Here is a 57,671-nt window from a genome sequence, read left to right as displayed (position 1 = left end):
AGTATTCGGCAGAACAGTAGAATGAGCGGGAACGAGGAGGACGTCGTCAAACGTCAGGGCTTCTTTTGCGATACGTAGCATGGGCAATATCTCACCTGGGAGGTTATTAAATATTGCCGCGGCATTATACAGAGCGTAACCGATTGCATCCACACTTTTTTGCAAAAAAACCTTGCGCTCCTCTGTGAGCATGTTACTTTCGACTGAATAACTTGCTGATTTAGAATTTGATCCCGCTCACATGTTATCCTCTCAGACCACCTCAATTTTTACCGTAAGCCGCCTGAATCAGACGGTTCGTTTGCTGCTTGAGCAGGAAATGGGACAAGTGTGGATCAGCGGTGAAATTTCGAATTTCACGCAGCCGTCCTCCGGTCACTGGTATTTCACGCTCAAAGATGACACCGCTCAGGTACGCTGCGCGATGTTTCGCAACAGCAATCGCCGGGTAACGTTCCGACCACAGCACGGTCAGCAGGTACTGGTACGCGCCAACATTACATTGTACGAGCCGCGCGGCGACTATCAGATAATTGTTGAGAGCATGCAGCCAGCGGGCGAAGGTTTGCTGCAGCAAAAATATGAGCAACTCAAGGCCAAACTGCAGGGTGAAGGGCTATTCGATCAGCAGTTCAAAAAAACGCTGCCCTCACCGGCCCACTGCGTCGGGGTAATCACCTCTAAAACCGGCGCCGCGCTGCACGATATTCTCCACGTCCTGAAGCGTCGCGACCCTTCCCTGCCCGTTATTATCTACCCGACCGCAGTCCAGGGCGATGATGCGCCAGGGCAGATCGTTCGGGCCATTGAACTGGCGAACGCGCGGGGCGAGTGCGATGTGCTGATCGTCGGGCGCGGCGGCGGCTCGCTGGAAGATTTGTGGAGTTTTAACGACGAACGTGTTGCACGGGCGATCTTTGCCAGCCGCATTCCAGTCGTCAGCGCCGTCGGCCATGAAACCGATGTCACTATTGCCGATTTTATTGCAGATTTACGGGCACCTACGCCGTCGGCGGCGGCAGAAATTGTCAGCCGTAATCAGCTTGAACTGCTGCGTCAAATACAGCATGGTCAGCAACGTCTGGAGATGGCGATGGACTACTACCTCGCCAATCGTACTCGTCGATTTACCCAGCTTCATCACCGCTTGCAACAGCAGCATCCGCAACTGCGTCTGGCCCGTCAGCAGACCGTGCTGGAACGACTGCGTCAGAGAATGAACTTCGCACTTGAGAATAAGATTAAACAGGCAAATCAGCGTCAGCAGCGCATGCTGCAGCGTCTGAATCAGCAAAACCCGCAGCCGCGTATTTACCGTGCGCAAACACGCATTCAGCAACTGGAATACCGCCTGGCGGAAAATATCCGTGCGCGTTTAAGCGAACAGCGCGAGCGTTTTGGCAACGCGGTTACCCATCTTGAGGCAGTCAGCCCACTGGCCACGCTGGCCCGCGGTTATAGCGTGACGACCGCAAAAGAGGGTGAAGTGCTGAAACAGACTAAACAGGTTACAGCAGGTGATGTGCTCACCACCCGCCTGTCTGACGGATGGGTGGAAAGCGAAGTGAGAGCTGTCACGAAGACAAAGAAAACACGCAGGAAAAAACAGGATTAAAGCGGCACAAACGCCACGCGTTTCTTCGAGATAAGGCCATGACCGTTCTGGCAGAAATAATCCACCGCGCCACAGGCTTTAAGCACCTGCAGCGGCTGATTGCACTCCGGGCAGTGCGCTTCTAACTGAATATCTTTATTACAGTTATCACAGTGCGCCATACCGTTTTGCGGCTCCAGCTCTGCATGACAATCCGGGCAAATAATAGACATAGCGACTCCAGTACAGGGATCCATTACTGCGCTGAGTTTAACACGATGCGTTTAATGCCGCCCGCGTAACTGCTGCTGTAACGTTAACAGGCGCTCCACTTCCTCCAGCCTGCGCTGCGTCGTGCGGCTCACTTCCTGTGGGCTGCGTTTAAACAGACTTTGCGCGCCCAGAATATGCTCCGCCAGACAATGGGCATATACGCTACCAGGCAGACTCCAGCGTTGTACAACATCACCGTCAATCAATTCGAGCACATCCTCGACACCACGGCGATCATGGCTAATGACACGACCATCGCCCAGACAAAGGCGCAGGCCTTTTTGTCCGCCAGCCGGCCCCGCGTATTTATTCAGCCAGATGTCCAGCGGAATGCCGCTAATCTGTCCCTGCAGATGCGCCTCTCCTTCTGCTGTGGTCAGGTCGCCCTCTACAATATTTCGTCCCAGACGGTCTTTAGCGCTTTTCACCTGCAAGGTCATACTGTCATTACCGCCCAGGTAACGCACTGTTTCACGCAGCATTGCCAGTACATGTGTGCCAATGTCCAGAATCACACCGTCCGGATGACGAAGCTCACGGGTATCCGGCTCACCGGTGGCAAAGTTTAGCGCAATAGGTTCTCCAACAGCGTTAAACCCGCTCGGTTCCTGCAAAAAACCGTCGATTTTAACAATGTGTGAAAAGTGAGAGACAAGTGCCTGTTGTGGATTATCGCCCTGCCACTGCGCTCCGAGTTTGCCCAACGCCAGCTGCATTGCGCCATTGCGTGCCATCCAATGGTCGAGTGCCAGCACGCGGTTGGCAGCATCCGGTTGAGCCAGCAGCGTTTTCAGTTTTTCAATTTGGGAAAGCGTGGCGACAATAGGCTTTTCGACCACGATACGAGCGATGGGAGCCGTCAGCGCCTGTTCAAGCACATCAAGGTGATGCAGGGATGCGGTGGTAATAAACAGGGTATCAAGCGGCATTGCAAGAAGTTCAGCGAGCGACGCACAGCGTGTCACATCTGCGGGCTGCTTTGCGGGTTGAACATCAAATCCCACACAGCGTAGTGCATCACCGAACATATTACGTAATGCGGGCAAGTATGCCGTTTCAACGACTGCACCAAGCCCAACAAATCCTAACAGCATGCTCTTACCTCGTTAATTGAATAGCCGGGACATAACGTCTGCCCCGGCACAATCGAGGTGTTATCAGGCGCTAGTTGCCGGTTTAGTTTGCGTATTCTCCAGCATGCGACGAATCGGAACAATGAGGATGATCAGTACCGCAGCGCAGATCAGCAGCGCAATCGAGCAGCGTGCGAAGAGATCCGGCAGCATATCCAGTTGGTCAGCCTTCACATGACCGCCAATCAAACCTGCGGCCAGGTTGCCCAGCGCACTGGCGCAGAACCACAGGCCCATCATCTGCCCGCGCATTCTTTCCGGCGCCAGCAGCGTCATTGTCGCCAGACCGATCGGACTCAGGCACAGCTCGCCAAGCGTCAGCATCAGGATACTGCCCACCAGCCAGAATGGAGAAACGCCTGCCCCGCCGTTACTGAGAACGTTTTGCGCCGCCAGCATCATCAGACCGAAGCCTGCCGCCGCAAAGAGGATACCGATAACAAACTTGGTGATGCTACTCGGGCGAATATTCATGCTTGCCAGCTTCGGCCATGCCCAACTGAATACCGGTGCCAGCAGGATAATAAACAGCGCGTTTATCGACTGGAACCAGACCGCCGGGATTTCAAAATCACCGATCATACGGTTAGTGTAGTCGTTAGCGAACAGGTTGAACGAGGTTGGCTTCTGCTCAAACGCGGACCAGAAGAACGCGGCGGAAACCAGCAGGATAAAGCAGACCAGCAGTCTGGCACGCTCTTTACGGTTCAGACCGGCAAAGATGAACAGGTAGATAAAGTAGAGCGCAACGGAGGCTGCAATCACGTACACCAGCATGCTGGCAACCGCGACCGGATTAATTACAATCACGCCCTGCGCTATCAGCGTAACGATAACCGCCGCACCGACGGCCAGCGCCAGCAGCCACGCGCCCACGCCGTTACGTTTCACTACCGGGCTATTCCAGGTGGAGTCGAGCCCCACTTCGCTGTCGTAGCGTTTCATCGATGGAACAGCAAATACACGGAAAATGATCAACGCCACCAACATCCCGATACCACCGATGCCAAAGCCCCAGTGCCAGCCGTGGGTTTTAATCAGCCAGCCGGAAATCAGCGGCGCGATAAACGACCCCATGTTGATGCCCATGTAGAACAGCGAGAAGCCGCCGTCGCGACGCGCATCGCCTTTTTTGTACAGCGTGCCAACCATGACCGAAATACAGGTCTTAAACAGACCGGAGCCGAGCACGATAAACATCAGACCAATAAAGAACAGGTTGTTCCCCATAATGGCGGAGAGCGCAATTGACAGATGGCCGAGGGCAATAAGGATGGAACCGTACCACACCGCTTTCTGTTGGCCGAGCCAGTTATCCGCCAGCCAGCCACCCGGCAGCGCAGCGAGGTACATCGTACCGGCAAAGATACCCACAATCGCCGAGGCATTTTCACGTGCCAGCCCCATGCCGCCGTCATAAACGGTAGCAGCCATAAACAGGATCAGTAACGGGCGAATGCCATAAAACGAGAAGCGCTCCCACATCTCTGTGAAGAACAGCGAGCCGAGCGGATAAGGATGGCCGAAGAAAGTTCGGCTTTCTTTTTGATTAACAGAGGATTGCATAATTCTCCCGAAAGTTATGTCGTCGTGTGTGTAAACACCGCGATGTACGCCAGCCAGTTACGTATCTGACCGATTTTTTACATGCGGCGAAAATTTATTTAACCATTTGATAACCTAAGGCTAGTTTTGTCTAGTACCAGCCCCCGGACTTTAAGACGAAAACTCGACAAATGTCTACTTTCTTAGATTTAAACTTGGTAAAAAATGAATAGTGATTGACATCGCACGGGCTGAGGCTGGCGATGGAACGTCGAAAAAAAACCCGCGACAAGCACGGGTTTTTATCAGCATCAGCAACGGTTACTTGCTTTTTTTGATGTGTTTTATCAAACGCTTACGTTTACGCATCTGCGTCGGCGTCAGCGTATTACGCTTGTTCGCAAACGGGTTTTCCCCTTCTTTGAACTGAATGCGGATCGGCGTCCCCATCACATCCAAAGACTTACGGAAATAGTTCATCAGATAGCGCTTGTAGGAATCCGGCAGGTCTTTGACCTGGTTGCCGTGAATCACCACGATTGGTGGGTTATAACCACCGGCGTGGGCATATTTCAGCTTCACACGACGACCACGCACCAGCGGCGGCTGATGATCTTCTGCCGCCATAGTCATAATGCGCGTCAGCATCGCGGTGCTGACGCGACGGGTGGAGCTGTCATACGCTTCGCGGACCGATTCAAACAGATTACCCACGCCGCTGCCGTGCAGCGCAGAGATGAAGTGTACACGCGCAAAATCAATAAAGCCCAGACGGAAGTCCAAAGTCTCTTTGACCTGCTCTTTCACTTCCTGCGTCAGGCCATCCCACTTGTTGACCACAATAACAAGTGAACGCCCACTATTGAGGATAAAGCCCAGCAGCGACAGGTCCTGATCGGAAATACCTTCGCGCGCGTCAATCACCAGCATCACCACGTTGGCATCTTCAATCGCCTGCAGCGTTTTGATAACTGAGAATTTTTCTACTGCTTCGGTAATTTTGCCGCGCTTACGCACGCCCGCGGTATCAATGAGCACATATTCGCGCTCATCGCGTTGCATCGGGATATAAATACTGTCACGCGTGGTCCCCGGCATGTCGTAAACCACTACGCGGTCTTCGCCGAGAATACGGTTAGTAAGCGTGGACTTACCTACGTTCGGGCGACCAACAATCGCCAGTTTGATCGGCAGATCCTGCGGATTGAAGTCATCTTCAGGCTCTTCTTCGCCGTTCTCTTCGGCTTCCAGTTGCGCCCAATATTCTGCATCTTCATCCACCTCTTCCTGAGGAGCAACGTCATCCATCCACGGCAGCAGAACATGCTCCAGCAGGCTGAGAACGCCACGACCATGGGATGCCGCGATCGGATAAATTTCACCCAGACCCAGCGAGTAGAAATCGACGACCGCCTGATCAGGATCGAGTCCGTCAGTTTTGTTGGCTACCAGGAACGTCGGTTTCTGGCGCGAACGCAGATGTTTCGCAATGGCTTCATCCGCAGGCATCAGGCCAGCACGCGCATCTACCATGAACAGCACAACGTCCGCTTCTTCGATCGCCAACAGCGACTGTTCCGCCATGCGGGTTTCTACACCGTCTTCGGTGCCATCAATACCGCCGGTATCAATACAGATAAACTCGCGGCCTTCAATTTCCGCACGACCGTACTTACGGTCACGAGTCAGACCCGGGAAATCCGCAACCAGCGCATCTCGGGTGCGAGTTAGACGGTTAAATAACGTGGATTTGCCAACGTTAGGGCGCCCGACAAGCGCGACCACAGGTACCATGTTTAAAGCCTCATTTAATAAATCATCACACAACGGGCACATTTTTTGCGCCGTTGTTAAAAACAGTAAAACGGCCCCTGCACCAGGAGCCGTTTTTCAAAGCGAGCGGCCGGGACGATTAACGCGTAATAGAGTACAGCGTACCGTCTTTCGCCTGGATCAGCAGTTTACCATCAGCAGAGACCGGCTCGGTCAGGAAACCAGAGCTGTCAACTTTCTGCTGGGCGACAAAGCGGCCATCGTCAACGTTAATCCAGTGCAGGTAGCCTTCGCTATCACCCACGACCAGATTGCCGTTATACAATACCGGGGACGTCAGCAGACGGTGCAGCAGATCGCTTTGCGTCCACAGCGTCACACCGCCGTCGGTGGTCAGCGCCAGTACACGGTCGTTCTGGTCTACCAGGTAGATACGGTTACCGTCGACGATGAAATCATTCACTGAGCCCAGTTCACGTTTCCACATGATCTGACCGCTGCGCAGATCCAGCGCCGTCAGGTTACCATTATAAGCCAGCGCGTAGACAACGCCATTGACGATAACAGGCGTGGTATCAACGTCGCTCAGACGATCGATTTCCGTTGGACCTGTCGCCTGAGAAATACGCTGCTGCCAAATCATCTGGCCCTGCTGCATCAGCACGGCGCTTACGCGGCCGTTATCACCGCCAACGATAGCTGCGCCAAAGGCGGTCGCTGGGGCAGATTCGCCGCGCAGAGACAGAGAAGGCATGTCGAGGTTAACGGTCCATTTGATAGCGCCGTCAGCTTCGTTCAAGGCCTGCAACTGACCGTTACTGGTGTGGATTAATACCACGCCATCGCTCACAACAGGACGAGACAGCGCTTCACCGGCAACTTTCGTCTGCCATGCGGTGGTACCATCGCTGGTGTTCAGCGCATAAACCTGCGCTTTTTCGCTGCCAATGTAAACATGGCCACCGGACACGGTTACACCGCCAGAAAGCTGTGCAGATGCGCGGGAGAACCAGCCGTCTTTCTCACCCAGATTAACAGACCAGACTTCTTTGCCGTCGTCCGCATTCAACGCCTTAACGACGCCAGCGCGATCGGCTGCATAGACAACGTTATCCGCCAGCGCAGGATGAAGATTGGAATAGAAATCACCAATACCGTTACCTACAGAGGTGCTCCAGTCCGTAGACGGAGTAAACTGGTTTTCAACCACCGGTAATGGGGACATCTTAACGACATCTTCTTCGCCACTAAACAGTGAACAGCCGCTCAATAGGGTAACGGAAAGCAGCCCTGGCAGAAGTAATTTACGCAATTGCATCGGGTCCCTCTCAGATGGACAAATTATTGATTTTCATCTGCATCATTTCGCTCAGAGCAGGAGAGGCATCGCTTTTCACGCCCGCTTCCCATGCGCTACGCGCACCTTGTTTATCGCCTTTGCTCAGCAATGCTTCACCGCGCAGGTCGGCAACAATGGCCGTCCACCCTTCACCTTTAATGGTGTCGAGTGTTTTCAGCGCGGTATCAGCCTGTTTAAGCTGAACCTGAACACGAGCCAGACGCAGGTTAATCACCGCTATGAGATTCTCATCGCTGGTCGCTGCTAAGCCTTGTTGCAGCTGGCTTGCGGCTTTCTCAAGTTCATTTTGGTCAACAAACTGCTGCGCCAGTTCCAGTGAAGCTAACGCGCCGTAGGTATTTTTGTTTTCTGCGGCAAATTTCTCTGCAGCAGGAAGACTATCCGGTTTACCCGCGCTAACCGCAGTCACCGTATTTTGATATGCCAGAGAAGCAGAGCGTGCGGACTCCGTCTGATGGCTGGTCCAGTAACGCCAGCCAACCAGCGCGCCAACCCCTAAAATGACCCCAACAGCCAGCGCTTTGCCGTTTTCAGCAAAGAAGCGTTTTACTGCATCAATCTGGTCGTTTTCGTTCTCGTAAATTTCCACGCTGTCCTTCTCCTTAGCCCAGTAGAGTGCGCAAATGCGCGGCAACGCTATCCTGCGCTACTGCCGTTTGCTCACCAGAGCGCAAATCCTTCACTACAACAGTACCGTCAGCCACTTCGGACTCGCCCAGTACCAGTGCAACGCGGGCGCCCCACTTGTCGGCGCGGGCGAACTGTTTCTTAAAGTTGCCGCCACCGTGGTTTGTCATCAGTTTCACACCAGGAACTTCATCGCGCAGACGTTCTGCAAGCCGCATTGCAACCGACTGCGTATCCGCCCCCGAAGCGACCAGGTATATATCGACAACAGGATCTGCGTTAAATTCCGGATTAACTGCCTGAACTAACAAAACAAGTCGTTCCAGACCCATGGCAAAGCCCACGGCCGGCGTTGCGCGACCGCCAAGTTGCTCTACCAGACCGTCGTAACGCCCACCGGCACACACGGTACCCTGAGAGCCCAGGCTGCTGGTAACCCACTCAAATACGGTGCGGTTGTAATAATCAAGACCACGAACCAGACGCTGATTGACGGTGTAGGCAATACCTGCGGACTCCAGCAGTTTGCACAGGCCCGCAAAGTGCTCGCGAGAGTCGTCATCAAGATAGTCGCCCAGCGCAGGGGCGTCGTTGAGCAGCGCCTGTACTTCCGGGTTTTTGGAGTCGAGAACGCGCAGCGGGTTAGTGTACATACGGCGCTTGCAGTCTTCGTCCAGTTTCTCTTTGTGCTGTTCCAGGTAGGCGACCAGCGCATCACGGTAGTTAGCGCGGGCTTCAAGCGAACCAATTGAGTTCAGCTCAAGGCTGACATGCTGAGAAATACCCAGCGCGCGCCACCAGCGAGCGGTCAGCATAATCAGTTCAGCATCGATGTCCGGGCCTTGCAGGCCAAACACTTCGACACCCAGCTGATGGAATTGACGATAGCGCCCTTTTTGCGGACGTTCGTGGCGGAACATCGGCCCGATATACCACAGACGCTGTTCCTGATTGTACAGGAGACCATGTTCGATGCCGGCGCGTACGCAGCCCGCAGTCCCTTCAGGACGCAACGTCAGGCTGTCGCCATTACGGTCCTCAAAGGTATACATCTCTTTTTCAACCACGTCAGTGACTTCACCGATCGCGCGTTTGAATAACGGGGTCTGCTCTACAATCGGCAAGCGGATTTCACTGTAACCGTAGCTGCCGAGCACGTTTTTGAGAGTGCCTTCAATGCGCTGCCAGATGGCGGTTTCGCCAGGCAGATAATCGTTCATGCCGCGAATGGCTTGAATGTTTTTTGCCACGTTTATTCTCTTTATGAATATAAAAATGAACCCTCAGCGCTAACCCGAACAATGCGGGCGCCATGCGGGTTCAATCATACACGGGAAGCACGCCGCTTCCCATCACGTTGTTATTTTTCAAGCTGCTGCACGTCAATACGACGCGCTTCGTCCAGGATACTCGCTTTGGCGCGAATGCGGGCTTCAAGCTGCGTAATCATATCGTCGTTATCGAGTCGATCTTTACGCACGCCGTCTTCATACAGACCGCTTTTCTTGTTACCACCCGTCACGCCCAGCGTAGAAACCAGCGCTTCGCCAGGACCGTTCACCACGCAGCCGATGATCGAAACATCCATTGGCGTAATGATATCTTCCAGACGTTGTTCCAGCGCGTTCACCGTACCGATAACGTCGAACTCCTGACGCGAGCAGGTTGGGCAGGCGATAAAGTTGATCCCGCGGGCACGAATGCGCAGCGATTTCAGGATATCGAAGCCAACCTTGATCTCTTCCACCGGATCCGCCGCCAGAGAGACACGCAGCGTATCGCCGATCCCTTCGGACAACAGCAATCCTAAACCGATCGCTGATTTTACCGCCCCGCTGCGTGCGCCACCGGCTTCGGTGATCCCTAAATGCAGCGGTTGATCGATCTGTTTCGCCAGCAGGCGATAGGATTCTACGGCGAGGAAAACGTCAGACGCTTTAACGCTGACTTTGAATTGATCGAAGTTCAGACGATCGAGGTGATCCACATGGCGCATAGCGGATTCCAGCAGCGCCTGCGGCGTCGGTTCACCGTATTTTTCCTGCAGATCTTTTTCCAGCGATCCGGCGTTGACGCCGATACGGATAGGAATATTTTTATCACGAGCGCAGTCCACTACCATGCGGATACGCTCTTCATTACCGATATTGCCTGGGTTGATACGCAGGCAATCGACGCCGTATTCCGCCACCTTCAGCGCGATACGATAGTCGAAGTGAATATCGGCAACCAGCGGGACATTAACCTGCTGTTTGATAAGCTTGAACGCTTCTGCGGCATCCATTGTCGGTACAGAGACACGAACAATATCTGCGCCGACGCGTTCCAGCGCTTTGATCTGATTAACCGTCGCTTCCACATCTGTGGTACGCGTATTGGTCATAGACTGTACGGCGATGGGCGCGCCATCGCCGATCGGCACGTTCCCAACGTAAATGCGTGTCGATTTTCTACGTTGAATTGGAGCCTGGTTATGCATTAAAAAATCTCCCGCATTGCCGTCTGTTACTGAGCCGGTGATTGTTCGGCATTAACGGTCAGACGCGCAACCTGGTTAGTTCTGATAAAACGACTCAGATCGACAGGTTTACCCTGGAACTGAATCTGCACTGCCGCCGGAGCGCCAATTTTCAGTTTGTACGGCGCCTGACCCGTCAGATTCAGATTGCCGTCCTTACGCTGCATACCACTGAACAGTTTTTTTCCGGTCGCGTCGGTCACTTCCAGCCAGCAATCGGCGGTAAAGTTCATTACCAGTGCGTTAGGATCGGCGGCAGGGGTAGTGACACCCGCCTGGTCAGTCGGCAGCGGCGCCGCGGTCGCTGGCGCAGCAGTTGCGGTATCGACGTTAGCCTGAGAAGGTGCCACAACGGCATTCTGCTGCGCATCAGCGGCAGGTGCCGGGGTTGCAGCAACATCTGGCGTAGGCGCTGCGTCCGCCACCGCGCCATCGTCTGGAGCCGGGGTAGTATCCTGGCCCGCTGCGGCGCTGGTATCTAACGGTACGTTCTGCGCACCATCTTTACCGGCATTCAGCTCAGCGGAGGATTGATCGGCCATGGTGGTAATCTCTTCCTGCTGCGCTTTATGGTTCTGCCACCACCAGGCTCCCGTCAGTCCGACAACGACAAACAGCACCAGCCAGGTAAAGGTCATTAACCAGCCGTCGCGTTTTTTACGACGCTTACCGAGCGAGAAGCTCTGCATCGGTGCGACTTTGGCTGGGCGAATCGGAGCCTGTTTTTCCAGCCCTGGCAACAGTTCTTCTTCAGGAATATGCACCAGACGCGCATAAGAACGGATATACCCGCGCAGGAATGTTGAAGCGAGATCGGCTGGTGCCTTATCTTCTTCAATATCACGTACCGTGGAGACCTTCAGGCAAAGTCGCTCCGCGACTGCCTGCTGGCTGAATCCGAGTTGTTCACGGGCATTGCGCAGACGAACGCCGGTGGATAGTGCTTCATTTTTGTCGTGCGTGGCTTCAGTATTCATTCGCTACAGCTGCGTAAATTTGGGTTCTGATGCCGGCGAGCCACAATGCTCACCCACACCGCGAAACATCTGGTCAGTTAACCTTCGTCAGACAGTATAAAACGGTCAGACTATCAAAGACAAAACAACGTAAACCTGAGGGCTAAAGGCTTGTTGCGCCGTTACATACTGCCTTAAAGTCGACAAAAACGCACCGTTATTATTGACCTCACGAAAACAACAAAGAACCTCATTTGGCTTACGTTGCACTACGGTACATGAATTATACCGTAGTGCACTCAACATCAAACGGTCTTGATATCGATAGCGTCGCCCTGCATACGCTTACGCAGAGTACGCTTGGTACGGTCGATAACGTCACCCGCCAGCTGACCGCAGGCTGCATCGATGTCATCGCCACGTGTTTTACGCACGATGGTAGTGAAACCATAGCTCATCAACACTTTGGAGAAACGATCGATACGGCTGTTAGAGCTACGGCCATACGGCGCGCCAGGGAACGGGTTCCACGGGATCAGGTTAATCTTACACGGCGTATCTTTCAGCAGCTCTGCCAACTGATGCGCATGTTCAGTACCATCATTGATGTGATCTAACATCACATACTCAATGGTCACACGACCCTGGTTAGCGTTGGATTTCTCCAGATAACGACGAACCGCGCCAAGGAATGTTTCGATATTGTACTTTTTGTTGATAGGTACAATTTCGTCACGAATTTCATCGTTCGGCGCATGCAGAGAAATCGCCAGCGCGACATCAATCATATCGCCCAGCTTATCCAGCGCAGGGACAACGCCTGAGGTGGAGAGCGTGACGCGACGCTTTGACAGCCCAAAACCGAAGTCATCCAGCATGATTTCCATCGCTGGCACCACGTTGGTCAGGTTGAGCAGCGGCTCGCCCATCCCCATCATCACCACGTTAGTGATAGGACGCACGCCCGTTGCTTTCACCGCGCCGACGATTTTCGCCGCACGCCAGACCTGACCAATGATTTCCGACACCCGCAGGTTACGGTTAAAGCCCTGTTGCGCCGTAGAGCAGAATTTACACTCTAATGCACAACCGACCTGTGAAGAAACACACAGGGTCGCGCGATCGTCTTCCGGGATATACACGGTTTCTACGCGCTGATCGCCAACCGCGATGGCCCATTTGATCGTACCGTCAGAGGAACGCTGCTCTTCCACCACTTCCGGGGCGCGAATTTCAGCCACTTCTTTCAGCTTGTTACGCAGCACTTTATTGATGTCAGTCATGTCATCAAAGTTGTCGCTGCAATAGTGGTACATCCACTTCATGACCTGATCGGCACGAAACGGTTTTTCACCCATATCTTTGAAGAATTCGCGCATTTGCTGACGGTTCAGATCCAGCAGGTTAATTTTTCCATTTTTATTTGGAACCGCAGGAATGACGACTTCAGAGGTGTTAACTAATTCAGACATAATTTTTTCCGGCCTCGTTGTTACACGTTGTGGCCCGTGGAGGGTTAAAAAGAAACGCCCCGGCAAGCGTTCTGCTCTTCCGGGGCGTTGCATTGTACAAAGTCTGGCGCAGGGATGCCACGTTTGCACGAAGCATTAGCGAAAATAATATGTAAATCGCTAATTCCTCTCCAAAGGATTTCGCATCGCAGGAAAGCGGCACGTTCGAGCCTCCCCGAAAGCATAGAAAACTATGCGATGTGAAAGACGCAGGAGATTAGCGCGTGCGCGGGCAAACCTCGCCTTCACCGAAGAAATAGGCGATTTCACGCGCGGCAGATTCAACGGAGTCGGAACCGTGAGTACCGTTCTCAGTGAAGCTATCAGCGTAGTCTGCACGAAGAGTACCCGCCAGCGCATTCGCCGGGTTGGTTGCACCCAGCAGATCACGGTGACGCTGTACGGCATTTTCGCTTTCCAGAACAGAAACAACGATCGGACCGGAGGTCATGAATTCAACCAGACCGTCAAAGAACGGCTTACCATCATGCTCAGCATAGAAGCCACGCGCCTGCTCAACGGTCAGGTGCAGCATTTTAGTACCGATAATTTTGAACCCTGCTGCTTCAAAGCGCGCAAAGATGCTCCCAATAACGTTTTTTGCCACCGCGTTTGGTTTGATGATGGAAAAAGTACGTTCAATAGCCATGATTACCTCTGAAAAAGATGTTTTGTTGTTGTTTACCTGGCGCGGATTATAAAGAGCATCCCGGCAATTGACTATTGATGAAGATAACATTTCTTTAAAATAAGATGAATTTTAGCAACAAAAGTCACCTGGTGGTCTACTGCAACGAAAATCTCACCGTCGCCACCTGTCCGGCGTCATCCATCACCAGCAGTTGATAATCCCCTTTGGTCGCCAGCCGTAGCGTAAGACGGCGTCCGCGTTCATCCAGCCGTTCACCGTTAAGAAACCACCAGCGATCGCCAGTCCCACCGCTGGTTTGTACTGGCAATGAGGCCAGCGCAGAACCGGGTAAACGCTTCACGATCGCGCCATCACGAACCCCTGTCAACTGCAACGGCAGCGAAGCATCCTGCCCCAGCGGCGGACACGTGACAGAAACCGGCGGTAATCTCGCCCCACGGCGCTCTGACTCCGGCAGCCATGGCTCCAGCGGTAAAGGCCAGACGATTAACGTTTGTTCGCGCGCCTGCGGGCAATCCGCCGCCACACGTTTGCCTTCATCATCCAGCCAGACGGGGAAACGAATGCCACTCACGCCCTCCTGTTCGGGCAATAACAACGTGGGCGGCTGGCTGCCCTCCAGCAGCCAGGTTGCCAGACGGCGTCGACAGTTGCTGTCTCCGGGCGCAAGTGACTGCCCGCCCGGCCAGCACACTACGCCGCGGCTAACGGATTCAGGGCGCGGATCCTCCGGCTGATTTGTCCCGCGAGAGAGCAAAAGATTGTTGACCTGATTGAGCAGCGGCACGGCGCTGGCAAAGCCAAACTGGCCCACCACCGGCGTACCGTCGGGTCTGCCGGTCCAGATCCCCATCACATAACGGGCGTTAACGCCAATCGCCCACGCATCGCGATAGCCATAACTGGTACCCGTTTTCCACGCCAGCGGAACCACTCTGCTCAGCGCGTTATCCGGCAGCGGTTGCGCTTCGTCAGCCATAATGCGGCGAATAATCCACGCCGCGCCTACCGACATCAACGGACGCTCCAGCAGTGGATCGTCTGGCTGCAGGCGCAGTTTTCCCGCTTTTCCCTGACGGGCAAAGGCACTGTACGCCGCCGCCATGTCTTCCAGTCTGGCCCCTGCCCCGCCCAAAATCAGCGACAGATTTGGTGCGGCACCTGCGGGCAGATACAGCGGTAAGCCAACGTTACGTAACGATGCGGCAAAACGCTTCGGGCCATAGACTTCAAGTACCTGTACGGCGGGTAAATTCAGCGAGCGCACCAGCGCTTCGCTCATACTCACCGGGCCATGAAAACCACTGTCAAAATTCCCTGGTCGATAATCTCCGGTTCGACGCGGTACATCCTGCAGCAACGAAGCAGGATGAATTAATCCGTCATCCAACGCCAGACCATAGATAAACGGCTTCAGCACCGAGCCCGGCGAGCGGATCGCATTCACCATATCCACATGGCCAAAGCGGGAGTCGTCATTCATATCTACCGACCCCACCCAGCCACGCACGCTCATATCAGTGTGATCGACCACAATCATCGCCAGCGAACTGCGCGCAGGTAAGCGGCCCTTCCAGTTTTGCGCCAGCTCTTCCAGTTGGCGCTGCAATCCGGCGTCAAGGGTGGTCACGATTTTATCGCTCCGGCTTTTTCCCAGCATCATGCGCGAGAATAACGGCGCTAGCTGCGGCATTTGTCTGGGCGCCAGCCAGACCGGTTCTTCGCGTGACTCCTGCACCACTCTGGCAGGCCAAACGCCCTGCGTCGCCATGCGCTCAAGCACTTTATTGCGCGCCGCTTCAGCGCGATCCGGCCAGCGGTCCGGGCGCAGACGGCTCGGTGCCTGCGGCAACACGGCCAGCAGCGCGGCATCGGAATAACTCAACTGTGCGGGTGATTTACCAAGGTAGGCCCAGCTCGCCGCCCCCACGCCCTGCAGCGTGCCGCCAAACGGCGCGCGGTTAAGATATAGCGTCAGGATGTCGCGCTTAGAAAGATGCCATTCCAGCTGCAATGCGCGCCAGAGCTGGCGGAACTTGCCGCCGAAAGTTCGCGGGTGGGGATCGAGTAATCGTGCGACCTGCATGGTGAGCGTACTGCCGCCTGAAACGACACGACCTGAGGAGAGGTCCTGCCATGCCGCGCGCAGCACTGAAAACGGATTGACGCCGGGATGTTTCCAGAACCAGCGGTCTTCGTAGTTGATTAACGCCTCAAGGTAACGGGGGGACACCTCATCAATAGTCACCGGATAACGCCAGATACCGTCCGCGTCGGCGAAGCGCCATAGCGGCGTACCATCGTAAGCCACCACGACACGTGCCGGATCGACTTCGTGAAGCGGCAGCGGCCAGATTTTATCTGCCGCCCAAACCACCGCTACCAGCAATAGCGCAACGGCTGCCAGCCAGAGCCAGCAGCCGCGTTTCCCCAACCCGCGCATCATTTACGGTCTGACAATCAAAAGCCCCTCTGTCGCACCGGTCGCGCGCCACTGCGGAACATACATTGACTCCACCTGCGGCACAGGAACCTGATAGGTCCCCGGCGTTACCGCCCGCGCCAGATAGACCAGCGTCACCGGCTGTCCTTCGTTGACCGCTACCGCGGCGACAAAGCGATCGTCACGGAACTCAACGTGCTGGATATCCGCCTGCTGCATCTGATTGAGCAAATTCGCTACCTCGCTGCCGCTGTCCTGCAGGCTGGCGCTGCCGTTGGCCAGATTCTGGTTTTCCAGCTCCAGGCCGGCTGGCAGTAAGTCAACCACCAGCGCATCCGGTACGTTCTGGCTGGCTTTCACCTCCAGCCAGACCAGTACCAGTTCGCCGCTGCGCAGAGAATCCAGCGCTTTGCTGTTCCCGTCGAGCCCCAGGATCTGACGCTCAATGTGCAGAACGTTGCTGGCAGGCGTCGGCGAGGTTTGCGGGTAACCACTCACATCCAGACGCAGCCACAGCGGCAGATTACCGGTATTGGTGACGTTCAGCGTAGACAGCGCGTCAGCATCCAGATTACGCGTTTGTGATTTCTCCCCGGCTAACGCCTGTTCAGAGAGTGACGTTTGCGCCTGCCACGAGCCAGGCAAGTCCTGTAACGTACGCGCGGCAAGGAACAGCGCATTGTTTTCCTGAGTAGAGAGCCAGCGCTGCCCAAAGGCCTGTTCTGACAAGGTGTTCAGCAGCGTATTCTGCACTTCAGGTTTAAGCTTGTTCTCTTCCAACAATGCCAGCATCAGCGCGTTGTCACGTAGCTGACTGCCGTAATCCGCCATCCACTGCTGCGCATCGCGACGTGGCGTATTCAGCGCCAGCGTCAACGCTTGTTCACTGCGGTTGGCGTCGCCCATGTTTTTCAGCGCTATCCCCAGTTGCATCAGCGGTAAACCGGAAGCCGCCTGTGCACGACGCTCCCAGATCTCACGCAGCGCGCCGAGCGGGGCTTTCTGCTGACGAGCCAGCACCAGCGCGGCGTAGGCCTGTACAGCAAACCGGCTTGCTGATGCGTCGTCGGTATAGCGAATCGACATCATGCCCGGATCCTGCAAATAGCGCAGCAGCCGCTCGTTACCCCGGTTAATCACCTCTGCCGGAACGCTATAGCCCTGTTCATTCGCACGAACGAGGAAATCCATCACATACGCGGTCAGCCAGTACTCTTCCGACCCGTTCTTATCCCACAGCGCAAAACCGCCGTTATCACGCTGCATTTGCAGTAAACGAGAGATGCCAATCTCTACTGCCGCACGGCGTTTTTCATCGCTGTCGCCCGCGATACCTAACGCCTTCAACTGCGCGGCATTGGTGTATAAGGATGGGAACAACCCGCTCGCCGTTTGCTCGAGACAACCGTAAGGGTAAGCTTTCAGTTCACGGATATAGCGCGCCAGATTCAGCGGTGGCTTACCGCTGAACAGCAGTTGTCCCTGCATCGTCACAGGAGAGAAATTCGTCAGTTCTTCGTCCGGAAGCTGCCAGGTTGCGCCCGGCTGAATTGCGACGCCGTAATTAACAGTTTGCGCCGGGAACGCCGGTCGCACGCCAATTTTCCACTGTTTATACTGAACAGGCAGCGTTTCACCCGGTAGATTCAGACCGCTAATTTGCGCCTGAATTTCGCCATCGCCAAAGCCCTCCCGCGCACGCACCGGAATAAACAGCGTAGTCCGTACGCCTGGCGCCAGATTCACCGGGGCGGGATCTTGCCCCATCAGCTCCAGTAAACCGCTGACCGCGAGATTAATAATCAGCGTTTGCGGTTTGTCAGTCAGGTTGGTCACGTCCAGCGTCAGGCGCGAGGTATCGCCCCCCGCCAGAAAGCGCGGCATGTTCAGTTCAGCAATTACCGGCGCGGCGACAATCACTTTGCTTTCGCTACTGCCAAAGTCATCCGCCGTCCAGGCTTGCGCCATTACCCGCAGCTCGCCGTTGAAATCACCAATTGGTAACGTCACCGTACCTTCGCCCTGCTCGTTAAGCGTCACCGGCAGCGCCTGTTGCGCCACGATATTGACGTGATTAACCGGTGGCTTGCCGCCGCGTTTTAACTCATCGCCATCACCACCAAAGCGCAGCGCCGCCAGACGTCCTTGCCCTTCGATCACCTGGCCGTAAATATCATAAATATCCGCGCCATAGCGTTTTTGCCCGAAAAACGCCTGCCAGGGATCCGGCGTGGCGTAATCGGTAATGTTCAACACCCCGCTGTCAACGGCTGAGACCAGCACGTTAACCTGTTTTGGCACATCGCCATTTTTAACACTGGCTTTAATCTTGACGGTCAACGGCTGATTTGGACGCACTTTCGCCGGACTTTCCAGCGCCAGCGCCAGACGACGGTTTTCATCGCCTAACGGCAAATGCAGTAAGCCGACTGCCCGCTTTGGCGTTGCCGAACGAGACTTGTCGCCAGGACGAACCACCAGCGCGCTGAGATACAAGTCATGGCGATTCCAGGTTTTATCGACCGGGATGGAGATATCAAGACCATCCGTCGGTACGTCTATCTCTTGCCACCACAGCGGGCCTTCGCTGGACTCCACCATCGCGTAACCTTTGCCTGCAGCGGGTGCGGCAATGTGTAGCTTCATGGTATCGCCGGGACGATAGCCGGGTTTATCCAGTTTCAGGGTCACGCGATCGGGACGCACTGCCCCGCTGCCGTCGCTGTTATCCTGCCAGCTATAACCAGCCCAGAAGCGAACGCTGCTCACCGCATCATTCGGAGCTTTCACTTCCAGGCGATAGGCCCCCCACTCGACAGGGAAGCTGACTTTACCGGTCTCATCGGCCTTAAGATCCAGGGTCTGCTCACCCTCAACCAGATCTTTTTGATCGAACTGCGATTGCCAGCCCTCGCCTTCAGACCAGTTCCAGTAATAATCACGGCGTTCACGGATCAAACGCACCTGTAAACCGGACACCGCTTTTTTCTCGCCTTGCGCATCGGCATACACAATATCAAAAGCGGCATTGCTGTTTTCATCAACGCCAGGCTGATTGACGGTAGTATCGGTGCGGTAGTCATAAACGGCTCTCGCCGCAAACTGCGGACGAATACCTGGCAGCGTATCCGCAGGCCAGATGGCTTGTTCAACCCGACGCGTCACCGGACGGCCACCCGACTCCAGCAGGCTGGCTTGCAGAATCACCTGTAACGGAGAATGCGTCTCCTGCCATTGGCTGTTGGTAGTCACTTCGCCGCGACCGTGGTCATCCAGCGTCAACTGAACCTCATCGAGGCTGCGAGAAAGATTTTCTTCGGCAATATTACCAAACTGGAACCCCGGTAATGCCTGCACCGCTTCCCGCAACGGGCGCAGGAAAAGCTGCCCTTGCAGAGCATTGCCGTTGGCGGGCGCGCCGTACAGGTAGTAGCCCACCACCGAGAACTTCACTTCATCAGTTGGAGCCACCGGCATCTTATTGGCAGTGAGATTGAGCGCCATCCGCTCAGGCATGAAATCTTCGACGTGGAAATCCCACATCCGCGACTGGTTGTCGCCAGTATTGGCACGAATATGCCACATGCCGGTTGGCGCGCTGCTGTCCAGCGGCCAGCTAAAGCGATACAGACCGTTTTCCGGTTGGCTCACTACCGAGCGTAACACCTGTCCGTCGGGCTTAACGACCTCCAACTTCACCGGCTGGTCAGGCAGCGTTTTGCCGTCGCTATCTCGCAGTAATCCGTTGAGGATCACCGTTTCGCCAGGGCGATAGAGGTCTCGGGGGCCAAACATAAAGAACTGCTTGCTGTATCCCGGCGCGCCGGCAATATCAAATTCAGCCAGATCCAACGCCGGGAGCTTCAGGTCCAGCAGCGTGGTTTGCCCGTCTTTACGGGCCAGCAATAAGGCCGCGTCTTTATCGGTTTCCAGCTTGACGTGACCCTGCGCGTCGCTGGTAGCCTGCGCCAGTGTCTGCCCTTTTTCGTTGAGTAACGTGACCTCAATACCCTGCTGCGCAGCGCCGTTTTCCAGACTCTGCGTAAAGACATCCAGTTGATTGTGGTAACGGTGCGCAGAGACACCAATATCACTGAGCGTAAACAGCGTAGCAGCATTGCTGTAGTTATAGTGTCCGGCCTGATTCATCACCGCAATGTAAACGCCTGCTTGCTGCAACGGCTTAATATCGCTCAGTGGCAGTAGCAGCTTCTCTCGGGTATTACGCGCAGGATTGAGGTCAAAGCGTCCGGTATAAACCAGTTCCGCCATTTTCAGCAGATTGTCTGACTCCCAGTTTGACAACGAATTACGGTATTCCCACTGGCTGACAAACGCACCAAGCGATTCAGGCTTCACGCGAAAGAAGTTCACATCCACGCTATCAACATTAAGGGCCATCACCGGTAACCCTTCAATCACTTTTCCCGGCAGCAGCGAGCCGCGACTAGCGAACCCTACGCTTGGCTGGACGTCGCGGGTGGTAATGTTTTTTTCATAATCGATAGCGAAAGTCGCTTTATTCAGCGCCAGCAAATCACGCTCAATGGTAACCACCAGTTCCCGGTTAGGTTCGAGATGGCGTAAGCGTAGCTCTTTTAGATTTGGCGCCAGCTCCCAGGCACCATCCACTTTTCCGCTTTTTTTATCAACAACGTGCACTACGCGAGAAAAATCTTGTTCCGGATCGAGGGGAATGGAAAAGGTCAAAACGAGCGTTGCCGCGCCGTCGAGTTGGACCTCTGAGGCATCAAGCAGCGTCAGCGACTTACCCTGGCTTTGCTGAATCAGCTTTTGTAATTGGGCCTTATCTTTTGCTGGCGCAGTCTGCGGTGCAGGCGCATCAGGCTTCGCAGCCGTCGGTGATTTTTCGTTATTATTATCGCACCCAACCAGTGCCAGCATCAGCATACAGGCCGCTACGCGTAAATGTTTCATTTTTCATCCCTGGCCGTAGTGGCCCGTTAGCTACGTAGAACAACTATTATGCGTCAGATTTTCGGCGTTGGAAGCCAGTAACTGTCCTACGTTGTCCTATTTTTTCGTGATTAATGTGGATTCGCCTGACAAATCAGCCTCTTTTACTTGTCGCATTGCCCTAAACATCCGACAATTTGCCAAAACCTGGTAAAAATGGAGATGCCTATGACCACCGCCTTTTTTGTCGCTGCCGACTGGCTTGCCGAACACATTGACGACCCGGAAATACAAATTCTTGATGCCCGGATGGCACCTCCAGGACAGGAAGATCGCGATGTTGGCGAGGAGTATCGCGCGGGCCATATTCCTGGCGCAGTCTTTTTTGATATTGAAGCGCTTTCCGACCAAACGTCACCGCTACCGCATATGATGCCGCGACCGGAAGCCTTTGCCGTAGCGATGCGCGAATTGGGCGTTCATCAGGATAAACACCTGGTTGTCTACGATGACGGCAACCTGTTTTCCGCGCCTCGCGCATGGTGGATGCTGCGGACATTTGGTGTCGAGAATGTCTCCATTCTGGCGGGCGGTCTGGCTGGCTGGCAGCGCGATGAGCTAATGCTCAAAGAAGGAAATGAGGATTTACCGGAAGGTGAATTTAACGTGGCATTTACGCCTGAAGCGGTTGTGCGCGTTACCGACGTACTGCTGGCCAGTCATGAAAAAACGGCGCAGATCGTCGATGCCCGACCGGCTGCGCGTTTTAATGCCGAAGTTGACGAGCCGCGTCCGGGCCTCAAGCGTGGCCATGTGCCTGGTGCGCTTAACGTACCGTGGACAGAACTGGTTCGTGACGGTGAACTGAAAACTACCGACGAACTGGATGCTATTTTCTTCAGCCATGGCGTAAGCTTTGACCGCCCCATTATCGCCAGCTGCGGCTCAGGCGTCACGGCGGCGGTGGTTGTGCTGGCGCTTGCCACGCTGGGCGTTTCTAACGTCGCATTGTATGACGGCGCATGGAGCGAATGGGGCGCGCGTAACGATTTACCGGTAGAACCGGCTGAGACTCAATAAATTCTCATTTACTCATCTTTTTCACCCACAAAAAAACCGCTCAATGAGCGGTTTTTTTGTACCGGTCCGGTTCTCGGCCTTTCCAGCAGGCTGTGCTGCTTTAGCAAAGCAGGCTCATCGTAGCGCACTAATACTCCCTTTTGAGGGAGAAAAAGCCAACTGAGTTAGCGGCAAAATTATTCAGTGCGCGAGGTATTATCCTTCGTGGCGGCTTTCCTTCACTCAGATAATCCGGTTCTGTTTGAAATCGCGCAGGAAACCGCCCCAGCGGCGTTCGTAGAACGGTGCGATGTGCTCAGTGATAAAGTGACTCACGCCCTTCTCACCTTTCTTCACCTGGCAGATATCAATGGGTTCATCACCCGGCAACGTATCGGTCGCGACGCTACCCGCAGCATGGATGATCTCTTCAATATCACCTTCAGCTTCAATACCAATCAGCAGATTCGGCTGGGCTTCCGCACTTTCTTTGATTGAGCAGAGAAATGCGCGTTTTACCGGCTTAATGGTTTTAAACAGCGTGGTCAGTGAGTCAATCATCTGCGCCGGAGGTTCGGCGACTTCAGAAAGGATCAGCGATTCACCACCTTCCAGTACTTCCTGGGTGCTTAGCGGATTACCCTCTTCCCCCATCAGCAGGCTGATTTCACGCGGCATAAACTCTTTGCCGGTCGGCAGTTTAGCGTTGAGAAAGAGCGTTTCGCCAAGCGTCATTTCAAATAGCGTACGCACCGGCATAACGACAAATGCTTGCTCATCTTCAACCGCCTGTTGCAGGGCTTCCAGGGAGGTGAAGAACGGGATCACGGTAGTGCCGTCTTCTTTTTCCCAGTGTTGAAGGTCGAGGGCGCTGTCTTCTACTACCGCCTCGCCTTCTGCGGCAGTACCCGGCACCCAGACGGTGGATTCCAGTAATGTACGGAAAAATGCCGGACGATGCGCAGGCTCTGTCGCTGCTTGCTCCAGCAACGTTTCTAATTCATTTTTTGTTTCGGACATAAGTATCACAAATTGGATGAATACATGTAAGCCGGATAAGCGTAGCGCCATCCGGCAATACAGTCATGAATTATGCGGTCAGCAGATTCGCGATGGTGCGCACACCCAGACCGGTTGCGCCCGCAGACCACTGCTCAACCGGCGCTTTGCGATAGGTTGCAGAGCAATCGATGTGCAGCCAGCCTTGCTGGTAATTTTCCACGAAATGGGACAGGAAGCCCGCCGCGGTGCTTGCACCCGCCGGGTAGGCCGCACTGCCGGTATTGTTCAGCTCGGCAAAATTTGACGGCAGTTGGCTACGGTGGAACTCTGCCAATGGCAAACGCCAGAACGGCTCGTTTTCTTGCGCCGCACTTGCCAACAAACGCGCGGCCAGTTGGTCATCAAAGCTAAACAGCGCGTGGTAATCGTTGCCCAGTGCGGTTTTCGCCGCGCCGGTCAGCGTGGCAGCATCAATGATCAATTCAGGTTTTTGCGCGCTGGCATCGATCAGGCCATCGGCCAGTACCAGACGCCCTTCAGCATCGGTATTCATCACTTCAACTTTTTTACCGTTGCGATAGTGAATGATATCGCCAAGCTTAAAGGCGTTGCCGCTGATCAGGTTATCCGCGCAGCACAGATACAGCTTCACACGCTTGTTCAGGCCACGGGTGATGGCAAACGCCAGCGCGCCGGTGACCGTTGCCGCACCGCCCATATCGGACTTCATTGAGTCCATAAATGCGCTTTGCTTGATGCTGTATCCGCCGGAGTCAAAGGTAATTCCCTTGCCAACCAGGCAGGCATAAACTGGAGCTTCTTTGTCGCCAGTCGGGTTGTAATCCAGCGCCAGCAGCACCGGCGGACGTTCAGAGCCTCGACCCACGGTATGCAGCCCCATGTAGTTCTGCTCGCGCAGATCTTCACCTTTGGTGATACGGTACGAGACGTTGTCGCAGGCCACGCCGCACAGCAGGTCTACCGCGCGTTGCGCCAGCTGTTCCGGGCCCAGCTCTTCTGCAGGTGCGTTAATGGTATCGCGCACCCAGTCAATAATCTTCAGACGGTTATCCAGCTCTTTGCGCTGCGCCTCGTCCAGAGCGGCCCACTCAACTTTGCGGGTGCCTTTTGGTCCTTTGTAACCCTGCCAGAACGCCCAGCTACGTTCGGTATCCCAGCCTTCACCATCCAGTTGGACATGTTTAATACCCAGGCCGTCAATTTTACGCGCGGCGCGCTGGATAAGGCTGAGATCATCTTTTCCGTTCAGGTGCAGGGTAATACCGTCATTATTAATGCTGTATGTCGCCTTTTCACCCCAGCGAGCGTCAGCGGGTTGCGTGGAAAGCGTAATTTTCATGGCTTCTGTCATTTTATTTATCCTTATTTCGCGCATACAGGAAAACGGGCCACCCGTGGGCAGCCCGTTGACTTATTCGGCTTCGTCCAGCCAGACCAGTAAAATGGCCTCAAGGATTTTTTCGTTCGATGCCTGTGGATCATCATCGAACTCTTCCAGGTCACAGATCCATTGGTGCAGATCGGTGAAACGAACGGTCTTGGGATCGAGATCGGGGAACGCGTCGTACAGCGCCTCGCCGATTTCGCGGCTATCGGTCCACTTCAGTCCCATACTACCCTCTGTTAATGCTCACGTGCATGATTGATTGTGTAACGTGGGATTTCGACCACTAAATCGTCCTCGGTTACCCGTGCCTGACAGCTTAAACGGCTCTCCGGCTCCAGTCCCCAGGCTTTATCCAGCATGTCGTCTTCTTCTTCTGTGCTTTCCGGCAAAGAATCAAAACCTTCACGTACGATGCAGTGGCAGGTCGTGCAGGCACAGGATTTTTCACAGGCGTGTTCAATCTCGATACCGTTACGCAGGGCAACGTCGAGAATGGTTTCGCCGGTCTCAGCTTCCAGAACTGCGCCATCGGGACAGAGATCCTGATGAGGCAAAATAACAATCTTTGGCATATTAAACCTCGTCCACGGAATGGCCTTTCAGCGCGCTACGGACGGATTTGTCCATACGGCGAGCGGCGAATTCCTGGGTTTGTTTGTCTACGTTTTTAATGGCTTGTTCTATCGCGTCAACATCGTCACCCTGTGCTACCTCGCTCAAGTGCGCGGCGGCGGTGTCGATAGCCTGACGTTCTGCGGCGCTTAACAGCGCGGCATCAGCGTTCAGCGCACCGGATAAACTCTCCAGTACGCGTGCCGCTTCGACTTTCTGTTCTGCCAGCATACGAGCTTTAACGTCCTGCTCGGCAAAACTCATCGAATCCTGAATCATGGAGGCGATTTCACTGTCGGTCAGACCGTAGGACGGTTTGACCTGAATCGAGGACTCAACGCCGGTGGATTTCTCCATAGCGGTGACGCTCAGCAGCCCATCAGCATCGACCTGGAAGGTCACGCGGATATGCGCGCCGCCTGCCGGCAACGCCGGGATACCGCGCAGCGCAAAACGCGCCAGTGAACGACAGTCTTGCACCAGCTCACGCTCGCCTTGCATCACGTGAATGGACATCGCGGTTTGGCCATCTTTAAACGTGGTGAAGTCTTGCGCACGCGCCACCGGGATAGTGGTGTTACGCGGGATCACTTTCTCCACCAGACCGCCCATGGTTTCCAGTCCCAGAGACAGCGGGATAACGTCCAGCAGCAGCATTTCGCTGTCCGGTTTATTCCCGACCAGAATATCCGCCTGGATTGCCGCACCGATAGCGACCACTTTGTCCGGGTCGATAGAGGTCAGCGGCGTACGGCCAAAGAATTCACCGACGCGTTCACGTACCAGCGGCACGCGCGTTGAACCACCGACCATTACCACTTCCAGCACATCCTGCGGCTCAACGCCCGCATCTTTCAGCGCACGGCGGCAGGCCAGCAGCGTACGTTTAACCAGTGCGGAAATGAGTTCATTAAAGGTTTCACGGTTGATTTCACCCTGCCATCCCGCCACGTTAACCGTCACAGAATCGGCGTCGCTGAGTGCGATTTTCGCTGCAATCGCGGCATCCAGCAGTTCGCGCTGTACGCGGTTATCGCTGCGATCGGCAACGCCCGCCTGCTCGCGAATGTAATCGGCCAGCAGATGGTCAAAATCGTCGCCGCCGAGCGCGGAATCACCACCGGTCGCCAGCACTTCGAACACGCCGCGACTCAGGCGCAGAATAGAAATATCAAAAGTACCGCCGCCAAGGTCATAGACCGCGATCACGCCTTCCTGACCGGAATCCAGGCCATAAGCGATCGCCGCAGCGGTCGGTTCGTTCAGCAGACGCAATACGTGCAGGCCCGCCAGACGCGCGGCGTCTTTCGTCCCCTGACGCTGTGCATCGTCAAAGTAAGCCGGAACGGTGATCACTACGCCATCCAGTTCGCCGGACAACGATTCGGTTGCCCGCGCGGCCAGCGCTTTCAGAATGTCAGCGGATACGCGCACCGGATTAAGCAAACCGGCAGCGGTTTCAATCATCGGCAGGCCGTTTTCGCTCGCCTGGAATGAATAAGGCAGATGTGGGTAACGCGCCTGGATATCCGCCAGAGAGCGGCCCATCATGCGTTTTACCGAGCTGACGGTGTTTGCCGTATCCAGCGCAGCATTGGCGCGGGCATCGTAACCGACCGAGTAGCCCTGCTGCTGATAGTGAACCACTGACGGCAACAGGTGGCGACCTTCATGATCTGCCAGCGTTTCGGCCTGGCCGCTGCGTACGGTCGCAACCAGGGAGTTGGTGGTGCCTAAATCGATACCGACCGCCAGACGACGCTGGTGCGGCGCGGCGCTCAGACCAGGCTCACTAATTTGTAATAAGGCCATTTTCGCTTCCGGAAATTAAAAATCGAGCAGTTTTTCTTCGAGTTGTTCTGCACTGCTTCGCAGTTTATCGAGAAAACGCAGCTTACGCACGGTATCTGCCGCTGCGTCCCACGTCTCGCTATCCAGCTGTTCAACCATCAGTTGATGGCGAACGTTGTACATTTCGCTGACGCGTTGCATAAACGCATCCAGCCGTTGATTGTCTTTTGCCTGTTCAATCTCGTCCAGCTCTTCGCGCAGCTCCAGCTGTTCCATCAGAAACGCGGTATCGCGCACCGTGTGCTGCTCGCTGCGGATATCAAAGCCGTGTAAAGACAACAAGTATTCGGCGCGCATCAAAGGATGACGCAGCGTTTGCCAGGCCTGGTTGATAGTGGCGGACTGCGAAACCGCAGCAAGTTGTTCCGCCTGAGAACCGCTGGCGAATTTATCAGGATGATACTGACGTTGCAGATCCTGAAAACGTAGGCTCAGCGCCTGAGTATCGAGCTGATAACGGGCCGGTAAGCCAAAGAGGGTGAAGTAGTCCATAACATTCTCAGGGCATCGATTCTCTGTTGTTCGATGAGGCAAAACCAGAGAGTCAGGTAAAACAAACCCCACGCGCAGGCGACCACGGTGGGGTTATCAGTAAGCGCGTTACACGTGGAAGCTTTCGCCGCATCCACATTCGTCTTTCACGTTCGGGTTAGTGAACTTAAACCCTTCGTTCAGACCTTCTTTGACGAAGTCTAACTGCGTACCGTCGAGGAATTGCAGGCTCTTACCGTCGATCACGACTTTTACACCTTTGTCTTCAAACACGGTATCTTCAGCCGCCGGCTCGTCAACAAATTCCAGTACATAAGCCATACCTGAGCAGCCGGAGGTTCTCACGCCCAGACGCAGACCAAACCCTTTACCGCGGTTTGCCAGGAAGGTATTTACACGCGCTGCTGCACTGTCGCTTAAGGTAATCGACATAATAAAACCTCAACTCTTAATTATTTTGCTTCACGTTTGCTTTTGTAATCCGCAATCGCGGCTTTAATCGCGTCTTCAGCCAGAATCGAGCAGTGAATTTTCACTGGTGGCAGTTCAAGCTCGTCGGCGATATCGGTATTTTTGATCGCCTGTGCTTCGTCCAGAGATTTCCCTTTTACCCATTCGGTAACCAGAGAGCTGGAGGCAATAGCGGAACCGCAGCCGTAAGTCTTGAAACGCGCGTCTTCAATGATACCCTCATTGTTGACTTTGATCTGCAACTTCATCACGTCGCCACAGGCCGGTGCACCCACCATGCCGCTGCCCACGTTCTCGTCGCTGTTGTCAAAAGAGCCCACGTTACGTGGATTCTCGTAATGATCGATTACTTTTTCGCTGTAAGCCATGTTGAATTCTCCTTATGTGCGCCGAATTAGTGATGAGACCATTCAATACTGTTCAAATCCACGCCCTGTTTGAACATTTCCCACAGCGGGGAAAGGTCGCGCAGGCGGCCAATGGAGTTGCGAACCAGATTGATGGCGTAGTCAATCTCTTCTTCGGTAGTGAAACGACCTAAAGAGAAACGAATTGAGCTATGTGCCAGCTCGTCGGTCATCCCCAGCGCGCGCAGCACGTAGGATGGCTCCAGGCTTGCAGAGGTACATGCAGAACCGGAGGATACAGCCAGGTCTTTCAGCGCCATAATCAGCGACTCGCCTTCAACAAAGTTGAAGCTAACGTTGAGAATGTTCGGCGCGCCCTGCTCGAGGTCACCATTGAGGTACACCTCTTCCATATCTTTCACGCCGTTCCACAGACGGTTACGCAGAGTGCGCAGGCGCGCCATCTCGGTTTCCATCTCTTCTTTGGCGATACGGTAAGCTTCACCCATCCCAACGATTTGGTGCACAGGCAGCGTACCGGAACGCATACCGCGCTCGTGACCGCCGCCGTGCATCTGCGCTTCAATACGAATACGCGGTTTACGACGAACGTACAGCGCGCCGATACCTTTCGGACCATAGATTTTGTGGCCGGAGAAGGACATCAGGTCAACTTTCAGTTGGCTCAGATCGATAGGCAGTTTGCCCACGCTCTGGGTCGCATCAACGTGATAGATGATACCGCGGGCACGGCACATTTCGCCGATGGTTGCGATATCCTGTACCACGCCGATTTCGTTGTTAACGTGCATGATGGAGACCAGAATAGTGTCGTCACGCATTGCCGCTTCAAGTTCTTTCAGGTCGATAATGCCGTTACGCTGTGGGGCGAGGTAGGTCACTTCAAACCCTTCGCGCTCCAGCTGACGGCAGGTGTCCAGCACGGCTTTGTGTTCGGTTTTGCTGGTGATGATGTGCTTGCCTTTTTTCTGGTAAAAGTTGGCTGCACCTTTAATCGCCAGGTTATCGGATTCCGTCGCACCGGAAGTAAAGACGATTTCACGCGGATCGGCACCGACCAGATCAGCGATCTGATTGCGGGCGATATCTACCGCCTCTTCAGCTTGCCAGCCGAAACGGTGTGAACGGGAAGCTGGGTTACCAAAGTTTCCGTCCAGGGTCAGACACTGCATCATTTTCTCGGCAACACGCGGGTCCACCGGCGTGGTTGCGGAGTAGTCGAGATAGATCGGTAATTTCATTGCTCTATAAACTCCGTACATCGCTTCAATGCAAGGAATCAGGCAACCGGCTGGATGTACGACCGAGTTAACGGGGCGTCTGGCACCCCGGCCTGATTCTGAAATACTTTTTACGCTTCATCTTTCTGGCTGCCTTAATGCAACCAGAAGATATTGCGTAATTTTTATTAGGCACGCAGTTTGACGTCGATAGCGTCTTGCGTGCGGGTACTGCGTGGAGCGTCATGTGTGTGCTGGCGACCAGACACATCCAGGACTTCCTGATTATTCACCAGTTCGCCCAACGTAATGTTGTTGAGGAAACCGGTCAGACGATCGCTCAGATCGCGCCACAGCGCGTGGGTCAGGCATTTATCGCCGCCCTGACAACCGCCTTTGCCCTGGCAACGGGTCGCGTCTACAGACTCGTCAACAGCGCTAATCACTTCACCTACTGCGATGCTGCCGGCATCTTTACCCAGCAGATACCCGCCGCCTGGTCCACGTACGCTGGAAACCAGACCGTTTTTACGCAAACGGGAAAACAGCTGCTCCAGATATGACAGGGAAATTCCCTGACGTTCAGAAATATCAGCCAACGGTACCGGGCCCGTTTCGGAGTTGAGCGCAACGTCCAACATTGCGGTCACGGCATAACGCCCTTTTGATGTCAGTCTCATGTCTTACTTAGCCTCAAACTCGCCCCTGCCCGGGGTTTTTTATTGTAAAATGGGGGTATTGCATAGCAGGGGCAAGTCTGACATTCCCGACTAAATCAGTCAACTATTTACTTGACTAATTTAGTCAGGTATTTAACCTTCAGTGCCATTTTTCATTTACCGGATGGCGCTTCGCTAATCCGGCCTGGAAATCGTGCAGCCATCCGGCATCAAGACGCTTACTTGCCTTTATTCTGCTGCTCTATAGAAGCTAAAATTCCGCGCAAAATGTTCAGCTCCTGGCTCTCAGGACGCGCACGAGTGAACAGACGGCGCAGCTTGTTCATCACCTGCCCCGGATGTCCTTCGCGGATAAACCCGGTCGACAGCAGCGTTTGTTCCAGATGACCGTAAAAACGCTCTAAATCATCGACCAGCGGATACTCAGCTTCTTCGTATTCTGCGGTCTTGTCGCTTTCCTGCGTTGCCAGCCAGGCCATGCGAACTTCATAAGAGATGACCTGCACCGCCATCGCCAGGTTGAGCGAGCTGTATTCCGGGTTCGCGGCAATGGCGACGTGATAATGGCACTTCTGCAGCTCTTCGTTGGTCAGGCCAACGCGTTCACGTCCAAACACCAGCGCCACCGGCGAGTTCGTTGCTTCAGAGACGCTTTTTAAACCGCATTCACGCGGATCCAGCATCGGCCACGGCAGCGTACGGGAGCGCGCGCTGGTACCCACTACCAGGCTGCAACCCGCCAGCGCTTCATCGAGAGTATCGACGATCTGCGCGCTGCCGATCACATCGCTGGCACCAGCCGCCAGGGCGATGGCCTGGGAGTCCGGTTTAACCAGTGGATTTACCAGCCACAGATTAGTTAAACCCATGGTTTTCATTGCGCGGGCCACAGAGCCCATGTTGCCAGTGTGAGAGGTTTCCACCAGCACGATTCGAATATTTTGCAGCATTGTATTTCTTCGGCTAAAGATTATTCGGGCATATTATCATAAAACGAAGACATATTCCGAACTCGCTGCTATACTCTGCGCCGTTTTCCCGTTCTTTAACATCCAGTGAGAGAGACCGATGCATCCGATGCTGACCATCGCCGTGCGCGCAGCGCGCAAGGCGGGTAATGTAATTGCCAAACACTACGAAACGCCAGACTCTGTAGAAACCAGCCAGAAAGGCAGCAATGATTTCGTGACTAACGTCGATAAAGCCGCCGAAGCGATTATTATCGAAACAATTCGCAAATCTTACCCACAGCACACCATCATCACCGAAGAAAGCGGTGAGCATGTTGGTGAAGATCAGGATGTTCAATGGGTTATCGATCCACTGGATGGCACCACCAACTTCGTAAAACGTCTGCCGCACTTCGCGGTTTCCATCGCAGTACGCATTAAAGGCCGTACTGAAGTCGCCGTTGTTTACGATCCAATGCGTAACGAACTGTTCACCGCAACCCGCGGCCAGGGCGCACAGCTGAACGGCTACCGTCTGCGTGGCAGCACTTCACGCGATCTGGACGGTACCATCATCGCCACCGGTTTCCCGTTCAAAGCGAAACAGCACGCCACTTCTTACATGAAAATTCTTGGCAAGATGTTTACCGAGTGCGCTGACTTCCGCCGCACAGGTTCTGCTGCGCTGGATCTGGCTTACGTTGCCGCTGCACGCGTTGACGGTTACTTCGAAATCGGTCTGAAACCATGGGATTTCGCCGCAGGTGAGCTGATTGCTCGTGAAGCAGGCGCACTGGTTTGCGACTTCACCGGCGGTCATAACTACATGGCTACTGGCAACATCGTTGCAGGTAATCCGCGCGTAGTGAAAGCCATGCTGGCTAACATGCGTGACGAACTGAGCGACGCGCTGAAGCGTTAATTCAGTACAGCCCAGTGGTGTCATGCTACCGGGCTTACGTGTTGATACAGGCCGGATAAGGCGAAGCCGCCATCCGGCTTTGATTAAAACGGTCTAATCCCTCGCCCCACCGGCACCGCGCTCACCCACATCACTACCGCAGCAGCAATCAGCACCGCACCACCGGCTAATGCCAGCGTCGTCCAGCCAATCTGTCGCCACAGCACCGGCGCTTTATGTCCGCTAAGTCTCACCGCCAGCGAGCGGAAACTGTGTACCAGCAAAGCCAGTGACGTAATCGTCAAAGAGGTTCCTGCCGCCATCGCCAGCGCCGACGCCATACCCCAGCTAAAAACGCCAACCACTTTGCTAAACAGTAAAACCATAATTGCCCCGGAGCATGGCCGCATTCCCATAGACAAAACGATCATCAGCCGGGCGCGCCAGTCATCACCGCTTTGCAGCTGTTCAGGATCAGGCAAATGCTGATGCCCACAGCCACATCCCTCGTGATGCACATGGTGCGGCGTGAAGGCGATAAATTTCGGGCGACGCAGTAACTGGCGCAATTTCTTCAGCGCACGGACGCACAATAAAACGCCCAACACGCCAACCAGCGCATAACTCCCTTTCTCCAGCCAGAAACTACTCATATGTAGCTGTCGTGCAGGCAACTGCAAAATGGTGAGCACCACAACCACCAGCCCGATGGCGACCAGTCCCTGTAATAAAGATGAGGCCAGCGTCAGGCCAATACTCGACCTCAGCTTCGAGGGATGCGTTGCCAGCCAGGTGGTAATGACGACTTTTCCATGTCCTGGTCCCAACGCATGCAGCACACCATAGAGAAAACTAAACAGCAGCAGCGATCCCCCGGCCTGGGCCGGATTGGCGGCAACGGCTTTCAGCAAACCGCTCATCTGCTGGTTAACGTCACGCTGCCAGACGACACTTTTCATCATCACCTGCGGCCAGGCCTGCCATAGCCACAGTATGCCGACTGCAGCCAGCAGTAAAAACACCGCCAGCGGCCATAGCGTGAGCCAGCGGCGTCTGGCGGCGCGTTGTTGATAAACTACGGACATTGCAGCGTCACCGTCTGTGCAAACTGTTTACCCAATTCCATATCCTCCGGCGGTGCGTCTTCTTTATCCAGCGACTGCGCAAAGCTCAGCATTTGTTCATTCGGCGTCGGCGTATGTACTGAAATACGGCATTGCTGACTTATGGCCTGCGCCAGCCTGGCATCGCTGTCTTTGTCATAGCTCATATCAACGTAGTAGGTGGGGTCGAAGGTTGAAATGGTATATTTTTGACCGCTCAGCGGCTGAGCTTCTGCCAGCGGCAACACGAACGTCAGCACTGCCTGATGTTCTTCACGCTCCATGCCATATTCCGTCGGCCTGTTTTTAAACTTTACCTTTTTCCCGTCGTGCCACACTTCGGTGAAATAGTGCTGCCCGAGGACGTTGGCCATCACTTCTGCCGCCAGTTTTTTCCAGATCTCATCACCAGGTTTGGCATTTCCCGCATCGTAAAGCAGATCTGCCGAGGTGATTTCATCCATCGTCCTGCGCATTTTTAGCGCGACGAACTGGTCATTCTCGCTCACTATCTCGGTTTTCAAATGGATAAAGCTGTGGGGATGCGCACCTGCGCCAAAGGACAGGATCGCGAGAAACAACGTCATAATGATACGTTTAACGCCTTGCATGAGTTCTCCACGAGAAAAATCTACACCGCCACAAATAATGATGCCGTGTTTGGCGAAAGTGTGCTGAGGATACCATTGAACGAAAAAATGTTGAGCCCCCTTTTCCGGTATCGATTCAGTTCTCAATTTCAACAATTTCTTCTTCAGCAACATCCTCCCAAATACCTTTTTGTCGCCACAACTTAAGTAAAATGATAACAATTTGTTAATTTATGGTTTCATTTTAATGTTTTGTTAACACTGAATTTAAATCCCTGAGTGTATTTCCGTGCAAATTTAACTAATATTTAACCGTTTATTTTCCATAAAATTACAATAATGGGCATAGATCACATTCACCAAACTTGTAATTCATTACCTCTTCCATTCGTTGTTAACTTCACGCCGTGACATGTCCTGCCCCCTACGAAAGGTACAACTATGAAATTCAAACTCGCATTACTCAGTGCAACCCTGGTTTCTGCATGCATGTTGTCCGGCACGTCCTTTGCGGCGGAAAAATATGAAATTGCTGTGGTTGCCAAAGTCACCGGGATTCCGTGGTTTAACCGGATGGAAACCGGTGTTAATGAAGCAGCAAAAAAACTGGATGTGAATGCTTACCAGACCGGGCCTTCCACGCCGGATCCGGCACAGCAGGTCAAAGTGATTGAAGATCTGATCGCCAAAAACGTCAACGCCATCATCGTGGTACCGAATGACGCCAAGGTCCTTGAGCCAGTACTGAAAAAAGCGCGCGATAAAGGCATTGTCGTTCTGACGCACGAATCCCCGGATGAGCAAATTGGCCAATGGGATATCGAAACCATCGATAGTGAAAAATACGCACAGGCCAACGTCGATGAGTTAGCAAAAAACATGGGCGGCAAAGGGGGTTACGCCATCTATGTCGGTTCACTGACGGTGCCGCTGCATAACGCGTGGGCGGATTATGCAATTAAGTACCAGAAAGAAAAATATCCGGAAATGTTTGAGGTCACTTCACGTCTGCCGGTTGCGGAAAGCATCGATAAATCCTACGCCACGACGCTGGACCTGATGAAAACCTATCCGCAGATGAAAGGCATTATCGGTTTCGGCTCGCTGGGTCCAATCGGTGCGGGTCAGGCTGTGCAGAAAAAACGCGCCAAAGATAAAATCGCCGTTGTCGGGATCGCAATGCCAGCACAGGCTGCACCTTACCTGATGCGCGGTGATATCAAAAAAGCGCTGCTGTGGGATCCAAAAGACGCGGGCTACGCGCTGGTAACGGTTGCCGATCAGCTGTTGCAGGGCAAAGAAGTTAACGCCGACCTGAGTATCGATGGTTTAGGGAAAGCCGATATCGACACGGAGAAGAAAGTGATCCGCTTTAACAAGATCCTCGAAGTCACCAAAGACAACGCACAATCACTTGGTTTCTAAGGCTTTAGCCAACACCAGGGAACCTTAACGCCGGCCGTCTGGCCGGCGCTATCAACCAAACTAACACTCAGCGTCCATCCGGGCGCTCGCAGGGGTATTGTCCATGGCAGACACCACCGCATTTATCACTCTTGAGAATATCAGCAAACAATTCCCGGGCGTGCTGGCGCTGGATAACGTGAATCTGACGCTGAGAAAAGGCGAAGTTCACTGTCTGGCGGGTCAAAACGGCTGTGGTAAAAGTACCATTATTAAAGTGATCTCCGGAGTTTATCATCCGGAAAAAGGCGCGCAGATTTTACTCGATGGCAAATTGTTCCATCACCTGACGCCGCAGCTCTCTTCCCATTATGGCATTCAGGTTATTTATCAGGACCTGTCGTTGTTCCCTAACTTTAGCGTCGCGGAGAATATCGCGGTCAACCGCTATCTGCCCGGTGGCGATATCTGGGTACGTCGTGGCGCCATGAAGCAGCAGGCGCTGGCAGCCATGAAGCGCATCGGTGTGAACATCGATCCCGATAAAAAGGTTGAAAAACTCTCGATTGCCGACCGACAACTGGTCGCCATTTGCCGGGCGATTGCCGCCGATGCGCGTCTGGTGATTATGGACGAGCCCACCGCCTCACTAACCCGTCAGGAGGTTAATGGCCTGCTACGGGTCGTTAACGAACTAAAAGCTGCCGGAATTTGTGTAGTGTTTGTCAGCCACCGTCTGGATGAAGTGATGGAAGTGGCTGACCGCATCAGCGTGATGCGCGACGGCAAACTGGTGGGCACTTATCCTGCCAGCGAACTCGACAGCCACGAGCTGGCTTTCCTGATGACCGGACAACGCTTCCACTATAGCCCGCTGCCGGAAAGACCCGCTATTGAGCAAGAGCCCCTGCTGGAGCTGCGCAACCTCAGCCGCAGAGGCAAATACCAAAACATTAATCTGTCGCTGCACGGCGGCGAGATTGTCTCCATTGTGGGCCTGCTGGGCGCCGGACGCACCGAACTTTGTCTGAGCCTGTTTGGCATGACGCACCCAGAAAGCGGTGAGATTCGCATTAACGGCCAGCCGGTCACTCTTCGCAATAACCATGATGCCATCAAACATGGGATCGGCTACGTCTCAGAAGATCGCCTGACGCAAGGGCTGATTATGGAGCAGTCGATCTACGACAACACCATCGTCACGGTGTTTGATCAACTGCATACCGGCAGCGGCCTGCTCGATCACCGTAAAGCGCAAAAGCTGGTCGCCGACTTGATCCGCGAGCTGAATATCAAAGTGTCCGATCCACACCTGCCGGTTAAAACCCTTTCCGGCGGTAATGCCCAGCGTATCGCCATTGCCAAATGGGTGGCGACTAATCCCCGCATCCTGATCCTCGACTCCCCTACCGTAGGCGTAGATATCGCCAACAAAGAGGGTATTTACCAGATAGCCCGCGATCTGGCGGAACAGGGTATGGCGGTGCTGATGATTTGCGATGAAATCCCGGAAGCGTATTACAACAGCCACCGCGTGCTGGTGATGCGTCGCGGCAGGCTGGTCGCGGAATTTAATCCTCATCAGTGCCGTGAAGAGGAGATTGCTGAAGTGGTCGAGGTAATCAATGAATAAGATGCATCTCTCCCGTTTAATCGGGCAACATGAATTTTGGCTGGGCCTGCTGGTTGTGGCCCTTGCCGTTGGGCTGAGCATCAGCACCGATGAGTTCTTGTCTTTGGGGAACCTGACGGATGTGGCTACCAGCTATGCGATTCTCGGCATCCTTGCCTGCGGGCTGTTTGTGGTACTGATTTCCGGCGGGATCGACATCTCATTTCCGGCGATGACCGCGATAGCCCAGTATGCGATGGCTAGTTGGGTTATTGGCCACGGCGGCAACTTCGCGCTGGCGTTAATCATCGCGATTGCAGTGGGTCTGCTGCTGGGACTTATTAATGGCTTCCTGGTCTACTGGCTGCGCGTTCCGGCCATCATCATTACCATCGCCACGTTGAACGTTTACTACGGTCTGCTGGTGTACGCCACCAAAGGCACCTGGCTGTACGGCTTTCCGGACTGGTTTATGAACGGCATCAATTGGTTCTCGTTCACCGCGGCGGATGGCTACGACTACGGCTTGACACTGCCCCTGCTGTGCCTTGCGGCTGTGATCATCTTTACCGCCGTGCTGATGAACTATACCCGTCTTATCGGTCAGCTTCAACTTCTTCTAAAACAATACGTTGGTGTGTCTCAGGCCTTAATAGGTGAAAATGTGACACAGACTGTGATACAAACGAGACATACCAACGGTTGTTCCATCCCGAATATTATTAAGCGTGGCAATCGCTACTGCCTTCATTTCAGGCTATCTACAGGCCGATTCTTTCGCATGTCTTTGGGTAGCGATTCAGCCAACAGAGCAAGATTTATATCTTCTCGCCTCTCTATGTTTATTTCTCTTGTAAAATCGTCCAAGATGGAACCAACGCTATTAATGGATATAGTGCAGAAAATGAAGAAGTTAGAACAAGACGATATTGATAAGTATTTGCTTGAAATTCAGGCAGGTTTTTATGCCGCAGCGAAAAAAATCCCCTCTACTGTACGTAGTACCTTGCGAAAATCAGGTTCATTGGCCCGTGAAAAACGTATTGCGCTTGATGTTGGATTGCTACTTGATGGAACCTTCAAACAAGATGTTGAGCCGCTATCGACAGATTCAGTTATAGAACAACTTGGTAGCCAGTTTGATCTTACGGGCATGGAGGATGAAATCGATAATGTGGCTTCACAGTATGACCTCCTCTGGAGACACTATTGCGATGCACATATAGCCTTTATGGATCAGCGACATTCTGATTACCAACAGATTGTTAACTCCATGCGCCCAGACAACCACTATGCGCCTACCGTAGCCGATAAACCTGAAGAATCATTGGCCTCTGGGATTACTTTATCTAAGGCATGGCAGGGATTTCTCGCATTTAAGTCTGATTGGGTGCCTAAGATTCGACAGGGTAATGAGAAATATTATGAAGTGATAGAGATGGTTCTTGGTGCTGATACGTTAGTTACTGAAATCACTCGGCGCGATATTAAACACTTGCTTGAAGTCGTTGAAGGTCTTCCTCGCCAAAACAAGAGGCCATACAACAGGATGACTATCCAGCAATGTTTAGATTTGGATGAAGTTCCAGAAGAAGACTTAGTTTCATCAAAAACGGTCAAAGATTATCTGAAACTTTGTCAGGGGTTATTTTCAACCTACCTGACTAAAGAAGAGGATATTCTTGAATTACCGCCTACAAACAACGTCAAGTATGAAGCAAAAAGTCACAGCTACGGCCATTACAATCGTACAGAAATGAGAAAGATGGTAGAACACTTCGCGACATTAGATGGTTGGAATAAATGGGGTTTTTTGTTGCTAGCGTATACAGGGGCCCGTCGTTCTGAAATCGCAAAACTGAGGGTTTCAGATGTGCGCTTGGACGACGATAGCCAACGGTATTACATAATGATCGGAGATAGTAAGACTGAGGCGGGGATTCGACAGGTTCCTATCTCACAACGTTTGATCAATATGGGTTTTTTGGATTATTTGGATAGCAAAAAGGCAGATACCAACTTGTTCCCAGAAATCACTAATACAAGTCAGGTAACGCGGCTTTTCCATGCGATACGTGAGCAATTGGGTATTGATTATCTTGATGATTATAAAAATAGACGTATTGTGCACAGCTTACGTCACACTTTCGTAACTGAGATTCAGGCAAAGCACACCCTCACACTTGTTCAGCAAACGATAGGCCACGAACATTCAAACCAAGGGCAAACCAAGGTTTACACGGGCAAGATGAAAGTTTCGGATTTGCTTCCAGTTGTTGATAGTGTTGATTGGTTTTAGTGATAGTCATTCTAATTCAATGGGGTTGCTGGACCGTAGCCAAGAACTTATCGCTTGTGAAGCATTGAATTAGGCTATAGCAAAAGCGGAAAAATGGCAGAAACAAACCTGAAAAATGCCGACGAAGAAAATAATCATTGAATTGGAATAAAAAAAACAATATGATTATTGGTTAATTTCTGTTTGTGGCATGTTTTCTGAGTAAAATAAACAAACATTTCTGTCCGTAAAAGCCAGCGCCGGTGCCTGCTAGGGGGTCATCCATTATGCTCGCCGCGTACTGGTTTTTATTATTATCTTAAAGAGATATATCTGGTAAGTGGGGGTTGCTATTTCTGTTCTTAGTAAATTGTCCTTAACTCAATACATCTCACATCACCGTGACAGGGATGGTCGTTACTCTCTGATCCATAGCCCCGTTTACTCACTTGATGGTCTCGAATACCAGCTCAACCACGACCCGGATGACAAAAACAGCAACCCCGGTGATGCTGCCAACTTACTGATTTAGTGTATGATGGTGTTTTTGAGGTGCTCCAGTGGCTTCTGTTTCTATCAGCTGTCCCTCCTGTTCAGCTACTGACGGGGTGGTGCGTAACGGCAAAAGCACTGCCGGACATCAGCGCTATCTCTGCTCTCACTGCCGTAAAACATGGCAACTGCAGTTCACTTACACCGCTTCTCAACCCGGTACGCACCAGAAAATCATTGATATGGCCATGAATGGCGTTGGATGCCGGGCAACCGCCCGCATTATGGGCGTTGGCCTCAACACGATTTTACGTCACTTAAAAAACTCAGGCCGCAGTCGGTAACCTCGCGCATACAGCCGGGCAGTGACGTCATCGTCTGCGCGGAAATGGACGAACAGTGGGGCTACGTCGGTGCTAAATCACGTCAGCGCTGGCTGTTTTACGCGTATGACAGGATACGGAGGACGGTTGTGGCGCACGTCTTCGGTGAACGCACTCTGGCCACACTGGAGCGTCTTCTGAGCCTGCTGTCGGCCTTTGAGGTCGTGGTATGGATGACGGATGGCTGGCCGCTGTATGAATCCCGCCTGAAGGGAAAGCTGCACGTAATCAGCAAGCGTTACACTCAGCGCATTGAGCGACATAACCTGAATCTGAGACAACATCTGGCAAGGCTGGGACGGAAGTCACTGTCGTTCTCAAAATCGGTGGAGCTGCATGACAAGGTCATCGGGCATTATCTGAACATAAAACACTATCAGTAAGTTGGAGTCATTACCCCCATCGGCTTATCACGTCGTCTTTGCCGGTATTGCGCTCGGGAAAACCGATCTCACCAGTAAAATCGACTATATCGCTCCCGGCGAGCATAAACAGATCGAGGTTCCCGCTTCTGCAGGGAAAACGGTGCAGTGGGCAGCCATTAACGACTACGGCGGGGCCACCAAAACGGAAACCCGAACGCTGCAATAGCCGTACCCCATGTTGACCATACGATAATAGCTCTCAAGGAATGACAAGCGAAATGGTGCAATTAACACCGCATTTATTAACCACGAAACGGCTCTCTTTCTGGATACATTGCGCGATTGTCAGCGGATGCCTGAGCGCATGCCAGGCCTGGGCCAGCGATCTCTATTTTGACCCGGCGCTGCTGGAAACGGAGAAAAGTGGCCAGCGGGCAGTGGATCTCAACGTATTTTCTCAGAATAACGCCCAGCTCCCTGGTGAATATATTGTTGATATTTATATTAATAAAAAGAAAACGGTACAACGTACGCTGCCGTTCATCGCCGGTAAAGACCACCAGCTGATTCCTCAGTTCACCCTTGGGCAGCTACGTGAGTTAGGCTTTAAGATCGACAACTATCCGCAGCTTGCTGAGCAGGACAACCGTACGATAATTGCCGATCTGGCGCAGGCCATCCCCGGCAGCGTCTCTCAGTTCGACTTCAACCACAGCCGGCTGAATCTCAGCGTGCCGCAGATTGCATTGTACCGCGACGCCCGCGGCTATATTGCCCCCTCCCGCTGGGACGACGGTATGCCGGTGCTGTTTACCAACTACGCCTTTAGCGGCTCGCAGAACCAATACGAAAGCGATAACACCCAGCACCAGTATCTGAATATGCAAAACGGCGCCAATATCGGCCCCTGGCGGCTGCGCAATTATTCCACCTGGACGCACAACGATAACGACACACGCTGGGAGAGCATTAATAGCTGGTTGCAGCGGGATATCAAAAGTCTGAAATCGCAGCTGGTAATGGGCGAGAGCGCAACGGAAGGCACAGTATTCACCAGCTATCAGTTTACCGGCGTGCGGCTGTACTCCGATGAAACCATGCTGCCCAACAGCCAGCGCGGCTTTGCGCCGACCATTCGCGGTATCGCCAACTCCAGCGCTATCGTCACGGTACGGCAAAACGGCTACACCCTGTATCAAAGCAATGTCCCGGCCGGCGCTTTTGAAATCAACGACCTCTACCCCTCTTCCTTCAGCGGCGATTTAGACGTCACTATCGAAGAGGCCGACGGTAGCGTGCGGCACTTCGTCCAGCCATTCTCCGCGCTACCGCAGATGCAGAGGCCGGGATATCTCAAATACAGCGCCACCGCCGGGCGCTTTCGCGCCGCCAGCTCGCAGGACAGCAACGAACCGGAGTTCCTTGAAAGCACCGCCAGCTATGGCCTGAACAACGTGTTGACCCTGTACGGTGGCCTGAATGCCTCGCAGGACTATCGGGCGCTGGCGCTGGGTCTCGGCTCTACACTCGGCGAACTTGGAGCGGTATCGATGGATGTCAGCCGTGCGGATACCCAGCTTGATAACGATGAAAACTATCACGGCTACAGCTGGCGTACCCAGTACATCAAAGATCTACCGGAAAGCGGCACCAGCGTGTCAGTAAGCTACTATCGCTACACCAGCAGCGGTTATTTCAACTTCTCCGACGCCAACCAGAAGGACATCAGCGCCGACGACCGCCTGCGCAATGAAGCTCAGTTCACCGTCAGCCAGTCGCTGTTTTCTGGTATCAGCTTCTACGCCTCCGGCTCGCAGCAGAAGTACTGGGATCGCGGGGGGCAGGATAAAAACCTGTCCATCGGCCTGAACGGCAATCTATGGGGCGTGAGCTATAACCTCAGCGGCCAGTTCACCGATTCGCAGGACAGCGACAACGATCGCACGCTGTCGCTCAGCCTGAGCGTACCGCTGGATCGCTGGCTGTCGCATGCGCGGGCAACCTGGCGCACCACCGATCAACGCGATCGCGCCACACAGCACGAAGTGGGTATCAACGGCTCGCTGCTGGAAGACCGTCGACTGAGCTATAGCCTCAAACAGCGGCAAAGCGAAGGCGGCGGCGGTGATAGCAGCAGCCTGTACGGCAGCTATCGCTCTGCCTATGGCACCATGAATGCGGGCTACGACCACAGCAGCAATAGCCAACAGATGAGCTACGGCCTCTCCGGCGGTATTGTCGCCCATCCCCACGGCGTGACGCTGTCGCAGCCGCTGGGTAATGCCTTTGCGCTGATTGACGCCAACGGCGCGGCAGGTATCCGGGTGAAAAACTATCCGGGCATCGCCACCGACTATTTTGGCTATGCCATTATCCCCTATCTGACCGCGTATCAGGAAAATGCTATCTCTCTCGATACCACTATGATGCCGGATAATGTCGATGTGACCGAAACCGTGCGTACCGTGGTGCCTAATCTCGGTGCCGCCGTAACGGCGCATTTTATTGCCCAGACCGGCTACCGCGTGCTGTTAAAACTCACCGATGCGCGAGGGAATGCGCTGCCCTTCGGCGCAGTAGCCAGCAGCCAGACGCAGCAAAGCATCGTCGATGAAGGCGGCGTGCTGTATATCACCGGCGTGAACAATCAGCCGCAGAGGTGGTCCGTGCGCTGGGGCAATCAGCCTGATCAACAGTGCCAGTTTACCTTCAGCCTGCAGGAAGATGCCGCTCGCAGCGCCGCAATACATAATGGGAACGCACTATGCCAATAAAGAATTCGTGGATGAAAAATGGGATTGCCGCCGCGCTGCTGGCGCTATCTATCGCCCCGGTCTACGCGGAGAACGGGTCCTGCGCCGCAGCAGGTCGCTTTAACGCCGATGTTTCCAGCGACTGGACACAAGCCCAGAACGTCGCCGGAACCTCGCTGGAGCTGCCGACACCGCTCTCGGGCGGTGCCTATCAAATTGATTGCGACTGTGGCGCGGGTAGCAAAGTGGCGCTGTTCTATACGGTCACCAGCGCGCTATCCGGAAACGGTCAACTCAGCGGCTTTTACCATCTGAATGATAATCTGGATATTAAAACCGAAGTTGACGATATTCCCGGCGCCACAGCCGTCTTACCGACAAACCGTGACCCATTGAGAGAAAGCGGCTCGTATGAAATAAACAACACCAAAGGCAGCGTGTGTACCGACGATCCGGCGGAGAATCGCGCCGCGCCGGTGACGATTGGCGCACGTACCCGTTTTACGCTGTACGTCACCAAACCCTTCTTAGGTGAACTGGTGATTCCAGATACCCCAATCGCCTCCGTACGGGCCGGATGGAGCACGACGACCTCCCCTCCGTTAATGAACAGCCTGGGAAATATCGCCGAGCTGCACATCCAGGGGAGCATTACCGTGCCCCAGGACTGTAAAATCAACCAGGGCGACGTCATTCAGGTCGATCTCGGTTATATCAACACCAGTCGTTTCACTACCCGCAATGAGATGCCGGACGGCTATACACCAGTCAATTTTGATATTGTCTACAACTGTGGCGATACATCAAGCATCAACAATGATATGGAAATGAGGATTGATGGCGATGATGTGCTTGATCAGTACACGTTAGTCGCCCGCCGCCGGGAGGCCGATAATATCCCGAACATCGGCGTGAGAATGGCTCGTATCGACGACACCCACATCAATATCCCGTTCACAAATGGGTTGATCGCTATCGGTGATACCGGCGAGGGGCGCATCAGCCTGGAGGCATGGCCGATCAATCTCCTCGGTGGAACGCCAGCCCCAGGTAAATTTAGCGGTACAGCCACGATTACCGTTCTCGTGAAATAGCGGTTTACTCTATCCTCTGGCGTTGTGCCAGTTCGATGAATTGCTGCAGGGCGGGCTTTAGCTCGCCCTTCTTCCATGCCATCAACAATGCCAGCGTTGGCGCTTCACCGACGATTGGCCGAAAAACCACCTGCCCGGTATTAAAATTATTCATATAACCGGGTATCAAAGTCACCCCCAGCCCCATGCCGACCAGATTCATGGTCACCAGAATATTGGTCGCTACCTGCACAATATTGGGCTGGCTTTCCTGCTGCTGAAACCAGTTTTTGACAATCATCGCTAGCGCCCCGGAATAAGCGGGATCGGTACTGACAAAATTTACGCCGTGTAACTGTTCTGCGGAGATCGCTTGCTCATTGGCTAACGGATGATTCACCGGTAACACCACGACCAGCGGCTCATGAATCAGCTCCAGATAATCCAGCTCCGGGCTGTACACCGGGTGACGCATTAAGCCCACGTCCAGTTCTCCGTTGAGGATCCTTTCTTCCTGTTCGGTGGTTATCAGGCTTACCAGCTCAATGTGCGTATCCGGTTGTTTTAAACGAAATAAGGGCAGCACTTTCGGGAGCAAATTCACCTCAGCGGAAGGGACAAAACCAATAGCGAAATGATTATCTTCCTGCCCCGTTTTACGGGCGCGAACTTTGGCATTTTCCGCCTGCTCAAGGATCGCCAGCGCGTCCTGTAAAAAGCACTCCCCCGCCGCCGTCAGCGCAACTTTTCGCTTGTCCCGCACCAGTAACGGAACGCCCACGCAGGTTTCCAGATCGCGGATCTGGCTGCTTAACGACGGCTGAGAGGTATGCAGCTTTTCTGCCGCCCGGGTGAAATTCAGCGCCTGCGCCACCGCCACAAAATAGCGTAAGTGCCTCAGTTCCATGCCCTTCTCCTTGTTATCGAAAAAATGTCTCAACTGGTAGAAATTTACTATTTCACAGATTGATAACTAACCAGCAACATCCTTATGGCACAAAAATAGAAGGTCAATACATCTTATCTTTCAGGATTAAAAAATATGACCACACCCTCAAATTTAGACATCTACCAACTGATCGACACGCAAAACGGTCGTGTAACCCCACGGATTTATACTGACCCAGAAATTTACCAACTGGAGCTGGAGCGCATCTTCGGGCGCTGCTGGCTATTTCTCGCCCACGAAAGCCAAATCCCCAAAGCCGGTGATTTTTTTAACACCTACATGGGCGAGGATGCGGTCGTGGTGGTTCGCCAGAAAGACGGCAGCATCAAAGCGTTTCTCAACCAGTGCCGCCACCGGGCGATGCGCGTCAGCTACGCCGACTGCGGGAACACTCGCGCCTTTACCTGCCCGTATCACGGCTGGTCGTACGGTATCAATGGCGAGCTGATCGACGTCCCGCTGGAGCCTCGCGCTTACCCGCAAGGGCTATGCAAATCGCACTGGGGACTGAACGAAGTTCCTGGCGTAGAGAGCTATAAAGGGCTGATTTTCGGCAACTGGGACACCACCGCGCCCACGCTACGCGATTATCTCGGCGACATCGCGTGGTATCTCGACGGTGTGCTTGACCGCCGCGAAGGCGGCACAGAAATCGTCGGCGGCGTACAGAAGTGGACCATCGACTGTAACTGGAAATTCCCCGCCGAACAGTTTGCCAGCGATCAGTATCACGCATTGTTCAGTCATGCCTCCGCTGTGCAGGTGTTGGGGGCAAAAGACGACGGTAGCGATAAACGCCTCGGTGACGGACAAACCGCTCGCCCGGTGTGGGAAACCGCCAAAGATGCACTACAGTTCGGCCAGGACGGGCACGGCAGCGGCTTCTTCTTTACCGAAAAGCCGGATGCCAACGTGTGGGTCGACGGCGAAGTCTCCAGCTACTACCGCGACACCTACGCGGAAGCTGAACAGCGTCTGGGTAAGGTTCGTGCCCTGCGTCTGGCCGGTCACAACAACATTTTTCCAACGCTTTCCTGGCTCAATGGTACCGCTACGTTGCGCGTCTGGCATCCGCGCGGTCCTGATCAGGTTGAAGTGTGGGCGTTCTGTATTACCGATAAAGCCGCCTCTGATGAAGTGAAAGCCGCATTTGAAAACAGCGCTACGCGCGCTTTTGGCCCCGCCGGATTCCTTGAGCAGGACGACTCGGAAAACTGGTGTGAAATTCAAAAACTGCTGAAGGGCCATCGGGCGCGTAATAGCAAACTGTGCCTGGAAATGGGGTTAGGTCAGGAGAAACGTCGTGAAGACGGCATTCCGGGGATCACCAACTACATCTTCTCAGAAACCGCCGCCCGCGGCATGTATCAGCGCTGGGCTGATTTACTCAGCAGCGAAAGCTGGCAGGAAGTGCAGGAAAAAACCGCCGCTTACCAGCAGGAGGTGATGAAATGAGTGCTTTAGTTTCCCTGGAACTGCATCACCGCATTACGCAGTTTCTCTACCATGAAGCCAGCCTGCTGGATGACTGGCAGTTTCGCGACTGGCTGGCACAGCTGGATGACGACATTCGCTATACCATGCGCACAACGGTCAATGCCCAGACGCGCGACCGTCGCAAAGGCGTGCAGCCGCCAACCACCTGGATTTTTAACGACAACAAAGATCAGCTTGAACGTCGTATTGCGCGACTGGAAACCGGAATGGCCTGGGCAGAGGAGCCGCCGTCGCGTACCCGACACCTGATCAGCAACTGCCAGGTCAGTGAAACCGAAGTGCCGGATGTGTTCGCCGTGCGCCTTAACTATCTGCTGTATCGCGCGCAAAAAGAGCGCGATGAAACCTTTTACGTCGGCATGCGCATGGACAAAGTGCGCCGTTTACCGGGCGATGAGTGGCGCTTACTGGAGCGTGAGATCGTGCTGGATCAAGCGGTGATCACCTCCCATAACCTGAGTGTATTGTTCTGATGAGTCGTATTTATGCCTGCCCCGTAGGGGATTTGCCGGAGGGTGAAGCGCTCCGGCTCGACACCTCGCCCGTCATCGCGCTGTTCAACGTTGGCGGCGAGTTTTATGCCATTAACGATCGCTGTAGCCACGGTAATGCCTCGATGTCGGAAGGTTATCTGGAAGACGATGCGACGGTGGAATGCCCGCTACATGCCGCCAGTTTCTGCCTGAAAACCGGTAAGGCGTTGTGTTTACCTGCCACCGATCCGCTGACCACCTACGCGGTGTACGTGGAAGGTAGCGATGTGTTCGTTGATATTCCAGAGGACGCGAGATGAGCGATTTACGCGATAACGTGGTCTTTATCACCGGCGGCGGCTCCGGTCTTGGCCTGGCGCTGGTCGAGCGTTTCATTGAGGAAGGCGCGCGGGTCGCCACGCTGGAACTTTCGCCAGCCAAAGTCGCCAGCCTGCGCCAACGTTTTGGCGAACATGTGCTGGCAGTAGAAGGCAACGTCACCTGCTACGCCGACTATCAGCGCGCGGTGGATCAAATTCTGGCGCGCTACGGCACCCTGGACTGTTTGATCGGCAACGCCGGGATATGGGATCACAACGCCTCGCTGGTCAATACGCCAGCGGACGCGCTGGAGAGCGGCTTTCATGAGCTGTTTAACGTCAACGTGCTGGGCTATTTGCTGGGTGCAAAAGCCTGCGCCCCTGCGCTTATCGCCAGCGAAGGCAACATCATCTTTACCCTTTCCAACGCGGCGTGGTATCCCGGCGGCGGCGGTCCGTTGTATACCGCCTCTAAACATGCCGCCACCGGGTTGATTCGCCAGTTAGCCTACGAGCTGGCGCCAAAGGTGCGCGTCAACGGCGTCGGTCCGTGCGGTATGGCGACCGATCTGCGCGGCCCACAGGCGCTGGGCCAGGGCGATACGTCGATTATGCAGTCGCTGACGCCGGAAAAAATCGCCGCCATTTTGCCGTTGCAGTTTTTTCCTGAGCCAGCGGATTTTACCGGCCCGTATGTGATGCTGGCGTCAAAGCGCAACAATCGCACATTGAGTGGCGTGATGATCAATGCCGATGCCGGTTTGGGCATTCGCGGTATTCGTCACGTTGCCGCCGGACTGGATCTCTGAGGAGGCGTTATGAGCCATAAAATTATCGCTATCGTCGGCGGTGGTCAGGCTGCGGCAATGGCCGCCGTCGCACTGCGTCAGCAAGGATTTAACGGCGAATTGCATCTGTTTTCCGATGAGCCGTATTTGCCCTATGAACGCCCTCCGCTCTCCAAAGCGATGCTGCTGGACGAAAATCCACAGCGACAGCCGATCCTGAACGCTGACTGGTGGCGGGAGAACAACGTACAGCTGCATCTTGGCGTCACGCTGCGTCAGATTGACCGCACCTCGCGCACGCTGATACTCGCCGATGGTCAGTCTTACCGCTGGTCGCAGTTGCTGTTGGCGACCGGGGCCGCCGCCAGACCGCTGCCGCTACTGGATAAACTGGGCGAACGTTGCTTTACCCTGCGTCACGCCACAGATGCCGAGCGTCTGTGCGGTGCCTTGCTGCCGGGTAAGTCGATTGTGATTGTCGGTGCGGGCACCATTGGCCTGGAATTAGCGGCCAGCGCGATCCAACGCGGCTGTCGGGTGACGTTAGTGGAGCTGGCCTCAACGGTAATGGGTCGCAACGCCCCTGCTCCGGTGCGCGACTATCTGCTAAACCGCCACCGACAGGCAGGGGGGCGGGTGTTGCTCAACAGCGCCATTGAGTACGCTGAAGCGGGAGAGTTTCTCTCGCTTACCCTGCAAAACGGCGAGACGCTACAGGCCGATGCGCTGGTTTATGGCATCGGTATCGTGGCGAATGATGCGCTGGCTCGCGAAGCGGGGCTGGAGACGGCTAACGGTATTATCGTTGACTCCGCCTGCATCACCTCCGATCCCGCGATTTTTGCCGCCGGTGATGTGGCGATAACGCGCCAGCCCGACGGTTCGTTAGAACGAGTAGAAAGCTGGGAAAATGCCAATAACCAGGCACAGATTGCCGCTGCCGCAATGCTTAATCTGCCGTTGCCGGAGAAGACGCCAGGCTGGTTCTGGACCGACCAATTTAATGACAATCTGCAATTTGTTGGCGATATGCAAGGGCAAACATGGTTCTGTCGTGGCAATCCGGATGACGGCAAGGCTATCTGGTTCCACCTGCGTGATGGGAAGCTAATTGGCGCAGTAGCGCTCAACAACGGACGCGAAGTGCGCGCACTGCGTAAGTTAATTCATTCAGGACGAGCGGTAAGCGAGGAAGAACTGTGCGATGAAGGCGTAGCGCTGAAGTCGTTGTGATAGCAGCCTGATAAGCGCAGCGCTATCAGGCATTAAAAAAGGCCGCGTCAGCGGCCTTTCGTTTTGCGTTAAGCAGAATTACGCGTAAACCGGGAAGCGTGCGCAGATATCCAGAACTTTACCTTTGACGCGCTCGATAACGGCTTCGTCATTGATGTTGTCCAGAACGTCACACATCCAGCCAGCCAGCTCTTTCACTTCCGCTTCTTTAAAGCCACGGCGAGTTACAGCCGGAGAACCGATACGGATACCGGAAGTCACAAACGGGCTCTTCGGATCGTTCGGCACGCTGTTTTTGTTAACAGTGATGTTAGCGCGGCCCAGCGCGGCGTCAGCTTCTTTACCGGTCAGGTTTTTATCAACCAGATCCAGCAGGAACAGATGGTTTTCAGTACCGCCAGAAACCACTTTGTAGCCACGGTTCAGGAACACTTCCACCATCGCTTTGGCGTTTTTGGCAACCTGCTGCTGGTAAACCTTAAACTCAGGCTCCATCGCTTCTTTCAGCGCCACGGCTTTCGCCGCGATCACGTGCATCAGCGGGCCGCCCTGCGCGCTTGGGAACACCGCGGAGTTCAGCTTTTTGTACAGCTCTTCGTCACCGCCTTTCGCCAGGATCAGGCCGCCGCGCGGACCTGCCAGGGTTTTGTGGGTGGTGGTGGTCACTACGTGTGCGTGTGGAACCGGGTTCGGGTAAACGCCTGCGGCGATCAGGCCCGCAACGTGCGCCATGTCAACGAACAGGTATGCGCCAATGCTGTCGGCGATTTCACGCATTTTTGCCCAGTCAACAACGCCGGAGTAAGCAGAGAAGCCGCCGATGATCATCTTCGGCTTGTGCTCTTTGGCCTGCTTAGCCATATCTTCGTAGTCAATTTTACCGGACTCATCAATACCGTAAGGGATGATGTTGTACAGCTTGCCAGAGAAGTTAACCGGGGAACCGTGAGTCAGGTGGCCGCCTTGCGCCAGGTTCATACCCAGAACGGTATCACCCGGTTGCAGCAGAGCGGTGTAAACAGCGAAGTTAGCCTGGGAGCCGGAGTGCGGCTGTACGTTAGCGTAGTCAGCGCCAAACAGCTCTTTTGCACGATCGATAGCCAATTGCTCAACGATATCAACGTACTCGCAACCGCCGTAGTAGCGCTTGCCCGGATAACCTTCAGCGTATTTGTTGGTCAGCTGAGAACCCTGCGCCTGCATAACACGCGGGCTGGTGTAGTTTTCGGAGGCGATCAGTTCGATGTGCTCTTCCTGACGTACTTTTTCCTGCTCCATAGCCTGCCACAGTTCGGCATCATAATCGGCAATGTTCATTTCACGCTTTAACATCCGCATCTCCTGACTCAGCTAACAATAGAATTTCGGCCTAAAAAGGCAGTCCCGTTGGACGACGGCGAACAGTATAACCGAATCATTCTTCGATAACAGGTCTTGACAAAGGATTTTACGCAAACGATTACCTTCACGGCACGCAAGGCTTTGGAGAACAAAGGTCTGCTGAATTTCAACGGATTTCTTTTCAGGTTTGTGATGCAGATTTTTCACGATGTAACCTTTACAACGCAAAGTTACAAAGAACCATTTACAATGCAGGGGTATTTTTTATAAGATGCATTTGACATACATCATTAAAATTTCAGATAAAGGAAGACCGTATGCTTGACGCACAAACCATCGCTACAGTGAAAGCCACCATTCCCCTGCTGGTTGAAACAGGCCCGAAGCTGACCGCCCATTTCTACGATCGCATGTTTACGCATAACCCAGAGCTGAAAGAAATCTTCAACATGAGTAACCAGCGTAATGGCGATCAGCGGGAAGCGCTGTTTAACGCTATTGCCGCGTATGCCAGCAATATCGAGAACCTGGCGGCGCTGTTGCCTGCCGTTGAGAAAATCGCGCAGAAGCATACCAGCTTCCAGATTAAGCCGGAGCAGTACAACATCGTAGGTGGCCATTTGCTGGCAACGCTGGACGAAATGTTCAGCCCAGGCCAGGAAGTTCTGGATGCATGGGGCAAAGCATACGGCGTGCTGGCGAACGTTTTCATCAACCGTGAAGCGCAGATCTACAGCGAAAATGCCAATAAAAATGGCGGCTGGGAAGGTACCCGTCCTTTCCGCATCTTGGCAAAAACCCCACGCAGTGCGCTTATCACCAGCTTTGAATTTGAACCTGTCGACGGTGGCGCAGTGGCTGAATATCATCCGGGGCAATACCTGGGCGTCTGGCTGAAGCCGGAAGGTTTCCCACATCAGGAAATTCGTCAGTACTCACTGACCCGTAAACCCGATGGCAAAGGCTACCGTATTGCTGTGAAGCGTGAAGACGGTGGTCAGGTTTCCACCTGGCTGCACAACCATGCGAATGTGGGCGACGTCGTTCACTTAGCCGCACCTGCGGGCGATTTCTTTATGGACGTCGCGACCGAAACCCCAGTGTCTCTGATTTCAGCAGGCGTAGGTCAGACCCCGATGCTGGCGATGCTGGATACGCTGGCAAAAGCGAATCATACGGCGCAGGTTAACTGGTTCCACGCGGCAGAAAATGGCGATGTACATGCCTTTGCCGATGAAGTGAATGAACTGGGCAAAACGCTGCCACGCTTTAGCGCACACACCTGGTATCGTGAGCCAACCGAAGCCGATCGCGCGAAAGGTGCGTTTGATAGCGTTGGTCTGATGGATTTGAACAAACTGGAAGGCGCAATCAGCGATCCGGCGATGCAGTTTTATCTGTGCGGTCCGGTTGGCTTTATGCAGTTTGCCGCGAAGCAGTTGGTCGGCCTGGGCGTGAAAAACGAGAACATTCATTACGAATGCTTCGGCCCGCATAAAGTCTTGTAATTACATCATGCCGGATGGCGCTGCGCTTATCAGGCCTACGGGAGATTGTAGGCCTGATAAGGTGTTTACACCGCCATCCGGCAAGCACGGCGCGGCTTAGATTGCCGCGTCGTCTTCTTCACCGGTGCGAATACGAATCACGCGTGCCACGTCGAAGACAAAAATCTTACCGTCACCGATTTTACCGGTCTGGGCAGTACGAATAATGGTGTCGACGCAGGTATCGACGATGTCGTCGGTGACCACAATTTCAATTTTTACCTTCGGCAGAAAATCCACCATATATTCCGCACCACGGTACAGCTCAGTATGGCCTTTCTGACGGCCAAACCCTTTCACTTCTGTTACAGTCATACCGGTAATGCCGACTTCAGCCAGCGCTTCGCGGACGTCGTCCAGCTTGAAGGGTTTAATAATCGCATCAATCTTTTTCATGCTATTCCTTGAAAAGGTCGCCTGTCTTTTGATCGAATAAAACTAACATAATCCGCAGATTTATTCTTTGAAATCGTTTGCATCCAGCTCATGGCGAGAGAGCAACTTGTAGAATTCGGTGCGGTTGCGCCCCGCCATTCGCGCCGCATGGGTCACATTGCCCTTGGTGATTTGCAACAGCTTACGCAAGTAGTTGAGTTCAAACTGGTTACGCGCTTCAACAAAGGTCGGCAGCGCGGTGTTCTCCCCTTCCAGCGCCTGCTCCACCAGCGCGTCGCTGATCACCGGCGAAGAGGTCAACGCCACGCACTGCTCAATCACGTTAACCAACTGACGCACGTTACCAGGCCAACTGGCGGTCATTAACCGTTTCATGGCATCGGTCGAAAAGGCGCGCACGAACGGTTTGTGTCGTTCAGCAGACTGGCGCAGCAGATGGTTTGCCAGCAGCGGAATATCTTCCGTACGCTCGGCCAGCGCCGGGATCTTCAGGCTCACCACGTTGAGGCGATAGTACAAATCTTCGCGAAATTCCCCCCGAGCCATCGCTTTGGGTAAATCACGGTGGGTCGCGGAAACGATCCGCACATCAATATCGATATCGCGGTTACTACCCAGCGGCCTGACTTTTCGCTCCTGCAATACACGTAGCAATTTAACCTGCAACGGCGCGGGCATATCGCCAATCTCATCGAGAAACAGCGTCCCGCCTTCCGCGGCCTGAAACAGCCCTTCACGATTGCTCACCGCGCCGGTAAAGGCGCCGCGCGCATGACCAAACAGCTCAGACTCCAGCAGTTGTTCCGGCAATGCGCCACAGTTAATGGCAATAAAAGGCTTGAGGCTGCGCGGGCTAGCGTTGTGAATGGCCTGGGCAAAAACTTCTTTCCCGGTTCCGCTTTGGCCGTTGATCAATACGCTTACGTCCGATTGCGCCACCATGCGCGCCTGTTCCAGCAGGCGCAGCATCAGTGGGCTGCGGGTGACGATGGACTCACGCCAGCTGTCATCAGCGGCAGGCGCAGACTGTTCCAACGCCCCGTCGATCGCATGGTATAACGCGTCTTTATCGACCGGCTTAGTGAGAAAGCTGAACACCCCTTGCTGAGTCGCCGCAACGGCGTCGGGGATGGAACCGTGAGCGGTGAGGATAATAACCGGCATTCCCGGCTGCACTTTCTGGATTTCAGTAAACAGCTGCATGCCGTCCATTTCATCCATGCGCAGATCGCTAATAACCAGATCCACTTTTTCACGGTTCAGCACTCGTAGCCCTTCCTGCCCGCTTTCTGCGGTTACGACGCTGTAGCCTTCGCTGGTCAGGCGCATTCCAAGTAATTTCAACAGGCCGGGATCGTCATCCACCAGCAGCAGATGCGCGGGCTTACGGCTTATCATGGCGTGACCTCATCGGCAGACGGCGCTGCGCCTTCCTCATTATCAGGTGGGGTGAGTTTATCGTTCCCGTGCGGCGCATCAGGGTTGTAACTACCGGCAGGTTTGCGCGTGGAAAGCTGGCGTTCAATATCGGTTAGATTCTCCAGCTTGCGGGTCGTGAGATCGAGCTGAGACTGCAAGTGTTGTTGCTGCTGACGTAGCGTATCAAGATCGCTGTCTGACGCCTGCTGAAGCTTGCTGTAGCGCATACGCTCTTCGGCCAGTTGCAACTGCAACGTCTGACTGCTGCGCCAGACCTGATACAGCGGGCGTACCTGTGGCGGAATTTGCGGGCTTAATGCGTCGAGGCGCGTAACCGTCTCCCGCCTTTCAGGCGGCGTAATGTTGGCGTTATCAAGCAGGATCCCGCGCCTGAAAGCCCCTTGCCAGGTATCAGGCATCATCGTGCTGGCTTCACTACGCGCCTGTACCGGCATCAGGCGATTGGCGCAATCCATCGCCCGCAGCCAGTACAGCGGATTGGTTTCTGTGGGCTGACCAGACAGCGACCAGATATCGCTACAGTCGGTTGCAAGGTAGTCCGCCAGTTGATGAGGCGGAATTTTCTCCTGCGAGGGGTCGCCGATAATATGATTCACCGCGTTCGGGACGCAGCCTACCAGCGCCAGACACGGCAGGCTTGCTAGGATGACGCGACGGAAAAAATGTCGTTTAAGCATTCGGACAACAACGTATGGCATACTCACCAGACTTAGGTTTATTTTAGTGATTTTTCGCTGCAGATAGCGGCAGTTCTATGCGAAAACAAACATTTTGCGCATGCTCATCAACCAGATACAGTTTGCCCCGCATACGGCGGATGCAATCTCTGGCAATGCTCAGCCCCAACCCGCTTCCTTTTACCGCCCCTTTTCGCTGATGGCTACCCTGGAAAAAAGGCTCGAAGATCATGGTCTGTTCTGCTTCTGGAATCGGTGTGCCGGTATTCATTACATCAATGTATACCATTGAGCCATGCAAACTGCTGCGGATCCAAATGTTACCGGATTCAGCGCCATAGTGCACCGCATTGGAATAAAGATTGTCCAGCACGCTCATCAATAGCATCGGTTCTGCCAGGCAGGCGTTCACCGCAAGCGCAACATCAGTATGTATCATTTTGGCGCGAGCGGGCAGGCTATGTGCAGAAACAACACTTTCCACCAGCGGCGCGATTTCCACTCGTTCAAGCTCAACCTCGTCATCCGCCAGCTTGCGGTTGTAATCGAGCAGTTGCTCAATCAGTTTTTGCAGGTTGCGGCTACTGTCATCGAGAATTCCGACCACCTCTTTTTGCTCTGGCGTTAACGGCCCAACGACCTGATCGGCTAACAGCTCGGTACCTTCGCGCATACTCGCCAGAGGCGTTTTCAGCTCATGAGACAGGTGGCGTAAAAACTGATGTCGTTGTGACTCCAGCCAGGAGAGACGTTCGCTCAGCCAGATAATGCGCTGCCCCACGGAGCGCAGCTCCCGGGGTCCCGTAAATAATACGCTATCGCCCAGCGAGCGCCCTTCCCCCAGACGATTGATCATTTTTTCTATGCCCTTCACCGGACCGATTATCATGCGGGTAAACAGCAACACCATCGCCAGGCTGACAAGAAACAGCACCAGCGCCTGCCAGCCAAAGAACTGCCCACGTTCGGCTATTTCCTGCTGTAGCTGCTGCCCACGAGAAAAGACGACCGTGCGCGTCGCTTGTACCATTTCAGTATTGGCACTGGCGAAAGCGTCCAGCCGCGCCGCCGCCACGCTATCAGGACCACTGTTGGTGCACTGTAACTGCGCGAGATCGTTGAGGTCCTGACGCAGTGCCTGATAAAGCTTGGTATCCGGCAACACACCCGCATGCGCATCCAGCATGTCGCTGTAGCGTTTACGTTGGCTCTGGTAAACCTTAGCCAGCGTTGGGTCATCAAGCACACAGTATTGCCGGTAGCTACGCTCCATCTCCAGCGCGGCATTGGTCATCGCTTCACTGCGTCTGGCGTCAATCAGCGTGGTTTGGTTCGTCAGCGCCGCCTGTGCGCTCAGGGCATTCAGACTTTGCCACGCCTGCCAGGCCAAAACTAACAACGGCAGCAGGATAAGCAAAAATGCCAACGTAACCAATTGACGTAAAGATCGGGGGAAAACAGACCAGCGCTTCAAGGCGTTACTCTCAATGGACAGGAATAGGTTGATGCTAACTGAGGGGAACGTCAGATACAACAAAGCCGGGATTAACCCGGCTTTGTTGTGGAATAAGGCGGTGCCTAACTCGACGTTTCGCCCGAAGGTTGATATGAGCGATGCTAATATCAGATGTTGGACGGCAGGCACCTTGTTGTGCGTCATTCGAAGTTTATGTAGCACGTCCCGAAGGGGCTGACATAAGAAGGTGAATGAGCCACTGGGCTATATTATGCAGCATCTGTGCCAATATTCAAAACACTTTATTAACACAATGATAAATATAGAAAATGTTCTTATTCACATGAAAAATGATTTTGGCTATTTTTCACCCTTACTGTCGCCAATCAGCAACACCCACAGCACTTAAAAACAAATTCATTGTAAATCATATAATTAAATGTCTCTTTTTAGCGACAACGTAACCCCACCTATGTCGGGATTTCCCGACACTTAAACGCATTGTCGGATAGCGGCATACAAAATGACTGACAAAAAAAAAGCCCCTCACGCAGAGGGGCTTAAAGGTTATCGAGCTGATTACCCGAGTTGTTTACGCGCGTTGCGGAAGATACGCATCCACGGGCTGTCCTCGCCCCAGTTTTCCGGGTGCCAGGAGTTGCTCACGGTACGGAATACGCGTTCCGGGTGCGGCATCATAATGGTGACGCGACCATTTTCAGTAGTAACGGCAGTAATTCCGTTCGGCGAACCATTCGGGTTAGCCGGGTAGGTCTCGGTCACCTTACCGAAGTTATCAACGTAGCGCAGCGCCACCAGTCCCTTACTCTCCAGCGCGGCCAGATGTGCGCCGTCACGCACTTCCACACGGCCTTCACCGTGAGAAACGGCAATCGGCATCATCGAACCAACCATATCGGCAAGCAATAAAGACGGGCTTTGCGTCACTTCGACCAGGCTGAAGCGGGCTTCAAAACGATCGGAGTGGTTACGCACAAAGCGTGGCCACAGCTCGCTTCCCGGGATCAGTTCACGCAGGTTAGACATCATCTGGCAACCGTTACACACCCCGAGCGCCAGCGTTTGCGGGCGATGGAAGAAGGTTTCGAACTCATCACGGACGCGGTTGTTGAACAGAATCGACTTCGCCCAGCCTTCCCCTGCGCCGAGCACATCGCCGTAAGA

Annotated in this window: 49 protein-coding genes and 3 pseudogenes (2 of these 52 running past the window's edge); 18 read left to right on the top strand and 34 right to left on the bottom strand. The window is 54.0% G+C overall.

Annotation, left to right across the window (positions count from 1 at the left end):
• Nucleotides 1–81: the start of an IMP dehydrogenase gene (gene guaB / locus HV302_RS06750; RefSeq protein WP_019077375.1), read on the bottom strand. Its footprint begins 1,386 nt before the window's first position; 81 of the gene's 1,467 nt are visible here — the first part of the coding sequence; the start codon lies at nucleotides 79–81; its stop codon lies off the left edge, out of view.
• 160 nt (nucleotides 82–241) lie between these two features.
• Between guaB and xseA the strand changes: the two genes are divergently transcribed.
• Nucleotides 242–1,615, top strand: a complete 1,374-nt coding sequence (gene xseA, locus HV302_RS06745) for an exodeoxyribonuclease VII large subunit (RefSeq protein ID WP_016157124.1) — start codon at nucleotides 242–244, stop codon at nucleotides 1,613–1,615.
• Here the strand turns inward: xseA and HV302_RS06740 are convergent.
• The 13 genes from HV302_RS06740 to HV302_RS06680 form a co-directional block, all read right to left on the bottom strand.
• Nucleotides 1,612–1,827, bottom strand: coding sequence for a zinc ribbon domain-containing protein (locus tag HV302_RS06740; protein ID WP_016157125.1), 216 nt, complete (start codon nucleotides 1,825–1,827; stop codon nucleotides 1,612–1,614). The two genes, xseA and HV302_RS06740, sit on opposite strands and share 4 nt — an antisense overlap.
• A gap of 51 nt (nucleotides 1,828–1,878) precedes the next feature.
• On the bottom strand, nucleotides 1,879–2,961 hold the full coding sequence (locus HV302_RS06735) for a Gfo/Idh/MocA family oxidoreductase (protein ID WP_181627078.1): 1,083 nt from the start codon (nucleotides 2,959–2,961) through the stop codon (nucleotides 1,879–1,881).
• 63 nt (nucleotides 2,962–3,024) lie between these two features.
• The gene (locus HV302_RS06730) at nucleotides 3,025–4,566 is read right to left on the bottom strand and encodes a peptide MFS transporter (RefSeq protein ID WP_016157127.1); all 1,542 of its coding nucleotides are present in this window, start codon (nucleotides 4,564–4,566) and stop codon (nucleotides 3,025–3,027) included.
• Nucleotides 4,567–4,866: 300 nt separating this feature from the next.
• Nucleotides 4,867–6,339: a ribosome biogenesis GTPase Der gene (gene der, locus HV302_RS06725; protein WP_016153996.1), complete on the bottom strand. Its 1,473-nt coding sequence runs from the start codon at nucleotides 6,337–6,339 to the stop codon at nucleotides 4,867–4,869.
• Nucleotides 6,340–6,457: 118 nt separating this feature from the next.
• The gene (gene bamB, locus HV302_RS06720; protein ID WP_016153997.1) at nucleotides 6,458–7,636 is read right to left on the bottom strand and encodes an outer membrane protein assembly factor BamB; all 1,179 of its coding nucleotides are present in this window, start codon (nucleotides 7,634–7,636) and stop codon (nucleotides 6,458–6,460) included.
• 10 nt (nucleotides 7,637–7,646) lie between these two features.
• Nucleotides 7,647–8,267: a YfgM family protein gene (locus HV302_RS06715; protein ID WP_181627077.1), complete on the bottom strand. Its 621-nt coding sequence runs from the start codon at nucleotides 8,265–8,267 to the stop codon at nucleotides 7,647–7,649.
• Nucleotides 8,268–8,280: 13 nt separating this feature from the next.
• Nucleotides 8,281–9,555 (bottom strand): histidine--tRNA ligase, encoded by a 1,275-nt coding sequence (gene hisS / locus HV302_RS06710; RefSeq protein ID WP_016153999.1) that lies wholly within the window; start codon nucleotides 9,553–9,555, stop codon nucleotides 8,281–8,283.
• A gap of 110 nt (nucleotides 9,556–9,665) precedes the next feature.
• Complete coding sequence (gene ispG, locus HV302_RS06705) at nucleotides 9,666–10,784, bottom strand: flavodoxin-dependent (E)-4-hydroxy-3-methylbut-2-enyl-diphosphate synthase (protein WP_016154000.1); 1,119 nt, start codon at nucleotides 10,782–10,784, stop codon at nucleotides 9,666–9,668.
• Between the two features lie 26 nt (nucleotides 10,785–10,810).
• Nucleotides 10,811–11,800 carry a cytoskeleton protein RodZ gene (rodZ, locus tag HV302_RS06700; RefSeq protein WP_016154001.1) on the bottom strand — a complete coding sequence of 330 codons (990 nt, stop codon included), beginning with the start codon at nucleotides 11,798–11,800 and terminating at the stop codon, nucleotides 10,811–10,813.
• Nucleotides 11,801–12,084: 284 nt separating this feature from the next.
• Nucleotides 12,085–13,251: a bifunctional tRNA (adenosine(37)-C2)-methyltransferase TrmG/ribosomal RNA large subunit methyltransferase RlmN gene (locus HV302_RS06695; RefSeq protein ID WP_016154002.1), complete on the bottom strand. Its 1,167-nt coding sequence runs from the start codon at nucleotides 13,249–13,251 to the stop codon at nucleotides 12,085–12,087.
• Between the two features lie 256 nt (nucleotides 13,252–13,507).
• The gene (ndk, locus tag HV302_RS06690; protein WP_181627076.1) at nucleotides 13,508–13,939 is read right to left on the bottom strand and encodes a nucleoside-diphosphate kinase; all 432 of its coding nucleotides are present in this window, start codon (nucleotides 13,937–13,939) and stop codon (nucleotides 13,508–13,510) included.
• A 136-nt stretch (nucleotides 13,940–14,075) separates the two neighbouring features.
• Entirely contained in the window at nucleotides 14,076–16,388 is a 2,313-nt protein-coding gene (gene pbpC / locus HV302_RS06685) for a peptidoglycan glycosyltransferase PbpC (protein ID WP_181627075.1), read from the bottom strand.
• Nucleotides 16,389–21,323, bottom strand: coding sequence for an alpha-2-macroglobulin family protein (locus HV302_RS06680; protein WP_181627074.1), 4,935 nt, complete (start codon nucleotides 21,321–21,323; stop codon nucleotides 16,389–16,391).
• Between the two features lie 207 nt (nucleotides 21,324–21,530).
• Here HV302_RS06680 and sseA point away from each other — a divergent pair, with 207 nt between their 5' ends.
• Nucleotides 21,531–22,382 (top strand): 3-mercaptopyruvate sulfurtransferase, encoded by an 852-nt coding sequence (gene sseA / locus HV302_RS06675; RefSeq protein ID WP_181627073.1) that lies wholly within the window; start codon nucleotides 21,531–21,533, stop codon nucleotides 22,380–22,382.
• Between the two features lie 222 nt (nucleotides 22,383–22,604).
• Here the strand turns inward: sseA and sseB are convergent, their stop codons facing one another.
• From sseB to trmJ, 11 genes are all read right to left on the bottom strand, one after another.
• Nucleotides 22,605–23,381, bottom strand: a complete 777-nt coding sequence (gene sseB / locus HV302_RS06670; protein ID WP_016157136.1) for an enhanced serine sensitivity protein SseB — start codon at nucleotides 23,379–23,381, stop codon at nucleotides 22,605–22,607.
• Between the two features lie 70 nt (nucleotides 23,382–23,451).
• The gene (gene pepB, locus HV302_RS06665) at nucleotides 23,452–24,735 is read right to left on the bottom strand and encodes an aminopeptidase PepB (protein WP_016157137.1); all 1,284 of its coding nucleotides are present in this window, start codon (nucleotides 24,733–24,735) and stop codon (nucleotides 23,452–23,454) included.
• 60 nt (nucleotides 24,736–24,795) lie between these two features.
• Nucleotides 24,796–24,996, bottom strand: a complete 201-nt coding sequence (gene iscX, locus HV302_RS06660) for a Fe-S cluster assembly protein IscX (protein ID WP_003037694.1) — start codon at nucleotides 24,994–24,996, stop codon at nucleotides 24,796–24,798.
• 11 nt (nucleotides 24,997–25,007) lie between these two features.
• Nucleotides 25,008–25,343: an ISC system 2Fe-2S type ferredoxin gene (gene fdx, locus HV302_RS06655; RefSeq protein ID WP_003037690.1), complete on the bottom strand. Its 336-nt coding sequence runs from the start codon at nucleotides 25,341–25,343 to the stop codon at nucleotides 25,008–25,010.
• 1 nt (nucleotide 25,344) lies between these two features.
• Entirely contained in the window at nucleotides 25,345–27,195 is a 1,851-nt protein-coding gene (gene hscA, locus HV302_RS06650) for a Fe-S protein assembly chaperone HscA (protein ID WP_019077384.1), read from the bottom strand.
• Nucleotides 27,196–27,210: 15 nt separating this feature from the next.
• Nucleotides 27,211–27,726 (bottom strand): co-chaperone HscB, encoded by a 516-nt coding sequence (hscB, locus tag HV302_RS06645; protein WP_016154008.1) that lies wholly within the window; start codon nucleotides 27,724–27,726, stop codon nucleotides 27,211–27,213.
• Between the two features lie 108 nt (nucleotides 27,727–27,834).
• Nucleotides 27,835–28,158, bottom strand: coding sequence for an iron-sulfur cluster assembly protein IscA (gene iscA, locus HV302_RS06640; RefSeq protein WP_003835203.1), 324 nt, complete (start codon nucleotides 28,156–28,158; stop codon nucleotides 27,835–27,837).
• Nucleotides 28,159–28,178: 20 nt separating this feature from the next.
• Nucleotides 28,179–28,565: a Fe-S cluster assembly scaffold IscU gene (gene iscU, locus HV302_RS06635; RefSeq protein ID WP_002913991.1), complete on the bottom strand. Its 387-nt coding sequence runs from the start codon at nucleotides 28,563–28,565 to the stop codon at nucleotides 28,179–28,181.
• Between the two features lie 26 nt (nucleotides 28,566–28,591).
• Nucleotides 28,592–29,806, bottom strand: coding sequence for a cysteine desulfurase (gene iscS, locus HV302_RS06630; RefSeq protein ID WP_016154009.1), 1,215 nt, complete (start codon nucleotides 29,804–29,806; stop codon nucleotides 28,592–28,594).
• Between the two features lie 167 nt (nucleotides 29,807–29,973).
• Complete coding sequence (gene iscR, locus HV302_RS06625) at nucleotides 29,974–30,465, bottom strand: Fe-S cluster assembly transcriptional regulator IscR (protein ID WP_005120405.1); 492 nt, start codon at nucleotides 30,463–30,465, stop codon at nucleotides 29,974–29,976.
• Nucleotides 30,466–30,683: 218 nt separating this feature from the next.
• On the bottom strand, nucleotides 30,684–31,415 hold the full coding sequence (gene trmJ / locus HV302_RS06620) for a tRNA (cytosine(32)/uridine(32)-2'-O)-methyltransferase TrmJ (protein WP_016157139.1): 732 nt from the start codon (nucleotides 31,413–31,415) through the stop codon (nucleotides 30,684–30,686).
• Between the two features lie 118 nt (nucleotides 31,416–31,533).
• On the opposite strand from trmJ, the gene suhB reads away from it, so the two are divergent.
• Nucleotides 31,534–32,337: an inositol-1-monophosphatase gene (gene suhB, locus HV302_RS06615; RefSeq protein ID WP_016154011.1), complete on the top strand. Its 804-nt coding sequence runs from the start codon at nucleotides 31,534–31,536 to the stop codon at nucleotides 32,335–32,337.
• Nucleotides 32,338–32,420: 83 nt separating this feature from the next.
• On the opposite strand, the gene HV302_RS06610 is transcribed toward suhB, so the two are convergent.
• Entirely contained in the window at nucleotides 32,421–33,401 is a 981-nt protein-coding gene (locus HV302_RS06610) for a nickel/cobalt transporter (RefSeq protein WP_049041547.1), read from the bottom strand.
• Nucleotides 33,392–34,030: a DUF1007 family protein gene (locus HV302_RS06605; protein ID WP_181627072.1), complete on the bottom strand. Its 639-nt coding sequence runs from the start codon at nucleotides 34,028–34,030 to the stop codon at nucleotides 33,392–33,394. The genes HV302_RS06610 and HV302_RS06605 overlap by 10 nt, the downstream gene beginning before the upstream one ends.
• 420 nt (nucleotides 34,031–34,450) lie before the next feature.
• Here HV302_RS06605 and HV302_RS06600 point away from each other — a divergent pair, with 420 nt between their 5' ends.
• From HV302_RS06600 to HV302_RS06565, 8 genes and pseudogenes are all read left to right on the top strand, one after another.
• The gene (locus tag HV302_RS06600) at nucleotides 34,451–35,434 is read left to right on the top strand and encodes an autoinducer 2 ABC transporter substrate-binding protein (protein WP_003037665.1); all 984 of its coding nucleotides are present in this window, start codon (nucleotides 34,451–34,453) and stop codon (nucleotides 35,432–35,434) included.
• Between the two features lie 103 nt (nucleotides 35,435–35,537).
• A complete protein-coding gene (locus tag HV302_RS06595; protein WP_016154014.1) occupies nucleotides 35,538–37,046 on the top strand; it encodes a sugar ABC transporter ATP-binding protein in 1,509 nt (502 codons plus the stop codon).
• Nucleotides 37,039–37,635, top strand: a pseudogene (locus tag HV302_RS06590) (ABC transporter permease); the annotation flags it as partial. The gene HV302_RS06595 and the pseudogene HV302_RS06590, both read left to right, overlap by 8 nt.
• A 171-nt stretch (nucleotides 37,636–37,806) precedes the next feature.
• Nucleotides 37,807–39,324 carry a tyrosine-type recombinase/integrase gene (locus tag HV302_RS06585; protein ID WP_442780528.1) on the top strand — a complete coding sequence of 506 codons (1,518 nt, stop codon included), beginning with the start codon at nucleotides 37,807–37,809 and terminating at the stop codon, nucleotides 39,322–39,324.
• A gap of 539 nt (nucleotides 39,325–39,863) precedes the next feature.
• A protein-coding gene (locus HV302_RS06580; RefSeq protein WP_223429336.1) for an IS1 family transposase occupies nucleotides 39,864–40,561 on the top strand; the annotation gives its coding sequence in 2 pieces (ribosomal slippage) (nucleotides 39,864–40,113 and nucleotides 40,113–40,561; 699 coding nt in all).
• A 16-nt stretch (nucleotides 40,562–40,577) separates the two neighbouring features.
• A pseudogene (locus tag HV302_RS06575) lies at nucleotides 40,578–40,769 on the top strand (fimbrial biogenesis chaperone); the annotation flags it as partial.
• Between the two features lie 52 nt (nucleotides 40,770–40,821).
• Entirely contained in the window at nucleotides 40,822–43,317 is a 2,496-nt protein-coding gene (locus HV302_RS06570; protein WP_181627071.1) for a fimbria/pilus outer membrane usher protein, read from the top strand.
• Between the two features lie 11 nt (nucleotides 43,318–43,328).
• Complete coding sequence (locus HV302_RS06565) at nucleotides 43,329–44,390, top strand: fimbrial protein (RefSeq protein ID WP_326928799.1); 1,062 nt, start codon at nucleotides 43,329–43,331, stop codon at nucleotides 44,388–44,390.
• A 4-nt stretch (nucleotides 44,391–44,394) separates the two neighbouring features.
• On the opposite strand, the gene hcaR is transcribed toward HV302_RS06565, so the two are convergent.
• Nucleotides 44,395–45,276 (bottom strand): DNA-binding transcriptional regulator HcaR, encoded by an 882-nt coding sequence (gene hcaR / locus HV302_RS06560; RefSeq protein ID WP_019077393.1) that lies wholly within the window; start codon nucleotides 45,274–45,276, stop codon nucleotides 44,395–44,397.
• 135 nt (nucleotides 45,277–45,411) lie between these two features.
• Between hcaR and hcaE the strand changes: the two genes are divergently transcribed.
• Genes hcaE through hcaD form a run of 5 tightly spaced genes read left to right on the top strand, consistent with a single transcriptional unit; the run spans nucleotide 45,412 to nucleotide 49,629 of the window.
• On the top strand, nucleotides 45,412–46,773 hold the full coding sequence (gene hcaE / locus HV302_RS06555; RefSeq protein WP_047358252.1) for a 3-phenylpropionate/cinnamic acid dioxygenase subunit alpha: 1,362 nt from the start codon (nucleotides 45,412–45,414) through the stop codon (nucleotides 46,771–46,773).
• The gene (hcaF, locus tag HV302_RS06550) at nucleotides 46,770–47,288 is read left to right on the top strand and encodes a 3-phenylpropionate/cinnamic acid dioxygenase subunit beta (RefSeq protein WP_016154024.1); all 519 of its coding nucleotides are present in this window, start codon (nucleotides 46,770–46,772) and stop codon (nucleotides 47,286–47,288) included. The genes hcaE and hcaF overlap by 4 nt, the downstream gene beginning before the upstream one ends.
• Nucleotides 47,288–47,608 (top strand): 3-phenylpropionate/cinnamic acid dioxygenase ferredoxin subunit, encoded by a 321-nt coding sequence (gene hcaC, locus HV302_RS06545; protein ID WP_016154025.1) that lies wholly within the window; start codon nucleotides 47,288–47,290, stop codon nucleotides 47,606–47,608. The genes hcaF and hcaC overlap by 1 nt, the downstream gene beginning before the upstream one ends.
• A complete protein-coding gene (hcaB, locus tag HV302_RS06540) occupies nucleotides 47,605–48,417 on the top strand; it encodes a 3-phenylpropionate-dihydrodiol/cinnamic acid-dihydrodiol dehydrogenase (protein WP_019077395.1) in 813 nt (270 codons plus the stop codon). Before hcaC ends, hcaB begins: the two co-directional genes overlap by 4 nt.
• A gap of 9 nt (nucleotides 48,418–48,426) precedes the next feature.
• Nucleotides 48,427–49,629 carry a phenylpropionate dioxygenase ferredoxin reductase subunit gene (gene hcaD / locus HV302_RS06535; RefSeq protein WP_181627069.1) on the top strand — a complete coding sequence of 401 codons (1,203 nt, stop codon included), beginning with the start codon at nucleotides 48,427–48,429 and terminating at the stop codon, nucleotides 49,627–49,629.
• A 78-nt stretch (nucleotides 49,630–49,707) separates the two neighbouring features.
• Here the strand turns inward: hcaD and glyA are convergent, their stop codons facing one another.
• Complete coding sequence (glyA, locus tag HV302_RS06530; protein ID WP_003835277.1) at nucleotides 49,708–50,961, bottom strand: serine hydroxymethyltransferase; 1,254 nt, start codon at nucleotides 50,959–50,961, stop codon at nucleotides 49,708–49,710.
• Nucleotides 50,962–51,287: 326 nt separating this feature from the next.
• Between glyA and hmpA the strand changes: the two genes are divergently transcribed.
• Nucleotides 51,288–52,478: an NO-inducible flavohemoprotein gene (hmpA, locus tag HV302_RS06525; protein ID WP_191212336.1), complete on the top strand. Its 1,191-nt coding sequence runs from the start codon at nucleotides 51,288–51,290 to the stop codon at nucleotides 52,476–52,478.
• A gap of 4 nt (nucleotides 52,479–52,482) precedes the next feature.
• Nucleotides 52,483–52,578 (top strand): annotated as a pseudogene (locus tag HV302_RS28525) (hypothetical protein); the annotation flags it as partial.
• Here the strand turns inward: HV302_RS28525 and glnB are convergent.
• From glnB to purL, 5 genes are all read right to left on the bottom strand, one after another.
• The gene (gene glnB, locus HV302_RS06520; RefSeq protein ID WP_002914032.1) at nucleotides 52,575–52,913 is read right to left on the bottom strand and encodes a nitrogen regulatory protein P-II; all 339 of its coding nucleotides are present in this window, start codon (nucleotides 52,911–52,913) and stop codon (nucleotides 52,575–52,577) included. The pseudogene HV302_RS28525 and the gene glnB sit on opposite strands and share 4 nt — an antisense overlap.
• A 60-nt stretch (nucleotides 52,914–52,973) precedes the next feature.
• Nucleotides 52,974–54,308 (bottom strand): two-component system response regulator GlrR, encoded by a 1,335-nt coding sequence (gene glrR / locus HV302_RS06515; RefSeq protein WP_029139623.1) that lies wholly within the window; start codon nucleotides 54,306–54,308, stop codon nucleotides 52,974–52,976.
• Complete coding sequence (gene qseG / locus HV302_RS06510; RefSeq protein ID WP_049041523.1) at nucleotides 54,308–55,051, bottom strand: two-component system QseEF-associated lipoprotein QseG; 744 nt, start codon at nucleotides 55,049–55,051, stop codon at nucleotides 54,308–54,310. The genes glrR and qseG overlap by 1 nt, the downstream gene beginning before the upstream one ends.
• A 22-nt stretch (nucleotides 55,052–55,073) precedes the next feature.
• Complete coding sequence (qseE, locus tag HV302_RS06505) at nucleotides 55,074–56,504, bottom strand: two component system sensor histidine kinase QseE/GlrK (RefSeq protein ID WP_049282310.1); 1,431 nt, start codon at nucleotides 56,502–56,504, stop codon at nucleotides 55,074–55,076.
• Between the two features lie 561 nt (nucleotides 56,505–57,065).
• Nucleotides 57,066–57,671 carry the 3' end of a phosphoribosylformylglycinamidine synthase gene (purL, locus tag HV302_RS06500; protein WP_181627067.1) on the bottom strand. It continues 3,282 nt past the right edge of the window, so only the last 606 of its 3,888 coding nucleotides appear in the window; its start codon lies beyond the right edge, outside the window; it ends in the stop codon at nucleotides 57,066–57,068.

Source organism: Citrobacter sp. RHBSTW-00859, from assembly GCF_013729795.1.
GTDB lineage: Bacteria > Pseudomonadota > Gammaproteobacteria > Enterobacterales > Enterobacteriaceae > Citrobacter > Citrobacter braakii.
This window is presented reverse-complemented; position numbering and strand designations above follow the sequence as displayed.

Bases quoted from the DNA above. Each gene is read 5' to 3' on its own strand.
- xseA (WP_016157124.1), top strand. From the start codon at position 242: ATGTTATCCTCTCAGACCACCTCAATTTTTACCGTAAGCCGCCTGAAT.
- HV302_RS06740 (WP_016157125.1), bottom strand. From the start codon at position 1,827: ATGTCTATTATTTGCCCGGATTGTCATGCAGAGCTGGAGCCGCAAAAC.
- HV302_RS06735 (WP_181627078.1), bottom strand. From the start codon at position 2,961: ATGCTGTTAGGATTTGTTGGGCTTGGTGCAGTCGTTGAAACGGCATAC.
- HV302_RS06730 (WP_016157127.1), bottom strand. From the start codon at position 4,566: ATGCAATCCTCTGTTAATCAAAAAGAAAGCCGAACTTTCTTCGGCCAT.
- der (WP_016153996.1), bottom strand. From the start codon at position 6,339: ATGGTACCTGTGGTCGCGCTTGTCGGGCGCCCTAACGTTGGCAAATCC.
- bamB (WP_016153997.1), bottom strand. From the start codon at position 7,636: ATGCAATTGCGTAAATTACTTCTGCCAGGGCTGCTTTCCGTTACCCTA.
- ispG (WP_016154000.1), bottom strand. From the start codon at position 10,784: ATGCATAACCAGGCTCCAATTCAACGTAGAAAATCGACACGCATTTAC.
- rodZ (WP_016154001.1), bottom strand. From the start codon at position 11,800: ATGAATACTGAAGCCACGCACGACAAAAATGAAGCACTATCCACCGGC.
- HV302_RS06695 (WP_016154002.1), bottom strand. From the start codon at position 13,251: ATGTCTGAATTAGTTAACACCTCTGAAGTCGTCATTCCTGCGGTTCCA.
- ndk (WP_181627076.1), bottom strand. From the start codon at position 13,939: ATGGCTATTGAACGTACTTTTTCCATCATCAAACCAAACGCGGTGGCA.
- pbpC (WP_181627075.1), bottom strand. From the start codon at position 16,388: ATGATGCGCGGGTTGGGGAAACGCGGCTGCTGGCTCTGGCTGGCAGCC.
- HV302_RS06680 (WP_181627074.1), bottom strand. From the start codon at position 21,323: ATGAAACATTTACGCGTAGCGGCCTGTATGCTGATGCTGGCACTGGTT.
- sseA (WP_181627073.1), top strand. From the start codon at position 21,531: ATGACCACCGCCTTTTTTGTCGCTGCCGACTGGCTTGCCGAACACATT.
- sseB (WP_016157136.1), bottom strand. From the start codon at position 23,381: ATGTCCGAAACAAAAAATGAATTAGAAACGTTGCTGGAGCAAGCAGCG.
- pepB (WP_016157137.1), bottom strand. From the start codon at position 24,735: ATGACAGAAGCCATGAAAATTACGCTTTCCACGCAACCCGCTGACGCT.
- iscX (WP_003037694.1), bottom strand. From the start codon at position 24,996: ATGGGACTGAAGTGGACCGATAGCCGCGAAATCGGCGAGGCGCTGTAC.
- fdx (WP_003037690.1), bottom strand. From the start codon at position 25,343: ATGCCAAAGATTGTTATTTTGCCTCATCAGGATCTCTGTCCCGATGGC.
- hscA (WP_019077384.1), bottom strand. From the start codon at position 27,195: ATGGCCTTATTACAAATTAGTGAGCCTGGTCTGAGCGCCGCGCCGCAC.
- hscB (WP_016154008.1), bottom strand. From the start codon at position 27,726: ATGGACTACTTCACCCTCTTTGGCTTACCGGCCCGTTATCAGCTCGAT.
- iscA (WP_003835203.1), bottom strand. From the start codon at position 28,158: ATGTCGATTACCTTAAGCGACAGTGCAGCAGCGCGTGTAAATACCTTC.
- iscU (WP_002913991.1), bottom strand. From the start codon at position 28,565: ATGGCTTACAGCGAAAAAGTAATCGATCATTACGAGAATCCACGTAAC.
- iscS (WP_016154009.1), bottom strand. From the start codon at position 29,806: ATGAAATTACCGATCTATCTCGACTACTCCGCAACCACGCCGGTGGAC.
- iscR (WP_005120405.1), bottom strand. From the start codon at position 30,465: ATGAGACTGACATCAAAAGGGCGTTATGCCGTGACCGCAATGTTGGAC.
- trmJ (WP_016157139.1), bottom strand. From the start codon at position 31,415: ATGCTGCAAAATATTCGAATCGTGCTGGTGGAAACCTCTCACACTGGC.
- suhB (WP_016154011.1), top strand. From the start codon at position 31,534: ATGCATCCGATGCTGACCATCGCCGTGCGCGCAGCGCGCAAGGCGGGT.
- HV302_RS06610 (WP_049041547.1), bottom strand. From the start codon at position 33,401: ATGTCCGTAGTTTATCAACAACGCGCCGCCAGACGCCGCTGGCTCACG.
- HV302_RS06605 (WP_181627072.1), bottom strand. From the start codon at position 34,030: ATGCAAGGCGTTAAACGTATCATTATGACGTTGTTTCTCGCGATCCTG.
- HV302_RS06600 (WP_003037665.1), top strand. From the start codon at position 34,451: ATGAAATTCAAACTCGCATTACTCAGTGCAACCCTGGTTTCTGCATGC.
- HV302_RS06595 (WP_016154014.1), top strand. From the start codon at position 35,538: ATGGCAGACACCACCGCATTTATCACTCTTGAGAATATCAGCAAACAA.
- HV302_RS06585 (WP_442780528.1), top strand. From the start codon at position 37,807: ATGTCTTTGGGTAGCGATTCAGCCAACAGAGCAAGATTTATATCTTCT.
- HV302_RS06570 (WP_181627071.1), top strand. From the start codon at position 40,822: ATGGTGCAATTAACACCGCATTTATTAACCACGAAACGGCTCTCTTTC.
- HV302_RS06565 (WP_326928799.1), top strand. From the start codon at position 43,329: ATGAAAAATGGGATTGCCGCCGCGCTGCTGGCGCTATCTATCGCCCCG.
- hcaR (WP_019077393.1), bottom strand. From the start codon at position 45,276: ATGGAACTGAGGCACTTACGCTATTTTGTGGCGGTGGCGCAGGCGCTG.
- hcaE (WP_047358252.1), top strand. From the start codon at position 45,412: ATGACCACACCCTCAAATTTAGACATCTACCAACTGATCGACACGCAA.
- hcaF (WP_016154024.1), top strand. From the start codon at position 46,770: ATGAGTGCTTTAGTTTCCCTGGAACTGCATCACCGCATTACGCAGTTT.
- hcaC (WP_016154025.1), top strand. From the start codon at position 47,288: ATGAGTCGTATTTATGCCTGCCCCGTAGGGGATTTGCCGGAGGGTGAA.
- hcaB (WP_019077395.1), top strand. From the start codon at position 47,605: ATGAGCGATTTACGCGATAACGTGGTCTTTATCACCGGCGGCGGCTCC.
- hcaD (WP_181627069.1), top strand. From the start codon at position 48,427: ATGAGCCATAAAATTATCGCTATCGTCGGCGGTGGTCAGGCTGCGGCA.
- glyA (WP_003835277.1), bottom strand. From the start codon at position 50,961: ATGTTAAAGCGTGAAATGAACATTGCCGATTATGATGCCGAACTGTGG.
- hmpA (WP_191212336.1), top strand. From the start codon at position 51,288: ATGCTTGACGCACAAACCATCGCTACAGTGAAAGCCACCATTCCCCTG.
- glnB (WP_002914032.1), bottom strand. From the start codon at position 52,913: ATGAAAAAGATTGATGCGATTATTAAACCCTTCAAGCTGGACGACGTC.
- qseG (WP_049041523.1), bottom strand. From the start codon at position 55,051: ATGCCATACGTTGTTGTCCGAATGCTTAAACGACATTTTTTCCGTCGC.